Annotated in this window: 42 protein-coding genes, 4 tRNA genes and 1 pseudogene (1 of these 47 running past the window's edge); 33 read left to right on the top strand and 14 right to left on the bottom strand. The window is 56.8% G+C overall.

All coding sequences use genetic code 11. The annotated features are described in order from the left end of the window. Together H3T92_RS07610 and H3T92_RS07605 are read left to right on the top strand one after the other, a co-directional pair. Positions 1-947: pseudogene (locus tag H3T92_RS07610) on the top strand (InlB B-repeat-containing protein); the annotation flags it as partial. Positions 948-1700: 753 nt separating this feature from the next. Beyond that, complete coding sequence (locus tag H3T92_RS07605) at positions 1701-2354, top strand: helix-turn-helix transcriptional regulator (protein ID WP_198189737.1); 654 nt, start codon at positions 1701-1703, stop codon at positions 2352-2354. A gap of 575 nt (positions 2355-2929) precedes the next feature. Here H3T92_RS07605 and H3T92_RS07600 read toward each other — a convergent pair. The 4 genes from H3T92_RS07600 to H3T92_RS07585 form a co-directional block, all read right to left on the bottom strand. Continuing rightward, positions 2930-3002: transfer RNA gene (locus tag H3T92_RS07600), tRNA-Val, on the bottom strand. Positions 3003-3033: 31 nt separating this feature from the next. Beyond that, positions 3034-3105 (bottom strand) — tRNA-Val (locus H3T92_RS07595). Between the two features lie 23 nt (positions 3106-3128). Next, positions 3129-3199: transfer RNA gene (locus H3T92_RS07590), tRNA-Cys, on the bottom strand. Between the two features lie 27 nt (positions 3200-3226). Further along, a tRNA-Gly gene (locus H3T92_RS07585) sits at positions 3227-3299 on the bottom strand. Positions 3300-3461: 162 nt separating this feature from the next. Between H3T92_RS07585 and H3T92_RS07580 the strand changes: the two genes are divergently transcribed. From H3T92_RS07580 to H3T92_RS07500, 17 genes are all read left to right on the top strand, one after another. Further along, positions 3462-4292, top strand: coding sequence for a PAC2 family protein (locus tag H3T92_RS07580; protein ID WP_045924425.1), 831 nt, complete (start codon positions 3462-3464; stop codon positions 4290-4292). 76 nt (positions 4293-4368) lie between these two features. After that, positions 4369-6414 carry a threonine--tRNA ligase gene (thrS, locus tag H3T92_RS07575; RefSeq protein WP_198189736.1) on the top strand — a complete coding sequence of 682 codons (2046 nt, stop codon included), beginning with the start codon at positions 4369-4371 and terminating at the stop codon, positions 6412-6414. 3 nt (positions 6415-6417) lie between these two features. Next, positions 6418-7092, top strand: a complete 675-nt coding sequence (pgsA, locus tag H3T92_RS07570; RefSeq protein WP_198189735.1) for a phosphatidylinositol phosphate synthase — start codon at positions 6418-6420, stop codon at positions 7090-7092. A gap of 4 nt (positions 7093-7096) precedes the next feature. After that, positions 7097-8107, top strand: coding sequence for a phosphatidylinositol mannoside acyltransferase (locus H3T92_RS07565; RefSeq protein WP_198189734.1), 1011 nt, complete (start codon positions 7097-7099; stop codon positions 8105-8107). After that, positions 8082-9368, top strand: coding sequence for a glycosyltransferase family 4 protein (locus H3T92_RS07560; RefSeq protein WP_198189733.1), 1287 nt, complete (start codon positions 8082-8084; stop codon positions 9366-9368). The genes H3T92_RS07565 and H3T92_RS07560 overlap by 26 nt, the downstream gene beginning before the upstream one ends. A gap of 61 nt (positions 9369-9429) precedes the next feature. Further along, entirely contained in the window at positions 9430-10185 is a 756-nt protein-coding gene (locus tag H3T92_RS07555) for a YebC/PmpR family DNA-binding transcriptional regulator (RefSeq protein WP_144085973.1), read from the top strand. 4 nt (positions 10186-10189) lie between these two features. Then, complete coding sequence (gene ruvC, locus H3T92_RS07550) at positions 10190-10771, top strand: crossover junction endodeoxyribonuclease RuvC (protein ID WP_045924420.1); 582 nt, start codon at positions 10190-10192, stop codon at positions 10769-10771. 42 nt (positions 10772-10813) lie between these two features. Further along, positions 10814-11425 carry a Holliday junction branch migration protein RuvA gene (ruvA, locus tag H3T92_RS07545; RefSeq protein ID WP_198184166.1) on the top strand — a complete coding sequence of 204 codons (612 nt, stop codon included), beginning with the start codon at positions 10814-10816 and terminating at the stop codon, positions 11423-11425. Positions 11426-11428: 3 nt separating this feature from the next. Continuing rightward, complete coding sequence (ruvB, locus tag H3T92_RS07540; protein WP_232342017.1) at positions 11429-12505, top strand: Holliday junction branch migration DNA helicase RuvB; 1077 nt, start codon at positions 11429-11431, stop codon at positions 12503-12505. A 66-nt stretch (positions 12506-12571) separates the two neighbouring features. Beyond that, positions 12572-13168 (top strand): preprotein translocase subunit YajC, encoded by a 597-nt coding sequence (locus tag H3T92_RS07535; RefSeq protein WP_198189732.1) that lies wholly within the window; start codon positions 12572-12574, stop codon positions 13166-13168. Positions 13169-13275: 107 nt separating this feature from the next. Next, on the top strand, positions 13276-13860 hold the full coding sequence (locus H3T92_RS07530; RefSeq protein WP_198189731.1) for an adenine phosphoribosyltransferase: 585 nt from the start codon (positions 13276-13278) through the stop codon (positions 13858-13860). A gap of 22 nt (positions 13861-13882) precedes the next feature. After that, complete coding sequence (gene sucC, locus H3T92_RS07525) at positions 13883-15097, top strand: ADP-forming succinate--CoA ligase subunit beta (protein ID WP_198189730.1); 1215 nt, start codon at positions 13883-13885, stop codon at positions 15095-15097. Further along, on the top strand, positions 15094-16017 hold the full coding sequence (sucD, locus tag H3T92_RS07520; protein ID WP_024627740.1) for a succinate--CoA ligase subunit alpha: 924 nt from the start codon (positions 15094-15096) through the stop codon (positions 16015-16017). Before sucC ends, sucD begins: the two co-directional genes overlap by 4 nt. Further along, the gene (locus H3T92_RS07515; protein WP_198189729.1) at positions 16014-17390 is read left to right on the top strand and encodes a cell division protein PerM; all 1377 of its coding nucleotides are present in this window, start codon (positions 16014-16016) and stop codon (positions 17388-17390) included. Before sucD ends, H3T92_RS07515 begins: the two co-directional genes overlap by 4 nt. A 52-nt stretch (positions 17391-17442) precedes the next feature. Beyond that, positions 17443-19044, top strand: a complete 1602-nt coding sequence (gene purH, locus H3T92_RS07510) for a bifunctional phosphoribosylaminoimidazolecarboxamide formyltransferase/IMP cyclohydrolase (RefSeq protein WP_198189728.1) — start codon at positions 17443-17445, stop codon at positions 19042-19044. Positions 19045-19175: 131 nt separating this feature from the next. After that, complete coding sequence (locus H3T92_RS07505) at positions 19176-20549, top strand: NAD-dependent succinate-semialdehyde dehydrogenase (RefSeq protein ID WP_198189727.1); 1374 nt, start codon at positions 19176-19178, stop codon at positions 20547-20549. Between the two features lie 133 nt (positions 20550-20682). Beyond that, positions 20683-21030, top strand: coding sequence for a DUF3017 domain-containing protein (locus H3T92_RS07500; RefSeq protein WP_232342016.1), 348 nt, complete (start codon positions 20683-20685; stop codon positions 21028-21030). Positions 21031-21045: 15 nt separating this feature from the next. Here H3T92_RS07500 and H3T92_RS07495 read toward each other — a convergent pair whose 3' ends face one another. Further along, entirely contained in the window at positions 21046-22320 is a 1275-nt protein-coding gene (locus H3T92_RS07495; RefSeq protein WP_198189726.1) for an MIP/aquaporin family protein, read from the bottom strand. Between the two features lie 170 nt (positions 22321-22490). Between H3T92_RS07495 and H3T92_RS07490 the strand changes: the two genes are divergently transcribed. After that, a complete protein-coding gene (locus H3T92_RS07490) occupies positions 22491-23264 on the top strand; it encodes a pseudouridine synthase (RefSeq protein WP_198189725.1) in 774 nt (257 codons plus the stop codon). Beyond that, on the top strand, positions 23261-25369 hold the full coding sequence (gene der / locus H3T92_RS07485; RefSeq protein ID WP_198189724.1) for a bifunctional cytidylate kinase/GTPase Der: 2109 nt from the start codon (positions 23261-23263) through the stop codon (positions 25367-25369). The genes H3T92_RS07490 and der overlap by 4 nt, the downstream gene beginning before the upstream one ends. 217 nt (positions 25370-25586) lie before the next feature. Here the strand turns inward: der and H3T92_RS07480 are convergent, their stop codons facing one another. Together H3T92_RS07480 and H3T92_RS07475 are read right to left on the bottom strand one after the other, a co-directional pair. Next, on the bottom strand, positions 25587-26315 hold the full coding sequence (locus H3T92_RS07480) for an SdpI family protein (protein ID WP_198189723.1): 729 nt from the start codon (positions 26313-26315) through the stop codon (positions 25587-25589). A gap of 10 nt (positions 26316-26325) precedes the next feature. Continuing rightward, complete coding sequence (locus H3T92_RS07475; protein ID WP_024627731.1) at positions 26326-26664, bottom strand: metalloregulator ArsR/SmtB family transcription factor; 339 nt, start codon at positions 26662-26664, stop codon at positions 26326-26328. A gap of 311 nt (positions 26665-26975) precedes the next feature. On the opposite strand from H3T92_RS07475, the gene H3T92_RS07470 reads away from it, so the two are divergent. The 7 genes from H3T92_RS07470 to H3T92_RS07440 all read left to right on the top strand — a co-directional run bounded on the left by H3T92_RS07470 (position 26976) and on the right by H3T92_RS07440 (position 36514). Continuing rightward, positions 26976-27623 (top strand): HAD family hydrolase, encoded by a 648-nt coding sequence (locus H3T92_RS07470; RefSeq protein WP_198189741.1) that lies wholly within the window; start codon positions 26976-26978, stop codon positions 27621-27623. Between the two features lie 174 nt (positions 27624-27797). Further along, positions 27798-28367: a DNA repair protein gene (locus H3T92_RS07465; RefSeq protein WP_198189722.1), complete on the top strand. Its 570-nt coding sequence runs from the start codon at positions 27798-27800 to the stop codon at positions 28365-28367. Positions 28368-28623: 256 nt separating this feature from the next. Next, the gene (locus H3T92_RS07460; RefSeq protein WP_198189721.1) at positions 28624-29664 is read left to right on the top strand and encodes a zinc-dependent alcohol dehydrogenase family protein; all 1041 of its coding nucleotides are present in this window, start codon (positions 28624-28626) and stop codon (positions 29662-29664) included. A gap of 314 nt (positions 29665-29978) precedes the next feature. Beyond that, positions 29979-30710: an ABC transporter ATP-binding protein gene (locus tag H3T92_RS07455; protein WP_232342015.1), complete on the top strand. Its 732-nt coding sequence runs from the start codon at positions 29979-29981 to the stop codon at positions 30708-30710. A 32-nt stretch (positions 30711-30742) separates the two neighbouring features. Then, on the top strand, positions 30743-32131 hold the full coding sequence (locus H3T92_RS07450) for a hypothetical protein (RefSeq protein ID WP_198189719.1): 1389 nt from the start codon (positions 30743-30745) through the stop codon (positions 32129-32131). A 311-nt stretch (positions 32132-32442) separates the two neighbouring features. Then, positions 32443-32976, top strand: a complete 534-nt coding sequence (locus tag H3T92_RS07445) for a ClbS/DfsB family four-helix bundle protein (RefSeq protein ID WP_198189718.1) — start codon at positions 32443-32445, stop codon at positions 32974-32976. A gap of 715 nt (positions 32977-33691) precedes the next feature. Then, entirely contained in the window at positions 33692-36514 is a 2823-nt protein-coding gene (locus H3T92_RS07440) for a TrlF family AAA-like ATPase (protein WP_198189717.1), read from the top strand. A 382-nt stretch (positions 36515-36896) separates the two neighbouring features. Here H3T92_RS07440 and H3T92_RS07435 read toward each other — a convergent pair whose 3' ends face one another. Both H3T92_RS07435 and H3T92_RS07430 read right to left on the bottom strand, forming a co-directional pair. Further along, entirely contained in the window at positions 36897-39119 is a 2223-nt protein-coding gene (locus tag H3T92_RS07435; RefSeq protein ID WP_232342014.1) for a glycosyltransferase family 39 protein, read from the bottom strand. A gap of 201 nt (positions 39120-39320) precedes the next feature. Beyond that, complete coding sequence (locus H3T92_RS07430) at positions 39321-40322, bottom strand: dolichyl-phosphate beta-glucosyltransferase (protein WP_198189715.1); 1002 nt, start codon at positions 40320-40322, stop codon at positions 39321-39323. Between the two features lie 880 nt (positions 40323-41202). On the opposite strand from H3T92_RS07430, the gene H3T92_RS07425 reads away from it, so the two are divergent. The 4 genes from H3T92_RS07425 to H3T92_RS07410 all read left to right on the top strand — a co-directional run bounded on the left by H3T92_RS07425 (position 41203) and on the right by H3T92_RS07410 (position 45985). Further along, positions 41203-41691 (top strand): hypothetical protein, encoded by a 489-nt coding sequence (locus tag H3T92_RS07425; RefSeq protein ID WP_198189714.1) that lies wholly within the window; start codon positions 41203-41205, stop codon positions 41689-41691. Then, positions 41684-41872 (top strand): helix-turn-helix transcriptional regulator, encoded by a 189-nt coding sequence (locus H3T92_RS07420; protein ID WP_198189739.1) that lies wholly within the window; start codon positions 41684-41686, stop codon positions 41870-41872. The genes H3T92_RS07425 and H3T92_RS07420 overlap by 8 nt, the downstream gene beginning before the upstream one ends. Before the next feature lie 817 nt (positions 41873-42689). Next, positions 42690-44519 (top strand): McrB family protein, encoded by a 1830-nt coding sequence (locus H3T92_RS07415; RefSeq protein ID WP_198189713.1) that lies wholly within the window; start codon positions 42690-42692, stop codon positions 44517-44519. Beyond that, positions 44516-45985: a 5-methylcytosine restriction system specificity protein McrC gene (locus tag H3T92_RS07410; RefSeq protein ID WP_198189712.1), complete on the top strand. Its 1470-nt coding sequence runs from the start codon at positions 44516-44518 to the stop codon at positions 45983-45985. The genes H3T92_RS07415 and H3T92_RS07410 overlap by 4 nt, the downstream gene beginning before the upstream one ends. 1190 nt (positions 45986-47175) lie before the next feature. Here H3T92_RS07410 and H3T92_RS07405 read toward each other — a convergent pair. From H3T92_RS07405 to H3T92_RS07385, 5 genes are all read right to left on the bottom strand, one after another. Further along, complete coding sequence (locus H3T92_RS07405; protein WP_198189711.1) at positions 47176-48159, bottom strand: Abi family protein; 984 nt, start codon at positions 48157-48159, stop codon at positions 47176-47178. Between the two features lie 943 nt (positions 48160-49102). Continuing rightward, entirely contained in the window at positions 49103-49765 is a 663-nt protein-coding gene (locus H3T92_RS07400; protein ID WP_110412869.1) for an alpha/beta hydrolase, read from the bottom strand. A gap of 385 nt (positions 49766-50150) precedes the next feature. Then, positions 50151-50369 carry an alpha/beta fold hydrolase gene (locus tag H3T92_RS07395; RefSeq protein ID WP_045924388.1) on the bottom strand — a complete coding sequence of 73 codons (219 nt, stop codon included), beginning with the start codon at positions 50367-50369 and terminating at the stop codon, positions 50151-50153. A 475-nt stretch (positions 50370-50844) separates the two neighbouring features. Further along, positions 50845-51828: an Abi family protein gene (locus H3T92_RS07390; protein ID WP_045924387.1), complete on the bottom strand. Its 984-nt coding sequence runs from the start codon at positions 51826-51828 to the stop codon at positions 50845-50847. Between the two features lie 136 nt (positions 51829-51964). Further along, positions 51965-52429, bottom strand: a complete 465-nt coding sequence (locus H3T92_RS07385) for a helix-turn-helix domain-containing protein (RefSeq protein ID WP_045924386.1) — start codon at positions 52427-52429, stop codon at positions 51965-51967. A gap of 385 nt (positions 52430-52814) precedes the next feature. On the opposite strand from H3T92_RS07385, the gene H3T92_RS07380 reads away from it, so the two are divergent. After that, a protein-coding gene (locus H3T92_RS07380; protein ID WP_110412868.1) for a hypothetical protein crosses the window boundary here: on the top strand, positions 52815-53549 show its 5' portion. The gene runs 324 nt beyond the window's last position; 735 of the gene's 1059 nt are visible here — the first part of the coding sequence; the start codon lies at positions 52815-52817; the stop codon falls past the right edge of the window.

The raw sequence follows: 53549 nt of genomic DNA, 5'->3' as shown, positions 1-53549 counted from the left end.
GGGGATTAAACGGCAATGGCCGGCTCGGCGACGGGACAACCACCACACGGTATGCGCCGGTCAGGGTGAAGACGCCCGACCGCAAAACCTACCCGGACCTGCCAGCGGACTTCACCTACCTGCAGGTCAGCGCCGGAGGCGATCATTCCCTGGCCCTGGGCAGCGACGGCAACGCCTACGCCTGGGGATGGAACTACTATGGCCAGCTCGGCGACGGGACAGGCAGCAGCCGGTACACGCCGGTCAGGGTGAAAACGCCCGACCGGAAGACCTACCCGGACCTGCCAGCGGACTTCACCTACCTGCAGGTCAGCGCCGGAGGCGCTCATTCCCTGGCCCTGGGCAGCGACGGCAACGCCTACGCCTGGGGATACAACGGCTATGGCCAGCTCGGCAACAACAGCTACAGCTCTTCGTCTGTTCCTGCGCGCGTGCGCGACCCCGCCAGCCCCGGGGACGCGAGCAAAGGATTGCAAGCCGTACAAGTCAGCGGCGGATACCATGATTCGCTGGCCGTGGGCAGCGACGGGAACGCCTGGGCATGGGGATACAACACCTATGGCCAGCTCGGCGACAACAGCACAGACAGCAAGTCGGTTCCTGTGCCGGTGTCGTTCAACCTGGCTCTGGTGATCACCGGCGTCAGGTTCGACCAGACCCCCGTATCAGGCCTGACGCGCGGCGACAGCAATAGTGTCACCGTGACCACGCCCGCACACCAGCCGGGCACGGTCACCGTCAGCGTCGACTACACGCTGGGCGGCGCACCCCAAACGCCCGACACTTCCCTCCGATACACGTACCTGCCCGCAGGCATGCTCCCCAAGGCAGGCGGGGAAGGCATCCTGCTCGCCCTGGCCACCGGCATGACCGGCATGGGCGGGGTCCTGGCCTCACGCCGCCACCGGCAGGAAACACGCCGACTGGTTCACGCTTCGCACGAGTAAGAGCGGCCGGGCGGCGTATCAATCCCCCAGCCCCCGGCCCATCAAGGGGGAGCAGGCAGGACAAGTGCCACTTAAAGGCTCAACCCCAAGAGAGCCCGACACTTCCCTCCCGCGCCCCCACCACACTTCCGCAGGCAGCAGCCGAGGACAGGCATGCACGCCCAGATTCTGAAAAATGGAGAGGAACAGAGAAACACAGACAGGCCGATATATGAAGCTTGCAGCACTCAGCCCGGCCGCTGTTTATCCATTCAGACATGTGTCGTATCAACTTGTTCAATTTCTTTGGCAAGTGGCCTTTAAATCCAACCGATCTCAAAATACGTGACCAGACTCACATTGTTCATGCACTTTGTCCTAGGCGCGCTACAGGCACTTATCCTCAGCTTCTGAATCACTCGGTTCCCCTTGATTACCAGGTGTCCGCTCTCATCCCGTCCTGCAGGATAGGTGGGAAGCGGCTTCGCTACAACGCTGCGTCCGTTACGACTGGCCGGGTTTGCGAAAAGCAAGATTCAGCCGCCTTCGTGCGTTACCATGAAATTCCCTTCGGCACTTCGGCTCTCCTGCGGCCTCGATAGGCCGTATGCAACGGACAGAAGTGCGCAAAAGAAGGTCTAATATACGGGAGTAGAGGAGGCCGATTGGCTGGTATGGAGGTGATGGACCATATCACGCCATCCAATACCTTTCGCTTCCCGCAGCACCAACCGGTGGCTACAAGCCGCCCTGTTAGGATGTTGAGGATCAGCCATGCATTTCACAGTAGACAACCTTGAAGAGGTATTTCCCCTGGCAGAATTCATAGCCGATTCCTTCGGTCCCATGGCCGAGATTGTGGTGCATGACATCACCCGCCCGGAGAATTCCATCGTCTTCATCCGCAACGGCCAGCTCTCCGGACGCTCCCTGGGCGACGGGATTACGGACCAGACGCTCCAACTGGCCATACGGGCCGACCAGGACGGGGCCGACTTCGTCTCCGACTACCGTGGGCGCCGCCTGAACAAGCACGAGTTCCGCGTCTCCTCCTACCTGATCCGCAACCAGGAGCAGACCGTCATTGGGCTGCTCTGCATCAGCATCAACATCACGGAGCTGCAACAGGCCGCCCATGTGCTGCAGACCCTGTCCTCGATCGACTCCGACGATGTGCAGATCTCCACGGAGACCTCGCGCAGCCACATGAGTGAGGAGCCTGCGGAGAACATCCGTAGGATCACCAGGGATGAGGTCCGCCAGTTCAACATCCCCATGGACAAGCTGACCAAGCAGGACAGGCTGGACATCATCCGCAACATCAAGGACCGGGGCATCTTCCTCATCAAGGGCGCGGTGGGCATCGTCGCTCCCGAGCTCAAGATTTCGATCCCCACCCTCTACCGGTACCTGCAGGCCCTCAAATAGGGCCTAAAAAGTAAAACCTCCGGCGGCAGGAGAGGGGGGTATATTTCTGTGCCGCCGGAGGAGCTTTACAGCACGGCCGCCGCCACTGGCGACAACCGGAACGTGGTCACACAGACAGACCACGCAAGTATTTCATAGGTAAAAACAAGGAGACCACAGTTTCCTCAAGCTGTGATGCATTGCAGAATCAGCCAGGCTAGTTACGTGCCCTCATTGGCCTAGGCCTTTCTTCATGCTATCACCTCTTCAAGGATGCATCAGGTACTCCCGTTTCTGGCAGGTCCCCCGACCTGTTGCTAAGAGCAAATTATCACAAGGTCCCGGACATGCTCAACACTCCGTTCGCTATCCGCCATGACAACCGGCATTGCAGGCGCCAGACAGTGCGCAATTGAGCGGATACGACCACAGTAAGTGAGCCTGAACAGCAAACCTCAGTTGGATTGGTAACAATAATTTATTACCTAAATTCCTGCTAGGGGAATCAGGGATAATTCAGCAGGTGGGTTGGCTGCCAATCGCAGACTGAGAACTGTCCCTGAATGAAAGATAGGGGAGAAGGGAAAAAATCCAGGTGGGCGATGCAGGAATCGAACCTGCGACCCCTTCGGTGTGAACGAAGTGCGCTAGCCGCTGCGCCAATCGCCCGGATTGGGAAAGACCACCGAAGTGATCCTCGTGGGCGATACTGGATTCGAACCAGTGACCCCTTCCGTGTCAGGGAAGTGCGCTACCTCTGCGCCAACCGCCCGGGTCATTCTCGTTTCGAGAGAGAGGTGGGTACGAGAGTCGAACTCGTCTATACGGCTTTGCAGGCCGCTGCCTAACCGCTTGGCTAACCCACCGTATTGGTTAAACTGCTCGAAACCTCGAGCGGGCAACGGGACTCGGACCCGCGGTCTCGACCTTGGCAAGGTCGCGCTTTACCAACTAAGCTATGCCCGCACATTCAACTTTCACCGTGGTGGTGACTGCCGAAGCACGTTGCACTACTGTAGCGTAGACCTCCGCACTTGGCAAAAAGCGCGTGTCGCCGCGTCATAGAGCCACCCTCCGCTGATGGCAAAGCCGCGCAATACAAGGCTTCCTACCGGTAGGGTGAGAGGTATGAGTGAAGAAGCCAGGCAGCACTGCACCATGGTGGCCGCCTTCGATGGCTGGAACGATGCGTGCTCAGCCTCGACCAACGTCATCCGCCACCTGTTGAACGTCTACGAGTCCCACGAGATCGGCAGCATTCCGGGCGACGGGTTCTACGACTACCAGATGTCACGGCCCATGCTCTGCCATGTGCAGGGTCGGCGGCGGATCATCTGGCCCTCTGCCAAGATCTACCGGGTGCGGATTGATGACACCCACACCCTCCTGCTGGAGATGGGCCCGGAGCCCAACTACCACTGGAGCGACTTCTGCCGGCGCAGCATCCACTGGGCCGAAGACGACGAGGCGGAGGCCATCATCACCCTGGGTGCCATGTTCGCCGACTGCCCCCACACCAGGCCCCTGCCCATCGACGACCTGGCCGGCGACCAGCCCAAGACCGACACCGACGGCCATTCCGGCCCCATAGGCATCCCCACCGTCCTGGATGCCCTGGCCACCCAGGACGGCTACAGCACCGAGTCCATCTGGGTCTCCGTGCCCCAGTATCTGGGCAGCGACGAGTGCGCCCAGGGCACCCTGCAGCTGCTGCAAAGGCTCTCGGCCATGCTTGGCGTCCACCTTGACGAGGGGGAGCTGCCCCGCAAGGCCGCCGAGTGGAAGGCCCAGGCCGGCATGCTGCTGCGCTGCAACGACGACCTGGCCAACTACGTCCACCGTCTGGAGATGGATGTGGACCAGGCCCAGGTGGACGAGCCGGCCGCCGAAGAGCTGGTCCGGGAAGCCGAGGATTACCTGCGCTCCATGGGCAACAAAGGCCCCTCCTTGTCTGAGTGACGACCTAGGCTGTGGCTCGATAACCATGTCCAGCCTGCACCCTGTAACGCGGGCTCCGATAGCAAGGACGGCATTCATGACACAGTCGAGCATCTCCATCATCGTCAAGGGCGAACGGAAGGAGGTGGCGGCCGATCAGACTGGCGTCCAGCTTTTTGCTGACGACAAGGACATCATCGCCGTCGACCTCAACGGGCAGCCGCGCGACCTCTACACACCCCTGCACGAGGGCGACAAGGTCGAGCCCATCACCCTGGAGAGCGACCAGGGGCTGGCCATCATGCGACACTCGGCCACCCACGTCATGGCTCAGGCCGTCCAGGAGATCCGCCCGGACGCCAAGCTGGGCATCGGCCCGGTCATCAAGGACGGCTTCTACTACGACTTCGACGTGGACAAGCCCTTCACCCCCGACGACCTCAAGCAGATCGAACAGCGGATGAAGCGGATCATCAAGTCCTCCCAGAGCTTCCGTCGGCGCGTGGTCACCGAGGAGGAGGCCCGCAAGGAGGAGGCCGACCAGCCCTACAAGCTGGAGCTGATCGGGGCCAAGGAGGCCGAGATCAACAGCGAGGAGGCCACCGAGGTGGCCACCGGCGGCGAGCTGACCATGTACGACAACCTGGATCGCGAGGGCAACACGGTCTGGAAGGACCTCTGCCGGGGCCCCCACCTGCCCAACACCCGCTACATCCGCTCCTTCAAGCTCATGCGCACGGCCGCCGCCTACTGGCGCGGGGACGAGAAGAACCCCATGCTCCAGCGCATCTACGGCACCGCCTGGGCCAACAAGGACGACATGAAGGCCTACACCGCCCGTCTGGAGGAGGCCGCCCGCCGCGACCACCGCAAGCTGGGCGCCGAGATGGACCTCTTCTCCTTCCCGGACGAGATCGGGCCCGGCCTGCCCGTCTTCCACCCCAAGGGCGCGGCCGTCATCAACGCCATGGAGGACTACTCCCGGCAGATGCACCGGCGCAACGGCTACTCCTTCGTGCAGACCCCCCACATCACCAAGGGTCACCTCTACGAGATCTCGGGCCACCTGCAGTGGTACAAGGACGGCATGTACCCGCCCATGCACCTGGATGAGGAGAAGGACGCCAACGGCAAGGTCACCCGCCAGGGCTTCGACTACTACCTGAAGCCCATGAACTGCCCCATGCACAACCTGATCTTCAAGTCTCGCCAGCGCTCCTACAAGGAGCTGCCCCTGCGGCTGTTCGAGTTCGGCACCGTCTACCGCTACGAGAAGTCCGGCGAGGTCCACGGCCTGACCCGCGTGCGCGGCCTGACCCAGGACGACTCCCACATCTACTGCACCCGGGACCAGATGAAGGGGGAGCTGACCAACCTGCTCCAGTTCGTGCTCAAGGTCTTGAAGGACTTCGGCCTCAACGACTTCTACCTGGAGCTGTCCACCAAGGATCCCAACAAGTTCGTCGGTTCCGACGAGGTCTGGGAGGAGGCCACCGACACCCTGGCCGAGGTGGCCAAGGACTCCGGGCTGGAACTGGTCGACGACCCCGAGGGCGCCGCTTTCTACGGGCCCAAGATCTCCGTGCAGGCCCGGGACGCCATCGGGCGCACCTGGCAGGTCTCCACCATTCAGCTGGACTTCAACCTGCCCGAGCGCTTCCAGCTGGAGTACATCGCCGCCGACGGCTCCCACCAGCGGCCGGTCATGATCCACCGGGCCCTCTTCGGCTCCATCGAGCGCTTCTTCGCCATCCTGCTGGAGCACTACGCCGGCGCCTTCCCGGCCTGGCTGGCCCCCGTCCAGGTGCAGGCCGTGCCCGTGGCCGACGAGTTCGCCCCCCACCTGGAGCACCTGCTGGACCAGCTGCGCGACGACATGGTCCGCTGCGAGATCGACCGCTCCGACGACCGCTTCGGCAAGAAGATCCGCAACGCGGCCAAGTCCAAGGCCCCCTTCATCCTGATCGCCGGCGAGGAGGATGCCTCCAAGAACGCGGTCTCCTTCCGCTTCCGCGACGGCAGCCAGCTCAACGGGGTGCCCGTGGAGCAGGCCCGCGGCTGGATCAACGAGGCCATCAAGGTCCGTGCCCAGATCAACTCGGCGGACGACTTCCGAGCGAACACCTCCTGCAGTCAGGACTGACCGATGTTCGAGCATCTACGACGCCCCTGGAAGCGCATCATCGCCCCCATCGCCCGCGGCCTGGTTCGTCTGGGCGTGAGCGCCAACGGTGTCACCATCAGCGGAGCCGTAGGCACCACCCTGGTCGCCATCGCGACCGGGTTCACCGGCTGGCTCCTGCCCGGGGCCATCGTCCTGGCCATCCTGGTGGCCTTCGACTCCCTGGATGGGTCCGTGGCCGCGCTGACCGGCGGTGGCACCCAGTTCGGGGGCTTCCTGGACTCCACCCTTGACCGGATAGCCGACTGGGCCGTCCTGGCCGGGGTCATCATCTTCTTGCGCCGCCACGAGCTGGCCTGGGTGGCCGATGGCAGCCATCAGGGTCCCGACATCTGGGCCCAGGTGGGCATGGCTGCAGCCCTTTTCGCCATCATGACCTCCTTCGTCACCTCCTACGCCCGGGCCCGCGCCGAGGCCGAGGGCTTCGAGGCCAAGAACGGCATCGCCACCAGGTCGGACCGGCTGGTCATCATCCTGGTGGGCATGGCCCTGACCGGTGCCGGGCTGCCCTTGGCCGTGCTCAGCTGCTTCCTGGTCCTGCTGGCTCTGCTGGGCATCGTCACCGTCTGGCAGCGGATCAGCCACGTCGCCAAGGACATGGGCCGCAACCCGCAGCCCGCCAATCCCAACCACGAGTGAGCCTATGCCGGACCGACTGCTCATCTTTCTGGCGCAGCACGCGCGTCTGGTGCCCGAGGGGCTGCTGCGCGGCCTCTTCCTGGCAGCGGCCGACCTCTGCTGGCTGTTCCGGATAGGCGGCGTCAGACAGCTGGAGCGCAACCTGGCCCATGTCATGCCGGAGGCCGACCGTCGCAGCCTGCGGCGCACCTCACGCCAGGGCATGCGCTCCTACTTCGTCTACTTCGTCGAGGCCCTGACCGTGGGAGCCCGCACCAAGGAGCAGCTGCTGGCGCGCATACACGGCGGCGGCAGCGCCTACCCGGATCCAGCCAAGAGCGACATCGGCCTGCGATCCCTGCCCATCGGCATGGGCCACCAGGGCAACTGGGACTACGCGGGCTTCTGGGCCTGCTCCACGGTCGGCCAGGTCACCACGGTGGCCGAGCGGCTGCGAAACCAGGGCATGCTCAACACCTTTGCGGACATCCGTCGCCGCCTGGGCATGAACATCCTGCTGACCGGTGAGCCGGACATCACCGGCCGTCTGACGACCCTGCTGCGGAAGCCTGACCAGGTGGTGCCCCTGCTGGCCGACCGTGATCTGAGCCGCCGAGGCGTCTTCGTCAAGGCCTTCGACTCCTGGATTCGCGTGGCTGCCGGACCTGCCGTCATCGCCTTGGATGCCCATCTGCCCCTGTATACCGTGAACATGCACAGGGAAAGGCTGACGGGGGAGCGCCGTCGGCAGGCCAAGGCCCCCTACGGCTATGTCTGCCAGGTGGACGGGCCCATCCCCATCGAGCCCTACCTGGACATGCCCCGGGAGCAGGCCATCAACGACCTGACCCAGGCCTGGGTGGACCAGTGGGCCCAGGGCATTCGCGAGCATCCCGAGGACTGGCACATGCTCCAGCCGATTTTCCTCGAGGATCTGGATCTTTCCCGGATGCACGACCTGCCGGACTTCATCCTGGCCCAGGCATCCGAGAACAAGGGAGGTGACGGGCATGAAGGCACCCGAACAAAGGCCTGAGCGGGAGCCGGAGCGGGCCGCCATCAAGGCGCCTCTGCGGGTGGGGATCATCTCGCCCTACTCCTTCGAGACCCCGGGGGGCGTCCAACTGCACATCCGCGACTTCGCCAGGCATCTTATGGAGCGCGGCCACCAGGTGCAGGTTCTGGCCCCGGGCCGGCGCACCCAGGACATGCCCCTCTGGGTGCATACCACCGGCTCCTCCTTCTCCATTCCCTACAACGGATCCGTGGCCAACCTGAGCTACTTCGGCGTGGCCGGCCACAAGACCCGGCAGTGGGTCAGGCAGGGCCACTTCGACATCCTGCACCTGCACGAGCCCGAGGTGCCCTCCCTGAGCCACAAGCCCCTGCGGCCCGGATTCATTCCCTGCCCCTATGTGGCCACCTTCCATGCGGCCTTCGATACGACCCCGCTGGCCCTGAGGCTGACCCGGCGCTACCTGCGCCGATACCTGGCCAACATCAGCCAGGCCATCTTCGTCAGCCCCTCGGCCATGCAGAACGCCCGGAACCTGCTGGAGCCGGGCATACCCAGCCAGATCATCCCCAACGGCATCGAGACCAGAGCCCTGCGCAATGCCCGGCCGCGCCCGGAATGGCAGGGGAGCGAGCGGGAGCCCACCATCGGATTCCTGGGACGGATGAAGGAGGAGCGCAAGGGGTTCAGGATTCTGGCCCAGGCCGCACCTGCCATCCTGCAGCGCGTGCCCGGAGCCCGCTTCCTGTGTGCAGGTGACGGCCAAACGGAGGCCCGGGAAATACTCGAAGCCGTCGATCCCGGACTGGCCCGGCACTTCACCTTCCTGGGCCGGATAAGCGACGAGGACAAGGCCTCCTTCTACCACAGCCTTGGCCTGTATGTGGCTCCGCAGACCGGGGGAGAGAGCTTTGGCATCGTGCTGGTCGAGGCCATGGCGGCAGGCTGCCCGGTGGTGGCCTCGGACCTGCCCGCCTTCGAGGATGTCTCCCAGAACGGGCGCAGCGCACGCCTGTTCTCCAACGGAGACCCCGAGGACTGCGCCCGGGCGGTCCTGGGCCTGCTGGACGACCGACCTGCCCGCCTGGACCTGGCCTCGTGCGGAATGCGTCGGGCCAGCGACTACGACTGGGAGCGGGTCACCGACCAGGTTCTGGATGTCTATGCCCGGGCCCTGGCAGCCAGGCCCGATCATCGCCGTGGCCTGCTGGGCAGGCTGGTGGGCCGGAAGGCTGGTTCTCCTTGCGATGAAGCCCCCACGAAAGGGCCTGAAAACCCGTAAAATTGTCGAAGAGCGGAACTAGAATTCCATTCGTTTACGCATTCGTACCGTCAGGAGACATATGTCAGGGCATTCGAAGTGGGCGACCACCAAGCACAAGAAAGCAGCCATCGACGCCAAGCGTGGCAAGCTCTTCGCCAAGCTGATCAAGAACATCGAGATCGCCGCCCGCACCGGCGGCGGTGACCCCGACGGCAACCCCACCCTCTACGACGCCATCGTCAAGGCCAAGAAGTCCTCCGTGCCCGCAGACAACATCACCAGGGCCGTCAAGCGCGGCTCGGGCGAGGAGGCCGGAGCGGCCAACTACGAGACCATCGTCTACGAGGGCTACGCTCCCGCCGGCGTGGGCATCATCATCGAATGCCTGACCGACAACCGCAACCGCGCGGCCGCCGAGGTCCGTTCCACCCTGACCAAGGGCGGCGGCTCCCTGGCCCAGAACGGGTCGGTCAGCTTCAACTTCGAGCGCAAGGGCCAGATCATCGTCCCCTCGGAGGGCCTGGACTACGACACGGTCTTCGAGAAGGCCGCCGAGGCCGGTGCTGAGGACGTGCAGGACAACGGCGAGAGCTACACCGTGCTGACTGCCCCCGGCGACATGGTCACCGTCCGCAAGGCCCTGCAGGACGCGGGCATGGACTACGACTCCGCCGATCTGGTCCTCAACCCCAAGAGCGAGGTCACCCTGGACCTGGACTCCGCCCGCAAGGTCTCCAAGCTGATCGACAACCTGGACGACCTGGACGACGTGCAGGAGATCTACAGCAACTGGACCGCCCCCGACGAGGTCATGGCCCAGTTGGACGACGAGTGACCCTATGATCGTTCTCGGCGTCGACCCGGGGCTCACCCGATGCGGCGTCGGCGTCATTGAAGCCGGTGCATCGCGCCGGCTTTCCTTTGTTCATGTGGACGTCGTGCGCTCAGACCCCGAACAGAGCCAGGACCTGCGGCTGCTGGCCATCTACCAGGGGCTGACGGCCGCCCTGGACCGTTTCAGCCCTGACGTGGTGTCCATCGAGCGGGTCTTTGCCCAGTCCAATCACAACACCGTGCTGGGAACCGCCCAGGCGGCGGGGCTGGCCATGCTGGGGGCGGCGCAGCGGGGGATCCCCGTGGCCCTGCACACCCCTACAGAGGCCAAGATGGCCGTGACCGGCAACGGGCAGGCCGACAAGATCCAGGTGCAGCGGATGGTGGCCCGCATCTTGGGGCTCAACCAGCTGCCCAAGCCCGCCGATGCTGCCGACGCTCTGGCCCAGGCCATCTGCCACGCCCTAAGGCCCGCCGGCGCCATCCAGGGCGGGGAGCGCGAGGAGCATCTGACCCAGGCCCAACGGCAGTGGGCACAGGCCTCCGCCAAGTACGGCAAGCATCGGGGAGTCCAGCGAGACATGTAAGCTGATTCGAACAGACGTTCGATTTCATCGAGGGGTGATCAAGTGCTGGCAATGCTGACCGGGCGGGTGGCCGCCATCGAAACGGGCTCCGCCGTCATCGATGTTTCGGGGGTGGGGTTCGAGGTGCGCATGCCCCAGTCGGACCTGGCCTCCATGCGGGCCGAATCCACGGTCACTGTCTACACGGCCCTCTCCCTGACCCAGGACGCGCTGACCCTCTACGGATTCCTCAGCCGCACCTCCAAATCCCTCTTCGCCCAGCTGCAGAAGGTCAGCGGCATCGGGCCCCGCGTGGCCCTGTCCATCCTCGCCACCCTGAACTCGGACCAGCTGGCCCAGGCCGTGGCCGACGGCGATGCTGCGGCCCTGTCCCGGGCGCCTGGCCTAGGCAAGAAGGGCGCTCAGAAGATCATCCTCGAACTCTCCGGCAAGCTGGATCTGGATGCCGGCACAGGCAGGCAGGGACCCGCCCAGACCGACGATGGCGCCCATCAGGTGGTGGAGGGGCTGATCTCCCTGGGTTGGCTACAGCGTGATGCCGAGCAGGCCGTGGAGCAGACCTGCAGCGAGGGCGGCTACTCCCTGCCCCTGCAGTCGGCCGACATTCCCAAGGTCCTCAAGCAGGCCCTGACCCGGCTGGACAGGGGGCGCTGACCCATGGCTGACAAGCAGATGTCTACGGGGTACATCGACTCCCAGAATGGCGACGCCCAGGAGGAATCCCTGCGGATGGTCTCGGCCCGACCCATCGAAGGCGAGCCGGTCAGCGACGAGGAGCTGCGTCCGGAAACCCTGGAAGGGTTCATCGGTCAGCCCCGGCTCAAGGCCCAGCTGGGACTCTTCCTGAAAGCCGCCAAAAAGCGTGACGTGGCCCCGGATCACATCCTGCTGGCAGGCCCCCCAGGCCTGGGCAAGACCACCCTGGCCATGATCGTCGCCCACGAGCTGGAGGTGCCCATCCGGGTCACTTCGGGCCCGGCCGTCCAGCATGCCGGCGATCTGGCCTCCATCCTGAGCTCACTGGAGGCCGGCGAGGTGCTCTTCATCGACGAGATCCACCGTCTGCCCAGGGCCGCCGAGGAGCTCCTCTACATCGCCATGGAGGATTTCCGGGTGGATGTCATGGTGGGCAAGGGCCCAGGCGCATCCTCCATTCCGCTGACCCTGCCCAGGTTCACGGTCATAGGCGCCACCACCCGCGAAGGCATGCTGCCCTCGCCCCTGCGGGCCCGGTTCGGCTTCACCGCCCACCTGGACTTCTACCCGGAGGAGGAGCTGGAGAAGCTGGTCGAGCGGTCGGCCAAGGTCCTGGGCATCGTCCTGCAGGATGACGCCGCCCATCAGCTGGCCCTGCGCTCCCGCGGCACGCCCAGGATCGCCAACCGCCTCCTGCGCCGGGTGCGCGACTGGGCCATAGTCCACGATCTTGACCAGGTCGGCCCTGACGATGTCAAGCAGGCCCTGTCCCTCTACCAGATCGACTCCGAAGGGCTGGACCGTCTGGATCTGGCCGTCCTCAAGGCCATCGTCAACAGTTTCGACGGCGGTCCCGTGGGCCTGAACAACCTGGCCGCCATGGTGGGCGAGGAGGCCGAGACGGTCGAGACGGTCTGTGAGCCCTATCTGGTGCGCGAGGGCTTCCTGGTACGCACCCCGAAGGGGCGTGTGGCCACCACCAAGGCCTGGGAGCACCTGGGCCGCAAACCGCCCGAGGATGTCATGAAGCTGTTCTAGACTGGGGTCTTCGCAGCAATGCATATCGCCGTTTGATACCCGCCGAAACAAGGAGTGGAAACAGCCATGGGATCCATGATTTTCATGATCGTCATCATCGCCCTGATGATCGCCATGATGTGGGGAAGCTCCCGCAAGAGCAAACAGCAGCAGGCCGCGGTCCAGGACTTCCGCCAGTCCCTGCAGCCCGGTGACGAGGTAGCCACCACCACAGGCCTTCTGGGCAAGGTCGTCTCCGTGGATCTGGAGAAGGAACAGGTGGTCATCGACTCCGAGGGTTCGCAGTCCCGCTGGCGCATCCAGGCCATCACCAAGCCGCCCATCGTCCCGGCCTACATCCACGATGACGAGGTTGACGAAAACGGCAACCCCCTGCCCGAGGACGCGGATGCGCCCGCTGAGGTCACCGCCGCTGAAGAAGACGACAAAGCCAGCGACAATGCCGACGGTGAGGAAACCGCCGCCGATGATGCTGCCGCCCAAAACTCTGCCGCCTCAGAAGGCAAGGATGATGCCGAGGCTAAGTCGGATACCCAGCCGGAGCCTGAAGACGAATCGGACAAGGAAAAGACTGCGGAGAAGTCCGATGACACTGACGAATCGGATGCGTCCAAGGCTGCCAAGGCTTCCAAGACTTCGGATTCGACTTCTGCCAAGTCCTAAACCTCATACGCGCGCCACACCTCCCGTCAGGCTGACTCCGAACGGAAACGCGGCGCGCGTATGATGGCCCCGCAACCACTTCCAAGGAGCAAAACAGAAAGAAGATCATGGCTCAATCGGACGATATCAAGGTTGGAGAACTTAAGCAGGTGGGCGATGAAGACGCCGCTTATCTGATCTCATTGATCCGTACCATTCCGGACTTTCCCAAGAAGGGGATCCTTTTCAGGGACTTCATCCCCGCCATGTCGGATCCCAGAGGGTTGGCCATCATCCTCGACGCCATGAAGCGCACCCTGCCCGTTAAGCCGGAGGACTTCGACCTGGTGGCCGGGCTTGAGGCACGCGGCTTTCTGATCGGCCCCCAGCTGGCCACCGATCTGGGCAAGGGCTTCCTGCCCATGCGCAAGGCCGGCAAGCTTCCCGAGCCCACCTACAGCCAGGAGTATGCCCTCGAATACGGCAACGCCCGCATCGAAATCGAGCAGGGCTCCCTGCGCCCTGGCCAGCGGGTCCTGATTGTCGACGACCTGATCGCCACCGGCGGTTCCGCCCAGGCAGCAGCACGTCTGGTGGAGCAGGCCGGGGGCCAGGTGGCTGGTTTCAGCTTCGTCATGGAGCTCAACGGTCTGGACGGTCGCAAAGCCCTCGGTGCCTACCCGGTCACCTGCCTGATGAACATGCCTGCCTGAGCACGATTGGGGGACCTTCACCATGGATTTGTACGAATACCAGGCCAGGCAGCTGCTCGCTGAACATGGCATCTCCCAACCCAGGGCCGTCTATGCCTCAACCGCAGAAGAGGCCGGCCAGGCAGCCGACGTCATCGGCTACCCCTGCATGATCAAGGGCCAGGCCACCATTGGCCATAGGGGACAGGCCGGAGCCGTCAAGCGAGCCGAGAATCACGATCAGGCCGTAGCCTTGGCCGAGGCCATCCTGCCCATGAACATCGACGGCCATGCAGTCAGCGGGATCCTGGTCACCGAGGCCCGCAACATCCTACACGAGTACTACCTGTCCATCTCAGTGGACCGCACCTCCCGGGACTACGATGTCCTGGCAACGGCCAGCGGCGGCACCGAGGTGGAGACCATCGCCCGCGAACATCCCGAATCAGTCCGGCGCCTGCACATCGGCCCCCTGGAGGATTTCGACAGGCAGGCCGCCCGCACCATGGCCGAGCGCATCGGCTTCTACCATGCCGATCTGGAGCAGGCCGCGCAGATACTTCTGGGCATGTGGCACACCTTCCAGGACAGTGACGCAACCCTGGTCGAGATCAACCCCCTGGCCAAGGTGGGCGACCCGGACGACGAGGCCACCAAGCACCTGGATGCCCTCGATGCCAAGATCTCCCTGGACGGGAACGCAGCCTTCCGGCACGACGGCTGGAAGCGGTTCACGGACCCAGCCCAGGTCGACCCTCTGGAGGCCAAGGCCAAGGCTGCAGGCTTGCACTATGTCCATCTGAACGGTCAGGTGGGCGTCATCGGCAACGGCGCAGGATTGGTCATGAGTTCCTTGGATGCGGTGGCCGGGTCAGGACACCGCCAGGGCCTTCCCATCGGACCCGCGAACTTCCTCGACATCGGCGGCGGAGCCTCTCCTGAAGTCATGCGTACCAGCCTGGACGTGGTCCTCTCCGACCCCAAGGTCCGTTCGGTCATGGTCAATGTCTATGGAGGCATCACCTCCTGCCAGCAGGTGGCCCAGGGCATCCTGGCCGCCGTGGATGCTGAGGGTGAGCAGGACCAGAACGACGACCGGCCCATCGTGGTCCGCTTCGACGGCAATGAGGCTGCCGAGGGGCTGGACCTATTAGCCAAGGCCCAACAGCCCCGGCTCAAGGTGGCCCGCACTATGGAGGAGGCGGCAGACCAGGCCGTGGCCCTGGCCGCCCAGGCAGGAAAGGAGACGGGACGATGACCCTCTTCATTGAAGACGGCGCCCCCGTCATGGTCCAGGGCATGACCGGTCACCAGGGCATGGTCCACACGGCCCACATGATGGCGGCCGGCACCAACATCCTGGCAGGAGTCAACGCCCGCAAGGCCGGAATGACGGTCGACTTCGACGGCCCGGACGGCCAGACCCGTCATGTGCCGGTATACGCCGACTGCGCAGCCGCCCGTCAGGCGACGGGAGCCCGTACCTCTGTGGTCTTCGTCCCGCCCAGGTTCGCCAAGGATGCCATGGTCGAAGCCATCGAGGCCGGTATCACCCTGATTGTGGTCATCACCGAGGGCATTCCCGTGGCCGATACCGCATACTGCGTGGCCCTGGCCAGGGAACGCGGTTGCCGCATCGTCGGCCCCAACTGCCCAGGACTGATGACCATGTCCGACCGACCCAACGGCGTCGGCGTAGACCTGGGCATCATCCCTCAAGGTATCGCCGGTCGCGGCCCGCTGGGACTGGTCTCCAAGTCCGGCACCTTGACCTATCAGCTCATGGGGGAGTTGTCCTCCATCGGCTTCACCGCCTGCCTGGGCATCGGCGGCGACCCCATCGTGGGCACCACCATGCTGGAGGCCCTGCAAGCCTTCAACCGCGATCCTGAGACCAAGGCCTGCGTCATGATCGGCGAAATCGGCGGCTCGGCTGAACAGGAGGCCGCCCACTGGGCCTCCACCCACATGACCAAGCCCATCGTGGCCTATATCGCCGGCTTCACCGCCCCAGAAGGCAAGCAGATGGGCCACGCCGGAGCCATCATCTCGGGCGGCAAGGGCACGGCCGCCGACAAGAAGGAAGTGCTTGAGTCCGTCGGCATCAAGGTGGGCACCACACCCGGCGAGACGGCCCGCCTGACCCGCGACCTGCTACGGGAGCATGCCATCATATGACCGACAGGGTGAAAGTGTGGCTCCGGGGGGCCCTAGAGGCCTTCCTAGCCATACTTATCTACACTGTCGCCCTCGGCGCCTGCATGGCCCTGCTCCTGCTCATCATTTCCATTGAGGAGGGCGGGCCATCACTGTCCATGGCCACTGTGGCCCTGACAGAAACCATCACCCTGCTCACCCAGGGCTGTGGATTCACGGCCGGGGCCTTGACCCTGACCATCATCCCCCTGCTGCTGACCGGTCTGCTGATTTGGATGATTCGCTCCCTGGTCAGCCGGCTGGGCATGTCCGTCGGTGGGTGCATTGCCGGCCTGGTCGTTTGGGTGCTGTGCAGCCTCATCCTCATGCAGGGCAGCCAGACCGTCCAGGTGGACACCACCCCGGTCATTCTTTTGCGGACCAGCCTGGTCTTCCTATTGGGTTACGGCTGGGCCTGGGTCCGCTCTGAACCCTTCCGCCAGGCTTTCACCAAACGAATCAAAGAGGCCGTGCCTGTTCAGGTTCGCAGGACCATTCGGCTTGGACTCACGGCCGGATCGATACTCTTGGCCGCCATGCTGACCGCCGGCCTGATCGCCCTGATTGTATGGATCGCCCTCTATCACGGAGACGTGGGCCGTCTGTTCAAACTGACGCGTATGGGCACCGCCTCGGCTGTAACGACCAGTCTGGCCTCCCTTGCCTGGCTGCCCAATCTGATCATCTGGGCTGCCTCCTGGCTCTTCGGAAGCGGTTTCAACATCGGTGGGTTGGCGACCTTCACCCTCTGGTCCGGACACGCCTCAAGTCTGCCCTCGCTGCCCCTCTTCGGGCTGTTCCCAGAACCGGTCTCCCGGCAGGAGGTTCGTCTGCTGCTGCTCAACCTGCCTCTGCTGGCCGGAGTGGTTGCGGGCATTCTGCTGCTCACCGGACCATGGGGTGTCAGAATTCACGCCGCTGTGCGCCAAGCGGGACTGAAATCCCGAGATACCGCAGTCTGCTTCCTGATGGTAACCTTGGCCATGGCCCTGACCTGGCTGGTCACCCTGCTCGGTCTTGCCCTGCTTTTCCAACTCTCCAACGGGGCCCTGGGCCGCCAGCGACTTGCCGGAGTGGGCGTACCCATAGCCTCCTCCCTGCGCATGATCGGGACCTCCCTGGGGGTCGGCCTGCTGGGAGTATGGCTGTTGGTACTCGTCATTGCCGCCCTGGTCATCATCAAGGACATCCTGATTGACTATCTGCGTCAGGCAGACACCAAGAAAACTTCCGCCAAGGCGGAAAACAAGGAAAAACACAACCAATCACGCGGTCAGGGGAGAAAGGAGTCCAAGGCAACCGACCGAGCAGACACACCACGACAGGTCTCGTCCACCCGCAGACCAGGCAAGTAGGTCCGAAGGTGGCGGGGCGCCTCGGCATTCAAGCATAGGAGTAGGAGTTTCCATGGTCACCACGAATCGAACCATCAACCGAGCACTGGTCTCGGTCTACCACAAGCAGGGTCTTGAGGCCCTGGCATCGGCCTTCCGCCAGGCAGGCACCGAGGTCGTCTCCACCGGCAGCACCGCAAAGAAGCTGCAGGATCTGGGCGTCCAGGTCACCCCGGTGGAAAAGGTCACCGGTTTTCCCGAGAGTCTTGACGGCCGGGTCAAAACCCTGGATCCGCATATCCACGCCGGGCTGCTGGCCGACATGACCAATCCCGACCATGTCCAGCAACTCAAGGACTTGGGCATAGCCCCCTTCGACCTGGTGGTGGTCAACCTCTACCCCTTCGAACAGACCGTCCTCGAGGGCGCCGATGCTAACCAGTGCCTGGAGCGCATCGACATCGGCGGCCCTGCCATGATCCGGGCCGCCGCCAAGAACCATGCCAGCGTGGCTGTGATCACCGACCCTGACGACTATGCCCTGGCCGCTGATCGCATCGCCTCCGGCACCGGTTTCAGCCTGGCCGAACGCGGACGTCTGGCTGCCAAAGCCTTCGCCCTGACCGCCTCCTATGACGCGGCCATCGCCGAGTGGACAGCACGTACATGGGTTGACGACAAGCAGGACAAGGCCGAGGATCAGAAGCCAGCCCAGGTGCTGACTCGCACCTGGCGTCTGGCCAGCCAACTGCGCTACGGGGAGAACCCCCACCAGAAGGCCGCCCTCTACCTGGACCCGTTGGATCGTGATGGCTTCGCCGCTGCAGAGCACCTGGGTGGGGCCAAGGAAATGAGCTACAACAACTACGTGGATGCGGATTCCGCCTGGCGCTCGGTCTGGGACTTCCCCGACCTGCCCGCAGTGGCCGTGGTCAAGCACTCCAACCCCTGCGGTCTGGCCGTGGGGGAGGACATCGCCCAGGCCCACCGCCGCGCCCACGCCTGCGATCCCATGAGCGCCTATGGCGGGGTCATCGCCGCCAACCGCACGGTCACCCTGACCATGGCCCAGCAGATCAAGCCGGTCTTCACCGAGGTGATTGTGGCTCCAAGCTATGAGCCCGAGGCACTGGACCTACTGCGGACCAAGAAGAACCTGCGCATCCTGTCTGTGCAACGCCGTCCGCGTCAGCGCCCGATCATCCGTCAAATCGACGGGGGAGCCTTGGTACAGACGCCCGACCTGATCGACGCCCCGGGGGACAATCCCTCCACCTGGCGTCTGGTCTCCGGCAACCCAGCCGACCAGGCAACCATGGATGATCTGACCTTCGCCTGGCGGGCCATCCGCTCGGTCAAGTCCAACGCGGTGCTCCTGGCCAACCAGGGAGCCACCGTGGGTATCGGCATGGGCCAGGTCAACAGGGTGGACTCCAGCCACCTGGCAGTCGAGCGGGCCAACACCCTGGACGAGGGCCGTAACCGCGCCAAGGGCTCAGTGGCCGCATCCGATGCCTTCTTCCCCTTCGCAGATGGTCTGGAATATCTGATCCAGGCCGGCATCAGGGCCGTGGTGCAGCCGGGAGGCTCCATCCGTGATCCAGAGGTGATCAAGGCCGCCCAGGATGCCGATCTGACCATGTATCTGACCGGGACACGCCACTTCTTCCACTGATAAAACCGGACCCTGCGGTCAAATGTCGCCCTGCGGCAAATTCTCTGACCGCAGGGTCCAATGCGGTGATATGCTGAATGAACTGACCAGCGATGATGCTGACTAGGTACCCATAATTCGAAGGAGATATTGTGACCTATCAGACAGTCAATCCTTTTAACAACCAACTGATCAAGACCTATCCAGATGCCACCGATGAAGACCTGGAGAACGCCCTGGCCCGTGGCCATGACCTCTACAAGACCTGGCGCAAGCAGGAGGGCCCCGGTGACCGTCCCGCACAACTGCGTCAGGTCGCCAAGCTCTTCCGTCAGAACGAGGACACCCTGGCAGCCAACCTGACCCTAGACATGGGCAAGCTGGTGGGCGAGGCCCGCGCCGAGGTGGAGCTGTGCGCAGACATCGCCGACTACTTCGCCGACCACGCCGAGGAGCTGCTGGCTCCCGTCCCCCTGGACAACCCCGCTGGCAAGGCCTACTACGTCAAGCAGGCCACCGGCATCGTGTTCATGGTTGAACCTTGGAACTTCCCCTACTACCAGATCATGCGCGTGTTCGCCCCCAACTTCATTCTGGGCAACCCCATGATCCTCAAGCACGCCTCCAACGTGCCGGGCTCGGCTGTGGCCTTCGAACAGACCGTAAAAGAAGCAGGAGCCCCCGAGGGCAGCCTGACCAACCTCTTTGTCAACTATGACCAGGTGGACCGTGCCATCGCCGATCCCCGCGTCTCTGGCGTGGCCCTGACCGGGTCGGAGCGCGGCGGCGCTTCTGTAGCCAAGTCGGCGGGAGCCAACCTGAAGAAGTCCTCCATGGAGCTGGGCGGCAACGACGTCTTCATCGTCCTGGATGATGCTGACTGGGATCTGCTCAAGAAGGTGGCCCCGGGCGCCAGGCTGACGAACGCCGGCCAGGTCTGCACCTCCTCCAAGCGTTTCATCGTCACGGAGAATCGCTACGATGACTTCGTTTCGCTCATCGTCGATGCTTTCTCGCACGCGGTTCTGGGCGATCCCAGCAACCCAGAAACCACGCTGGCCCCCATGTGCATGGTCTCCGCCCGCGACAACCTGGCCAAGCAGGTCGAAAGCGCTGTGGCCGGTGGAGCCAAGGTCGCCTACGGCAACAAGCCATACGATTCGCCGGGGGCCTTCTTCACCCCGACGGTTCTGACGGACATCGACCGTAACAACCCCGTCTACAACCAGGAGATGTTCGGCCCTGTGGCCTCCATATACAAGGTGGCCAACGAGGATGAGGCCATTGAACTGGCCAACGACTCCAGCTACGGCCTGGGCGGTGTGGTCTTCTCCTCGGATACCGACCATGCGGATGCCCTAGCCCGTCGCATCGAGACCGGCATGACCTTCATCAACGGCGGATGGGTGACCATGCCTGAACTGCCCTTCGGCGGCATCAAGAACTCCGGCTACGGCCGCGAGCTCTACAGCCTGGGCTTCGACACCTTCGCCAACGAGCATCTGATCTTCCAGCACAAGAACTGATCGGACTGCTCCGGCTCCTTGTTGAAACAGCGACCGTGCCATCATCGTCCAAGGGCGATGGCGGCACGGTCGCTTTGCGTCAACAGCACTGGTAGGCTCGAACCGACAGAGCATGTGCGGAAGGCAGGAGAACATGGCAGACGTGGCTAAGACCGAAAACCCGAACCCCAAGCCCCCGCAACCGCCTAAGACTTCAGGTCGAGGCCACCCCTTCGTCTCGGAGGCTCAGGAGGGTCGTCCTATCTGCGAGGCCATCATCTTTCTCGTGGTGCTTGTCGCCGCGCTCGTGGCCTTCTGCGGATACACATGGGCCGCGACCGGACTGGTGTCCGTCGCGGCCCTGGTTTGCGGCGCCCTGCGTCTGATCCTCAAGGAACGCAGCCCCTGGAAGGTGCGGTCAGTGCCCTTCGATGCCTTCATCAGCATCGCCCTGGGCATTGGCCTGCTGGTCACCTACACCAGCATTCAGCTGATGCTGTGACCTCTTTTTGACTTTTCAGCCTTCAGTAGGCTTGTCTTCGGGTTGATTGTCACCGTCTTCGTTTTCAGAAGCAGTGTGAAGAGGCTCGACCTGCAGGTCAGGAATGGTTCCTGCCTCAGCAGGGGCAACAGTGTCCTCTCCAGCATCGGTATTCTGACCTGCATCGGAATCGGATAGAGACGATACATCGACGGTCTGAGCATTGGTGTCTGCAGGGGCGACCTTGTCAGTTGTATCAGCAACAGGGGTTTGAACCGGAGCGGGTGATGCCTGGGCCGATTGATCCTGAGCCTGGGCACCGGCAGGAGCAAAGGCTTCAGCCTGAGCATCAGGGCCCACCTGAGCCTGGGCACCGGGGGCAAAAGCATCAGCTTGTGCTTGTGCCTGAGCATCTGCATCCACCTGTGCAACACGCTGCGCATCAGTGGCAGCGCCCATGGCACGCATGGCCATGTTGTCGGTGATGATGCTGGTCATGATGATGACCAGGGCCACCAGAGAGGCAGCCAGCAGCGGGCAGATCCAGAAGAGCCAGAGCTGGGAGATCGGGCTGACGGCCATGTGCTTGGACTGGGCGAAGATGGCGATACCGGTGGAGCGAGCCGGGTTCAGTCCCGAGCAGGTGATGGGGTAGGTGACCAGCACGCCGACGCCATAGGCTAGCCCGGTGTAGAGAGCATGGTTGCGGCGGGCACGTCCGTCAGAGCGCAGGGTGGTGATGGCCGCAGCCACTACGATCATGCAGCCGATCAGCTCAACCACGATGGCCATGGGCGCCCCGAAGGCGATGTGCTGCTGACCCAGGGTGGCCGCAGCGGGCGAGCCGCCGGAAAAACCGTTCACCGAGAACATGAGCCAGGTCCTGTCCGGCACGGACTTACTGACCGGCACAAGGGCAACGGCGAGTGCACCGGCGCCAATAGCGCCGATCACCTGGGCGACGATGTAGATCAGACCATCCACCATGCTGATCTGCGAGGTGAACATGGCCGCCACGGTCACGGCGGGGTTGAAGTGTCCGCCGGAGACGCCGCCCAACATGGCCGTCACGACCAGGTAGGTCAGGGCGGTTCCCAGGACCGGCAGCACCACACTGGGCTGGCCCATGACCAGCTGGCCGAAGCTGTAGGACAGGTAGATGACCGCGCAGATCAGGAAGGTGCCCGCCAGCTCGGCGGCGGCACGAATCCAACGAACATCACGGGGCCTGATCCGCCTGCGGACGGGCTTTGCGGCAACCTGCCCGTCGGCCTGTTCGAGGACCGGCTCAGCACTTGCTTCCATAGTCATGTTCCCCACCTTGCAATCCCTTCGACGACAATGAACAACAACAGCTTCCAGCTTAGGGCAAGCCAACAACACTTCCCTAGGCTCCGATATAGTATGATATGACCTTTTGGCGGCTGCGGTCGCCCGGAACGTTAACCGTTACATATCTATCAGGCCACGTTGGGAGAACGATGCCACATCCATACACACAGGCGATCAGAGCGCACGAACAGGGGGAGGAAGGCATCCGCCTCCAAAAGGTGCTGGCCCAGGCCGGATTCGGCTCTCGTCGCAAATGCGAGCAGATCATCACCCAGGGCAGGGTCGAGGTCGACGGCGAGCTGGTCACCACCTTGGGCAGCCGGGTGGACCCATCCCACCAGCAGATCCGCGTTGATGGATCGCGCATCCATCTGAACGACAAGCATGTCACCCTTGCCCTGAACAAGCCGCGCAAGGTCCTTTCGACCATGGACGACCCCAAGGGTCGGTTCACTCTGCGTGACATCATCGGGGACCGCTACGAGCGGGTCTTCCACATGGGCAGGCTGGACTATGACTCCGAGGGCCTGATCCTCATGACCGACGACGGGGAGCTGGCCCAGCACGTCATGCACCCGCGCTACGAGGTGGAGAAGACCTATATCGCCACGCTCAGCGGCCACATCGGCGGCAATGTCTGCCGGAGGTTGGTCACCCAGGGTGTGGAGCTGGACGACGGCCTGATCCGCCTGGACCATTGCGCCATCATCGACCACAACCGCGAGCACACCATCGTCAAGGTGGTTCTGCATTCGGGCAAGAACCGGATAGTCCGGCGCATCTTCGGTGCCATCGGCTACCCGGTGACCCGGCTGGTGCGCACCCAGATCGGCCCCATCCGGCTGGGCGAGATTCGTCCTGGCTCCTATCGGGTGCTCTCCGCCGCCGAGATCAAGGCCTTGGATAAGGAGGTCGGACTGTGATCACCGTCGCCATCGATGGCCCTGCGGGAGTGGGCAAGTCATCCACTTCACAGGCCCTGGCCAAGCATTTCGGCCTGGCCTACCTGGACACGGGCGCCATGTACCGGGCGGTCGCCCTATGGTGCATGGACCGCGGGCTGGACCTGGACGCGGACCAGCCTGACCAGGAGGCAATCACCGAGGCCGTGGCCGACTCCATCACCGGAGGACATCTAGTTATGGGGCTCGACCCCGAGCATCCCACAGTCAGCCTGGACGGTCGTGACGTGGATGAAGAGATACGCTCTACCAGGGTCTCCGAGCATGTTTCCGTGGTCTCTTCGATTCCGGCCGTGCGCCGGGTTCTGATAGCTGCCCAGCGGGCCATCATGGCCGACCAGGAGCGAGGCGTGGTGGCCGAAGGACGGGACATCACCACCGTGGTGGCCCCGGATGCCCAGGTCCGTGTGTTGTTGACAGCCCGTGAGGAGGTCCGCCAGGCCCGCCGAAGCGGCCAGGCCCAGGCTGGATCAGCCGGCGCCGAGGATCTGGCTGCCCGGGATGCCCGGGATTCCAAGGTCACCTCTTTCATGAGCGCCGCGGACGGGGTGACCACCGTGGACAACTCCGATCTGACCTTCGAGCAAACCTTGCAGATCCTGATCGATCTGGTCTCCTCGGCCATGGAGGAGGACTCCTACGACGAGTACGCCCGCAACCTGGACGACTATGAGCTGGATGAAGAGGACCGTGCTCTGCTGGAGGGCGGCTCAGAGAGCCAGGATGACCAAAACCAAGGACCCAAGGCCGTGGGCGTGCTGGCCGTGGTGGGAAGGCCCAACGTGGGCAAGTCTACCCTGGTCAACAGGATTCTCGGCCGCCGTGCTGCCGTAGTCGAAGACACCCCTGGCGTGACTCGGGATCGTGTCAGCTACGAGGCTGAATGGGCCGGCACCCAATTCAAGCTGGTGGACACCGGCGGCTGGGAAAGCGATGTGGAGGGCATCGAATCCGCCATCGCCTCCCAGGCGCAGGTCGCCGTATCCCTGGCTGATGCCGTCATTCTGGTTGTGGATGGCCAGGTTGGGCTGACCGCCAGCGACGAGCGGATCGTCACCATGCTGCGAGCCGCCGGCAAGCCGGTCGTGCTGGCCGTCAACAAGCTGGATGACCGTATGGCCGACTACACCGCCTCCGAATTCTGGAAGCTGGGCCTGGGCGAACCCTATGCCATCTCCGCCATGCACGGCCGGGGGATAGGTGACCTGCTGGACGCAGCGCTGGAACAGCTCAGCAAGGCTGAGAAGACCTCGGGCTTCCTTACTCCGGAAGGCCTGCGCCGGGTGGCCCTGGTCGGGCGGCCCAACGTGGGCAAGTCCTCCCTGCTCAACCAGCTGGCCCACGAGGAGCGGGCCGTGGTTCACGATGTAGCGGGCACCACCCGTGATCCGGTCGACGAAGTGGTACAGGTAGACGGCGAGGACTGGCTCTTCATCGACACCGCCGGCATCAAGCGTCGCCTGCACAAGATCTCGGGGGCCGAGTACTACTCCAGTCTGCGCACCCAGGCGGCCATCGAACGCTCGGAACTGGCGCTGATTCTCTTCGATGCCTCCCAGCCCATCGCCGACCAGGACCTGAAGGTCATGAGCCAAGCCGTGGATGCCGGCCGGGCCATCGTCCTGGTCTTCAACAAGTGGGATCTGCTGGACGACTTCGGCCGTCAGCGTCTCGAGCGGCTCTGGCAGACCGAGTTCGACCGGGTCACCTGGGCCGAGCGGGTCAACCTGTCTGCCAAGACCGGCTGGCACACCAACCGGCTGGCCAGGGCCATGCGCACAGCTCTGGAATCGTGGGACAAGCGCATACCGACCGGCAAGCTCAACTCCTTCCTGGGCAAGGTTCAGGCTGCCCACCCGCATCCGCTGCGGGGCGGCAAGCAGCCAAGGATTCTCTTCGCCACCCAGGCCTCCACCAGGCCACCGCGTTTCGTGATCTTCGCCACCGGCTTCCTGGAGCACGGCTACCGCCGCTATCTGGAACGCTGCCTGCGTGAGGAATTCGGCTTCGAGGGCACCCCCATCCAGATCTCCGTGCATATCCGCGAAAAGAAGAAGCGCAAATGAAGATGGTCCCTGGCCCGGCGCTTAAGTCGGCCCAGGGACCTTGCCTTCTCGACTAGACGGCCTTGTCTACAAATCCTTGTAGAAGGAACTGTGTTTCTGGACATTTGTTGTATTTAGGGGACCTCCAAATCCTTCCAAAGGATTCAGATAGTCCCCATTACGTATATGCAGATCTGTTATTTGCAGTCTCCTTCAAACCACTCATTGCATATAAGTACTAGCGGTGGTACACCGGTCCGCCCTGCCCGGCATACTTTCTGCCAGCGTATGAACCATAGGCACATATGAGTACAAGGACGATTGCCAGAGCGGTTCCGCAGGTCCAGTAGAGTCTGACTCCGCTATAAGCCAGGGCAGACAGGATCATGACCACGCCCAGAATCATGAAGAGCACCCCGCCAAACTGCTGACAACGGCGCCAAGCCTCGCGGCTGGCGTAGGCACCTGGCACTCGAAAACCGCTGATGCCGTTGGGTCTGGTTTTAGGAGCAAGATTGCCGATGACTATGAGAGTCAGACCGGTCAAAAGCATGGCGACCTTATCAATGCCGAAATCCGTCGGCCACCATCCCCAATGAGGATCAGCAACAGCTAATTCGAACAGATCTAAAACCGCAAAAATAATCTGCATGCATAGACCACCCAGCAGAAAAACGGTCAAGGTATGTCCCGCTTCATCACCACGTTTAATCAAATATGCGCGCAGGACGAGCATGAGAATGGTCCAAATCAGCGCAATGACCAGACAGAAGCAGGGTATCCAAATCAGCTCCTGGGGAGAGCCCCAGCGATCCACCTGGTTCTGAGCGTTCCAATGAAGCGGGACGTTTTCATTCGGCAGACGATTGACCACTATGCGGCTTACGCCCAGCATGATTATCCCCGGCAACCACTGAGCCGCGACAAGGGTCGGGACGAACCGACCCGCTTTGCTGCCATCCGCCATGAGAGTCTCCTTAGGACTCGGAAACCGCCGTCGAACCAGTTTCCTTGCTCACAGTCTGAGGCTCAGACACACTTCGCTTGTCGCTGGCGCTGGTCCGCAGGCGGTAGAGCCACTGAATAGTGCTGTCCAACACGCTCAGATTGAGTTCGTAGATGACCCTGGTGCCCTGCTTGTGGCCGACAATCAGGTCTGCTTCTTTCAACTTCCGCAGATGATAGGACAGCTTGGATGGCGTCATTCCCAGCTTTTCGGCCAGGCGTCCAGCCTCCATGCCGCCCTGCTCCAAAAGATCCAGCACACGACGACGCAGGGGATCAGCCAGAGCCGCTGTTGTTTCTTGAATAGCCATAAGACTCCTTTTTCGATGATTTTCTCTAGTATTTGCATGCTAACATTGTTTCAACCAATATTGTATATATTCTTCAACTTTTATGTGCTTTTCGCTCGCTGAGCGCAAAATAATTGACAATCGCTGAGATTAATAGCTTGCATGGCAATATTAAACTGTTGAACATACCTACTTTTCTGAAGCCAAGGCTGATCGGGGAGAACATTGGCTCAAAACCGGTGAGCCAGACCTGATCCGAGATCATGCTACTATAAATAACTTCGACGAAAAGGAGAACTTGCGGCGTGGGCGAAAATAGAACAAAAGTCAACATTGGCAAGGCCGCCATCTTCGATCTCGATGGCACTCTTCTGGATTCCATGGGAGTCTGGAAGGACATCGACCAACGATTCTTTGCTCGCCGCAACATTTCCATGCCAGCCGATTACGCCTCTGCAGTGGCCTCCATGCAGACCGGCGCCATCGCCAGGTACACCATCGATCGCTTCCACCTTGACGAGCAGCCAGAGGACCTTGTGGAGGAGTGGAACCAGGACGCGCTCCTGCTCTACGCCACGGCTGTGCAGCCCAAGCCGCATGCACTCGATTACCTGCAGGCGCTAAAAGCAAGCGGAGCCGCCCTGGCTGTGGCAACCAGCCTCCCTCCGCGCCTGCGACAGGCTGCTCTGAAGCACGCTGGCATGACCGATTGTTTCGACCAGGTCTGCAGCGTGGATGATGCCAAAAGCATTGGCAAGGAGGAGCCGGAAATCTACCTGTTGGCTTCACGGATGCTGGGCGTCGCGCCTAACCGTTGCACAGTGTTCGAGGATCTTCTGGTCGCCGTCGATTCGGCCAAACGCGCTGGGATGAAGGTCTGGGCCATGTACGACCAGTCTTCGGCCAAGGATTGGGATGCCATCCGCTCTGAGGCTGATGGCGCTATCACTGACTTCGCCCAGGCGCCTGCCATTCTCTGACTCGCTCCGCACCGGCTTGAGCCAGCTGTTACCATGAAAAGCGTCAAATAGTTTGGTGGAGGCGTTATGGGCAATGCAGGCAGGATAAATGCCGGTTGCTCAAAGTGGCTGTATTCACGTTTGCTCGCTCGCCTGGGATTGCAGAATTGGTGGCCGGCAGAGACCGACTTCGAGATGATGATCGGAGCGGTGCTGGTCCAGCATACAGCCTGGGGAAACGCGGCCATGTCCATCGAGCAGCTGCGCAAAGCCGATCTGCTCAACCCCTGCAACATGGCCGATGTCGACCTGACAAGGCTGACAAACTTGATCAGATCAAGCGGCTTCATGAAGGCCAAGGCACGTACCTGCAAAGCCCTGGCTCAGTGGCTGCTGGCTCACGGCATCCGCACGGCCGATGTTGAGGACTGCGCGGATGAAGGCCTGCGTGACGACCTGCTCACCATTGCCGGGGTTGGACGCGAAACGGCGGATGTCATACGGCTTTATGCCTTCGGCCAGCGCTGCTTTATCTGGGATGCCTATGCACGCCGGATGCTGGACGGTCTGGGATGGGCCTCCCTGCGGTCATACCAAGAGGGCGAAGAGTACGAGGCGGATTTTATTCAGGTTGATCAATGGCCGCTCAACGACCTGCGCGAATACCACGGGCTGATCGTTCAAGCGGGCAAAAACCATCGCAACCCCCAGGCCTATGCCGCCTTCCTCAAGGAACTTGGTAGTCCTGAAAGCTCTTCCAAGTGAGTTGATCCCTTGTGGTTCGGCCGAGTCACAAGGCATATGACGGTACACCTATACGCCACCTCTATACGGCACCTATATATGGTTGCATCTTATGACCGTGTTCCCGCGTAACAATCTTGATCTTGTCCGCACCTCTGCAAATCGCGCACAATAAGGCATCGACTTGACTTCAAGCGGATTGAACTCCGTAGACTATGTTTCATCCGCATACTTGGCAGGCAAATACGCCAGGTAGTGAAGAATGGGGAGCAAGAGCATGAAGGCAGCAAAGTTTGTAAAGCCGGGCCGCATCGAGCTGGAGGAAGCGCCGATGCCGACCATCGAAAAGCCCGGAGACGCCGTGATTCGGGTCATTCGAGCCTGCGTGTGCGGATCCGACCTGTGGTGGTACCGGGGGATTTCCTCAATGCCCGCAGGCAGTCACGTAGGGCACGAGGCCATCGGCCTGGTCGAAAAGGTGGGCTCGGATGTCACTCATGTCAAACCTGGTGACTTCGTCATAGCACCCTTCACTCATGGTTGTGGACACTGCGCGGCCTGCAGAGCTGGCTTCGACGGTGACTGCCTTGATCCAGACAGGCGGGGGAGCGGCGGCTATCAGAGCGAGTATCTGCGATTCACCAACGCGGACTGGGCCTTGGTGAAGATTCCAGGCCAGCCTGAGGACTACAGCGACGACATGCTCGACTCCCTACTGACCCTCTCCGACGTGATGGCCACCGGTTATCATGCAGCCGCAACAGCCCAGGTCAAAGAAGGCGACACAGTCGTTGTCATGGGCGATGGGGCGGTGGGTCTGTGCGGAGTCATAGCAGCCAAGCTGCGTGGGGCCGAACGCATCATCGCCATGAGCCGGCATGAGGACCGCCAGAAGCTGGCGCGTGAATTCGGGGCCACTGACATCGTGGCTGAACGCGGCGACGCTGCTGTGGAGCGGGTCATGGCCCTCACCGACGGAGCCGGAGCCGATGCCGTCCTGGAATGCGTGGGCACCGAACTGTCCACCGACACTGCTGTCAGAGCAGCCCGGCCCGGCGCAGTAGTCGGCAGGGTCGGCGTACCGCAGCAGGCTACCATGGACACCTCTAAGCTCTTCTGGCGCAATGTTGGGCTGCGAGGAGGCACGGCCGCAGTCACCACATATGACAGGCATCTGCTGCTTGACCAGGTACTCAAGGGCAGCATCCAGCCAGGCAAGGTCTTCACCCAGCGCTTTGCCTTGGCTCACATCCAGGAAGCCTATGAGGCCATGGACCAGCGCACCGCCATCAAATCCCTAGTGCTTGTTGGCGAATGAGACTGCAGCAGTAATCAGCTGATTCTCGGCGCTGCTGACATTACCGGTGGCGCCGCGTAAGCATGCCTGCCTGAACATACCTCTTATTTCGAAAAAATCAGGGCCGAGTCAGGGATAATTCAGGGTAGATCAGGGTATTTCATCCCTTCTTTCGCTGATATCAATGGAAGTGACTGATGACGACAAGGATGACCGTCATACAGGGTCAAGCGACGAACGCGGGCGATGACATCTGCGAGGCGAATCAGCATTACTGGGCGTAGATGCCTCGGTCTGGAAGGTCGTCGATGATCATCCAAGGGAAAGATGCAACTATGAATAACCCCAACGTAAGCGAAAGCAGAGGCCCGACACCAACGATTGAAGCTACGGGGCTGTCCATGGTGGTCTCCCCGCGCCGTGGCGATTCACTGACCATTCTCAATGACATCGCATTCACTGCCTATCCGGGGGAGATGACCGGCATCATAGGGCCGTCAGGCAGCGGCAAATCGACGCTGCTGTACTGCCTGGCTGGACTGGAGAAGGCCACTAGCGGCACTGTGCTTCTGCTGGGCAAGGACATAACCCGTCTGGGGCTGTCGGCCATGACCAAGTTCAGACGCCAGCATCTAGGCTTCGTATTCCAGTCCTACAACCTGATCACCAGCATGACAGTCGAACAGAATCTGGCTCTGCCATTCACCCTTCGTGGATCCCGCTTTCCCAGAAAGACGGCGGATTCCCTCTTGAAGTACTTTGGCCTGATCGATCAGAAAAAGAAAAGCGTCACCCTGCTGTCAGGCGGCGAGCAGCAACGTGTTGCCCTGGCCCGGGTCCTGTTATCCGACGTAGACGTGGTATTCGCAGACGAGCCGACTGGCGCCCTGGATCAGGAATCCGGAGAAAAGGTCATATCGGTGCTGAAGGACCTTGCCAACCACGAGAAGAAAACCATCGTACTGGTGACGCATAACAATGAGGTGGCAGGTCAGTGCGATCGGCTGTTTGCCGTGCGCGATGGCCGTATCAGCCAGTCATTCTCTGCGAAAGCACCCATGGCATGAGAGGCGCTCTGTCCGAACTCAAAGCAGCGCCCATGGTCTGGAGCGCCGTCTTGCTGGCCATGGTCGTATCCCAGACTGTCATCTGCTCCCTCATCGCGGTCGCCGCAATCATTGATCAGGACTATCAAGGTCCGGAGCAGGAACTTGGATCCTCATACACTGGTCCCGCCTTAGCCTTCAGCGTGATCATCACCGTAGCTGTGCTGCTATGGGTCATGAACTCAGCACTGAATCAACGACGGCATCAACTGGCGCTCATGGTTTTGCAAGGCGCTCTGCCTTGGCAACTGCTGGCCTGGAATCTGCTGATTGTCATGGGATTATGCATCCTGTCTATTGCAGCCACCTGCCTTTTGCTGCCAGTGATTACACCCTTGATCTTCGCCATGGTGACAAATCCGCTCAATTTGCATTTGACATATGCCAGCAGCCACCTGTTCAATTCGCTGGGCAAGGGCCTCGCTTTCAGCGCTGCGCCCATCTTCATAAGCACCCTGTTGACTATCCGTTCGCTCTCGAAAATACGACCAATTGAAGCCCTCAGGCAATCCCAGAACCCGCCAAAGCGGATAGGCGTCTTCCGCTTCCTCCTGGGAATCGTATGCTTGATTGGCGCGGGCTGTATGTTGCTGATTCCAGCTTTTGCACTTGCAACTAACCCTCCTGCAAGTCAGATGAGCAGCAATGCCGCTGCGGATCGGATGACGGTATTTCTCGCCTTCGCCATGGGCGGCATGTTCCTCCTGATATTCTCGCTGGCAGCTTTCGCACCATACTTCCTACCCGGCTTCACGGCGATATGGACGCGTATTGTGGCGTTGCCATCCAGAACCTGGAGGCTGGCAGGCCAGCAGGCTGTCGGCAGCATACAGCGCCAGGGAGCGGCGATCATCCCGATGACTGCAGGTCTGTCATTGCTGATGACCGTCGGCGGAGGGTTGAGCACGATGATCACCACCATGCAAGTCGCTTTGCCCCCCACACCAGACAGCACTGTTCCGGCGACCGCAGACATGTTTGCGAGTCTCCTGGCGCTCACTGGACCGCCACTGATCATCGCGATAACAGGTGCAATTGCAGGCACCTTGATCACTTCCAAAGGCAGAGGACTTGATCTGGCGCTGACCTACGTATCAGGTGCCGGAATCGGCCAGCTCAGAGTATTGGGCGCACTTGACGGCATCATCACTATGATTACCAGCACACTGTTCTCCCTGGTCATCACCTTGCTCTGCACCTCATCCCTGACCTTCATGCTCTCGCGCTTCATGGGCAAATCACAGATGAGCGTGCAATGGGGCGCTTGGATCGTAGTGGTGCTCATCGCATCCCTGCTTGGTGCCGCAGCCACAGGAATCCAAGCTCTGACCACCAGATTCGAGAACTCTGTCAGCGTCATATCGCATGCCATAGGCGAGTAATAAAGTCCTGCTGTATGCACCCGAATACATATTTGCGCCAATGCAGCCTGCCGACCTCTGCCATTCCTTCATGCCCCTTGTTAAATAAATTAAGTCGGCATATGCAGAGCTCGGCTTGATGAATTTGATTGGTAGGTGCAGCTGTGAGCATTTGATGGCTTTCCGCCAATACAGGTAAACACTGGAGTATGCGATGATTTCCTACACGCGAGCATTTGTAAGGCTCATATAGGGTACAGTCGATGACAAACCGAGACAGGTGACGATGGACCAGTCAAATCTTGTCAACAACAGACAAATGGAGGACCGTCATGGCGCGACCTACCACAAAGGAAGAACTCATCAAGGCGGCTGATGATGGCTTCGACAAGCTGATGGCGTTGCTTGAGCCGCTGATACCCGAAGAACGCAATGGCCGCTTTTCCTTCGACCTGAGCAAGGAGAAGGGGGCCCATTGGGCACGCGACAGGAACATCAAGGACGTGCTCGTCCATCTCTACGAGTGGCATCAGCTGCTGTTGAACTGGGTGGAAGACAACCAGGAGGGCAGGACCCACGACTTTCTTCCGGACGGCTACAACTGGCGCAATTACGGCGAGATGAATGTGAAGCTGCGAGACAAGCATGATGACACCACCTACGATCAGGCCTTGAACCTGTTTATCGAATCCCATAAGAAGGTCATGACCCTGGCGCAATCGTTCACCGACGAGCAGCTATTCACCAAGGGCGCCCTCCCATGGACAGGCAACTCTACCTTGGGCTCTGCCTTCATCTCTTCGACCTCCAGCCATTACGACTGGGCCCTGAAGAAGATACGGAAGTACTTGAAGGGGCGTAAATAACGGCAAAAACTGGAGTATTGTTAATATACCCTAAAAATGAACAAAGCCAACCCTTATTATATTATGGAGCGAGACAACACAAATATGAAGGGAAAAGCATATTCTCTGCAGTTTTTAGGACAGATGCTATTTGAGAATGTGTATTTCCGCAGAATCTGCCTTTGTTCTCTTTGATGGCCAAACATACCAACCTGATAGTAAATAGATTTAAATTTAGCTATTCAACTTGCGCAGAATTTCGAAAGTGTCAACGGTGTTTCCATACACCTGTTGCAGGCTTTTTCAGTTGTTATTTATAGACCTTATGGGTGACAACCGACAACTTTATTTTCCTTACCAGCATTAGCAGCAAATTTCAGCATGTCTGATGGTCAACGTGTATAAGTCAATGACATAAATAGGTCCTTTTGCCGAATTTAAAATATGAATTAGTGAAACCCGTTCTACATCGAAACGGTTTACGACTCTCTCAAATTGGTTTACAGAGGCTCATAAATAAAATGTTGGGATACGCTTATACCAAGCTACGAAAGTTCTGTATTCTTTTGTGACTAGTGGAGCAGGAACAAGATCAAACCGCGATCAGCCAATAAGACGAACTCATAATTCTCTTAGTTATTTGCGTAACTCCAAAATACAAAGAAGCATGTCGCAGTACAACTTGTTATATACAATTGTATTGATTGAAGAGTTAGCCGATTAGGGGAGGTTGGTAATGACTATACATTTCGAAAGAGGCTCTGAGTGGCGCAAATGGGATCTCCATGTTCACCTTCCTGGAACAAAATTGAATAATGGATACGGTAGCATAAAACAGAACAGCAATGTTTTAGATCGGTTTTGCACAATTCTCCATAATTCTGATGTACAGGCTTTTGGACTGACCGATTACTTCTCCTTAGACACTTTCTTCTTAGCAACGAAGCGCTATAGGTCTTTATTCCCTCAGGACGATAAACTATTTATTCCAAATCTTGAATTACGTTTGACAACGGCAGTTAATCGTTCTGGTGAAGTTATTAATATTCACTTATTGTTCAACCCCAACTTGAAACAAGTAAAAATTAATAATTTCATGCATGCATTACGTACTAGTGAAACTATCGGCCCGGACAGCAGATCTGTTTCTTGCGATGAATTAGATACACCAGAGCAGTTCAAGAAAGCCACCGTCGACAAAAAAGCCATTGAAGCGGCAATAAAAGATACTTTTGGGCCAAATGCACTCGTTCCAGAGCATCGTCAGCAATATTTGTTAGTTGTAGTCTCAGCCAAAGGCGATGGGATCCGGCCAGGAGGTGCCGGAATAGAAAGAAAGAAACTACTCACTGATGAGATAGATAAGTTTTCAGATGCGGTATTTGCAAACGAAAGTTCACGCGACTATTTTCTAGATGTAACTCGCCTCGAAACAGATGAAAAGGTCAAGGCTAAGCCAGTATTCGACGGATCTGACGCACATAATTTTGATGACTTGAATAAACGCCTAGGGAAGAGCATTAACACTGGTGGAGATCATCGAAACGTGCTATGGATCAAGGCAGATCTAACATATAGCGGGTTATTGCAAACACTGGTTGAACCTGAAGATCGAGTAGCACTACAACCAAACGAACCTGATGAAAAACACACTTATCATATTATAGATACAATTACCTTTCCTAGTAATTCTAATTTTCCTGAAAAGATTGTTCTAAACAAAAATCTAAACTCAATTATCGGCAGTCGATCATCAGGCAAGTCAGCATTACTCGCTCATATAGCTTATGCAGTCGATCCAGACTCTACAGTTGCAACTCAACTTAAAGTGTCAAATATACCTGATAAAAATCAAGTGGGACCGGCAGCAGGATATACATGGGATGATGTAAAAAATGATTCATGCCATGTAGAATGGCTGTCTGGTAGTGTAGGTGGTCGCGTGATCTACATTCCGCAGAACGGTCTATACTCGTTAAGTGAGAAACCTAAAGAAATTACTAGTAAGATACGTCCTGTTCTGTTCAACAAATATCCTGAAGTTAAAGCTGCATATGAATACTACGAAACACGAAATAAACAGACGGAAAATATAATCGAAACATCTATAAAATCCTGGTTTTCCAACTCTGAACTAATTAAGCAAGAGGAAAATAATTTACGCAACTGTGGTGATTCGAAAGCAATTTCAAAGGAAATAAGTGAGTTACATAACAAAATAAACTCTATACAAAGTAATGGTTTATCCAGTGATGACCTAAAAATGTTACAAAATATATTAAAGGAGATAGCAGATCTAAAGAGTACTTCAGAGGAGCTGGACAAAAACCGTAAAATACTGATGTCGGTTTTTTCTAAAGGCATCAACAACAATCAGAATGTAGTTCATATACAACCTGGCACTATAGCTGTTCATATCGAAATAGAGCCTGAGCTAACAGACCTTCCCGTTGACTTGGTGAACATAATTACTGACCTTCAAACAAGTACGGCAAAGAAACTTACATCTCAAATTGAGCAGATAATCAATCAGTATGCTTCCAAATTGGAAATTGCCATTCAGGATACAAAATCACAAATTAAATCAATCCAGAAAACAAATTCTAAGCTCATAAACAAAGATAAAGAGAACAAAGAAATATCGAGTATTTCGGAAAAAATAACGACTCTCGAAAAGAATATCAAAAATATTGAAGTCATAGAAGAAAAGATAAAATCGTATTATAATAAAAATGCTGAAAGTATTAAATCGTTAACCCGAGCTTTGGTGACGCGTAGAGAATTAATTTCATCGTTTGAAAGCCAATTTAATTCAGCAGGTAGAGAGTTTGAAGAATTAACTTTTACAGTTGAGAAGGGAATTGATCCCAGTAGCATTGAGCAAGCAAACCGTGAATTTAATAGACGTTCTAATAACGATTATATTCAGCACAGAGGAGATGACATCAATTATATCAAAGCACAAGACGAACCAGAGGCTTTCCTGAAATCACTTTTCAATAACTCACTCGAGGTAAATAAGGGATATGAAAAGGTCAATGCTGCAATAGACGTTTTTAAATTATCAGACGAGATTCGATTCGGGGCTATATTGGACAACGATCATATTGGTGGCTTCGAAAAATCATCAATGACGCCTGGAAAACAAGCGCTGTTTGCATTGACCTTAATTTTGAGCGATTCTGACGAACCATGGCCGCTACTCATTGATCAGCCAGAGGATGATCTTGATAGTAGATCTATCTACAACACAATCGTTCCTTATTTAGTTAAAAGCAAGAAGAAGCGCCAAATAATCATGGTAACGCATAACGCAAATTTGGTGATTGGTGCTGATTCTGAAGAGGTCATCGTGGCAAATCGTGATGGCGAAGACCGCAAAAATGCGAATCACAAACTGTTTTCATATTTGTCTGGTTCACTGGAATACTCAAAACCAAATGACGTAAACTGCCAAACAGTTCTGGAGAAATGTGGCATTAGAGAACACGCGTGTGAAATCCTTGATGGAGGCGCAGAAGCTTTTCAGAAAAGGGAAGAAAAATACAAGCTTATTTGATGCTCTTTTTGATTACATCATTACAAATACCGGCAAAAGAAGGCTTTTACATGTTGTCTTTAGTCGATGTTGGTCTAACTTTTATTATGTTGTCGTTTAGTCATGACACTAACTTGGCTGCATAAGGATTATGCAAGAAATAGCATAAACCATATTCATTTTAAGTCAGATCTTAATAAAGAAAAGCGCTGTAACACCATCTTGGTGTTACAGCGCTGGATAATTCTATGCTTTATTTGATTAGTTAAAGCAATAAAGATATATAGCAGACTAACATTTTATATAGTATTCACCGTCATCATACATTTCCTAGTAAAGTGGTAATCAATGCTTTTAACCGACAGATGACAAGTCTGCTTCCAGGGAGTTGAGCTCCCGCCGCTTACCCAGCCTTCTGCTGGGTCAGATCATACACAGTGACTCCATCAACCGTGGTTGCGGTGTAGTGCTTGGCCAACCACTGCGAGATTTGCGTGGCAGTGTCTGAACCTCCCATTCGATGGCCACCCATCTCACCGGCTATGTAGTAATGAATCTGCTTACCCTTCACGTACTGCTTGAACTGTTCCAAGCTGGGGTAGGGGTCGGAACCATTGAACCCACCAATGGCCATGACCGGCTTTTGAGAAGCCAGCTGATAGCCCGCCGCCTGCTGGGATCCCGTAGTGGCAGCAGCCCAGCGATAGGAATCGGATGACATTTCCAGCTTGGCGACGATCTTGGAACTTGACCGGCCTTCACCAAGCAGACTTCCTACTTTCATCCTTCCTCCTTCTGATACCACATGGAATCCAGATTTGCCCCTGCGCTGTGAACGCATGGAGGGCGCACCCGAAGAGCTGGATTCCCCTAGTGACCCTGAAAAACCCTGGCCCATGGAACCTGGTCCTTGAGAACCCATGCTAGGAGGCTGTTGACTATTTGAATTGCCACCGGGCATCTGGCCCTGCTTGCTCGGCTGTCCCAGCTGATTCATCGGGTCTTGCCCCATTTGGTATGAGCCCATGGGACCGCCGTCACCACCAGGTATGCCTTGCTGCATATTGCCAGGTGCCATGCCGCCTGCCTGACGACCACCATGCTGGCCACCGCCAGGCCGACCGCCACCAGGAGCACCCCCGGGCATGGCACCTGGGCCGCCACCCATGCTCCCTGAGGTGAGGCTGGGTCCAGCTAGAACGATTGATCCCATATGTCCTTGGGATACGGTGTACAGCGCCCATGCAGCAGGGCCGGCCATAAGCCCTATGACTGAGAGAATGAGGGCAGCAAGAGCGAGTCGTCGTATTCGCAACAGCCCAGCCAGGGCAAACCCGAGGGCGCCCATGAGACCGATTATGAGGATGGCCCACTTGAGCCAGGGGAGCCACTGGGATCGACCTGCCAGGCTGAAATCCCAGAAGGCCGTGAAGGCGATAAGAATCGGCGTGACGATCCTGGCCCAGAGCTTGTCCCGGGCGATCCACAAACTGAATGCGTCGATGGCAACCATCGCAGCCAGGGCAGGTGCCAGAGCCACGGTGTAATACTGGTGGAAAATGCCGGCCATAAAGCTGAAAACGAGCCAGGTGAAGGTCAGCCAACCTCCGAAAGCAATGACGCTGGCCCTGCGCACGTCAGTGCGGACGGCCCTGCCGATAACAAGCAAGCTGATAACAATGCCTGCGAAAGCCAAAGGAGCCAGCCAGGAAATCTGCGTGCCGAACTCGCCGCTGAACAGACGATTGAGGCCAGTCTGGCCCCACTTGCTGCCGCCACGACCGCCACCAGCCTGCATACCGCCTCCTTCATGGCCGTGGCCGGGTATGACGGATCCTTCTTCGCTGCCGGTCAAGCGTCCAAAACCGTTGTAGCCAAAGGTGAGCTCAAGGAAGGAGTTGCGCTGGGAACCGCCTATATAAGGCCTGTCGTTGGCTGGCACGATGACCGTCAGCAGCACCCACCAGCCGGCAGCGACGATCATGGAAGCAATGGCAGCCAGTGAATCTAGGACGCGACGAACCATGCCTGTAGGCGATGCCAGAAGAAAAGCCAGGGCAAAACCAGACAGTACGAGTAGCACCTGCAGTTGCTTGGTAAGGAAGCCGAATCCGATCAGAGCACCGGCCAGGATCATCCACCATGTGCGCTTTCGATTGCCAGAAGGATGGTTGGCATACTCCAGAGATCTGAGGAGCGCGTGATTGGCACCGGTCATCAACAAGACCAGCAAGGCATCGGGGTTGTTGAAGCGGAACATCAGCGCGGCTACTGGAGTGAACATGAAGATGAATCCGGTGACAATGCCCGCCCAGTTGCCCCAGTACCGGCGCACGGTGGCATAGAGCAGGTAGGTGGTCGCCACCCCCATCAGCGCTTCCGGCAGGAGGATGGCAAAGGAACTCAGACCAAAGATGCGCACGGAAAGCGCCATCAGCCAGAGGGCTGCCGGCGGCTTGTCCACGGTGATGGCGTTCCCTGAGTCCAGGGACCCCCAGAGAAACGCCTTCCAGCTGACCGAGCCTGCCTGGGCCGCAGCTGAATAAAACTCGTTGGCGTATCCGGAGGCCGTGAGGTTGATGAAGAATATTGCACAGGCTGCAAGCAGCATGACACCCAGCGCCATCCAATCCCCACGAGTCCGTCGCGGCAGAATATACGCGCGGGAAGCGTGCTCGTCAGCGACTGCATCTGCGCTTGTTGATCGTGGCGGATTGAAAGTCCGCGAATGCTGGGAGAAGCCATAGCTGCTGTGAGAAGCCAATGAAGCGTTCATGATAGGTAACGTTTGCTCTTTCTATATGAGATTTCGTTTGCTGTCAGCCGCTCAACAAGCGGCAGTCTCTTTGCCTGGATTCTGCATACTTGAGTGCGGATCCTCCTCTTCGGCAGGCAAGAGGGATCCACGCAGCTCATGCTGGCGGATCTGATCCCAGACGGCAGGTGAGTCCAGGTCGACGCGAAGCTCCTCGACCGTTCGGGCCTCCATACCCTCCCTGACCCGGTGCATGCCTTCCAAATCCTTCTTTACCGTGTCTGGAATGTCGACCGTCGAGCCGGCATCCTCCACCCAGCGGACAGGAAGCTCCAACATGGTCATCCCGGCCTGCTGGGCACGCACAAGCAGTTCCGTATCGAAGAACCACTCGTCATCCTTCACCTGCGGCAGCAGGACATGTGCAGCCTGGGCAGTAATGGCCTTGAAACCGCACTGGGCATCATGAAAGGAAACAGCCAGATATGAGCGGAGCATGAGGTTGTAGGTGCGCGAAATGAGTTCACGTTTGGGGGAGCGGGTGACCTGAGATTGCGGCAACAGACGCGAGCCAAAGGCGATGTCAGCCCCGCCCTGGAGCAGAGGAAGAATAAGGCTGCCTGTAGAGCCGATGTAGGTGGATAGGTCCACGTCCATATATGCGACAACTGCCGCCCTGGAGCTGAGCCAGGCCTGTTTCAGGGCGTACCCGCGACCCTTTCTCACGAGGTGCAAGGCACGAACCTGGTTGGGGCACCAGTCGCACAAAGACTTGGCTATCTGCCAACTGGCATCTGTGCTGGCATTGTCCGCAATCACGACGTTCCAGCTAAAGGGTGTCAGATCTCTGGCGTGACGATCCAGGAAGCTGCATAAGGTGGATACGGAGTCAGCCAGCTGAACCTCCTCGTTATATATGGGAATGACAATATCGGCGTCGACCGCGGCTGGGCTGCCGTAGTAGACAGGCGAATCAACCTCACTCAGTGGGATTTGCCCGCTGCCAGAAGAGCGCCTGTCAGGCACATAGTGCTGCTCGCTGGTGTTTCTTTCGAGAATATTCGTTGTGTTCATGAATCATAGTAAACAGCGACTTCTTGGCATATTCCTCAAACTTGTCTTGGCAAATAGATTGGACTGCTTAAAAAGAATCATGAGGATGTCTCAATGTTTGCTGACACGGCTGCGACAAATAGCAGCAGTCAATATCGTTTTTCGAGATCGATCAGCATAGTTTTGCTTGGCTGTTGCGAGGATTGGACCAAAACCAATCTCTGAATTGCATTTAGGCAGAGGCCATGTACATTTAAGCTGCATCTACAACATAAAGAATAATGAAGCAATGCTCATATGAGCAACGCATCCTATAGTTGAGCATTCTTGGATTTGCCTGCTGAGTATGCTTAGATCAAGTCCTGCAGAAACCACAAACATTGCTATACGTTGGCGCTTGTTCCCAAAGCTCGCTTCAATAGCAACTCGATGCCAAACGCAATCAGGCTTTCCTCTCCTGATACAAAAATGACTGATTTCCTCAACAGATATTCAAGTTCGGAGAAACCCAACAAGGTGAATTACAAGCAACAGAGGCATCGAACAACACGATGAGCAGGCTGGAATCCCAATAATCATCTGCGTCATTAACACGACAAAATCGTGAGTTTGGCCAATACCCGTTCTAATAATTACAGTCAAGCTTTCCGCGCAGCAAGTTGATAAAGCAATCTTTTATGCAGATACCTGTGAATGGCTTTCTCCCGACAGCCTGGTTTCATAGCGGCTGTAGACCGAAAATAACCTCGAGGTCCACTTCCAATGTCGCGATAAAAGACGTTAGGTAAACAACATCCAGATAAAGAATGTCAAATTAGCTTGACGTAAAGTTCACTTTACTTTATTCTGATGCTCATACAGGTCGTCCGATCCTGAATTGAGTTCTACAAAGGAGAAATCCATGAAGGACAAGAAGCGCAACGAAGCGACTGTCGATGTGCAACCCAGATCGTTTGGCACTGTTCGTTTCGGTTCCCGTCCGATGTCAGCGCTCATAGCCGCTTTGATTCCAGGCCTGGTGAGCGGCATAGTTCTGGGAATCATTCTGGCTGGCTTCATGCCACAGTCCTTGCCGTGGATGATCAAGACTCTAATAGTGGCTGTGATACTTTGTCCCGTATCTGTAAGTCTTTGGTGGGTCATTTTGGTGGATCCCAATACCTTGTCTGGTGCTGATCCGCATGCAGAAGAGAACATAGAGAGCCACTGGTACGGAAAGGCCGAGCAACTTTCATACCGTATTTTCATCGTATTGGTGTCGGCCGGTTGCCTGCTGACCAGTTTAATGGGGGCTGATCAATGGGCCCTCATGCTCGTGTGCGTTCTGATAGCAATGCTCCTGATCCTTGCCCTGTCGTATGCATTTGTGAGGTTTGTTCATCATGAATAACTGCCTGGCAAAAATGCGAAAGGAGCGCGGCTGGTCTCAGGAGCAGCTATCAAAAAAGCTGGGAGTAAGTCGGCAAACGATAATTTCGATCGAAAAAGGCCATTTCGATCCCTCGCTCCCCTTGGCCTTCCGCCTGGCGGACGTATTCGATTCAACCATAGAAGACATATTCTGGCATTGAACCCGCCTTTTCTCGCAAACTCGACCTGCTGTCAAAGCTCTGATTGGAACAGAAACCTATGAATCAAACATTCAACCCGCTGACAGTATTTCTTCTGTTGCGAGGCAAAGACCATATCTATAACACGCTATGGATGTAAGGATTGTTCACTAATAGTGTCTCAACGAAACTTCATTTATTATTTTGATGGAACAAATTGTTGGATTTGAATATAATGGTAAAACGATTCGAGTCAGTAAATTGAGTAAAAGCAAGTCCGGTCTGTCACTGAACAAATGCAAATTAAAAAAGACTCATATTTATTCTGTAAAAATGAATGTCAACTAATTATAGAAATAAACAAACTGGGAGACAAAATTATTATCAGAGATGATTCTTTTCAACCAATTTTCTAATAACACTTAATGTTGGCATGCCTGACTCCATGCCCTAGAAGAAGAAAAACAAAAAAGATAGACATTGAAGTATGGAGTAGCAAGCTTATCTATAGGCGGATCTTTTTATTCATTTATTGAGAAAAGCTATGAGTAAACGATGTGATTTTTAATATTTAATCACAGTTGGCTTAAATCACATTAAAAATTTATAGGTTGAACGAGTTTGTTTTCATTACAGATTGAAAATATTCTTTTGATCCCTATGGTTACCGCTTATATTTTAGTTTATTAATACTGGGTCCATAGATTTATCGTACCTTACAAAATCGTGTCATACAGCGCGTACAATTCAGCGTTAGAACACAAAATTAATCATAAATTGTAACAGCTACTTGTCGCAGTTCTAAGTAGACACCGCCGAAGAAGGAGGAAATGCAGCAATGTCTAGCAGGCCGAACAGATTAAGCAATCCCAAAGAGACACCTATTGCCGTTCAAGAGCAAAGGTTTAGAATTTGGAATCGGAGGCAAATAACAACAAAAGGCGATGTGACATCGGAAAGTTATGCTCGCACAATAGAGAGCAGTTTGAGGAATCTGCGCAGTCAGCTTTCTCAAAAAATAGAAAGCCCGATCTCGTCATACGTTAAAAAATCAGCGTTTGCCTACCTTAATTATGAAGAATTCAATCCCATTTGTTCTGCTATATTAAAAGATTCTACATTCCAACGAAATTCTGGACCCATTAATCACAATAATTTAAGGGAAGCCATAATTCGGTATCAGCGATTTCTTTACACTTACCATGAAAGCGAGGAAGATTACGAAAAGTTTGCTCACATACTTTATGTCTTCATAAAACAAAATAAAGAAATTTCAGACTTGGCGCATGCAAACAAGGAAGAGCGTGATTTTGCCGACAAGCAGAATATAAGCAATAATCAATTTACTCTCTCTTCAGGCCTAAAATTTACGTTTCGCATCTCCAACAATAGTGCTTCTTCGAAACCTAATTCCACGTACGTGAATGTAACGGGGACCGATATCAAAATCAGGCCTTCATTTTCTGAGCCCGGACATATTACAACATTGAGTGCCGGCTGGTATCCCGAACAGCCGATCCAATCACAGACAGAAATGTCTACTCTCACCTGCTCTGTAACTGAACTCGACTTGTCAGCAAGAAAGCCAAGCCGACTTGTCCGCCAAATGCTTGATCTATTAGTTGAATTGAACGAAAGGAACAAGTCTCAGAATAGCCCGGAAGAGATTGATATTAATTACAACATGACAAAAGAACAATATGTCAGTCTTAGTGAACGTGCGAAACAACTATTAGAAGATAAGAATATTATTTTTCACGGCGCACCAGGAACTGGAAAGACAACGGTTGCCAGGGAAATAGCTTCTGAACTGCTCTGTATCAACAACGAAGACGGCCAAATACATAAACAATTGAGTGAAAGTCCGCAATTTGAATTCGTTCAATTTCATCCCAGCTATGACTACACTGATTTCGTGGAAGGGCTCAGACCCGAAACAACAAAATCAGGCAATGTGGGTTTTCAACTATATCCAGGTATTTTTACCAAGTTCATTAATAAGGCAAAACGTGATCTAAGGCATAATTACGTCATTATCATTGACGAAATCAACAGAGGCGACTTGTCAAAAATTCTAGGAGAGCTATTCTTCAGTATCGATCCAGACTACCGTGGAGAAAGAGGTAGTGTAGACACTCAGTACGCTAATTTGCACTCTCTGGCTTATAAGAAACGTGGCGGATTAGACGAAGGTGAAAAATTTTACATTCCTGAGAACGTGTACATCATCGGAACCATGAACGATATAGACCGTAGCGTAGATTCCTTCGATTTTGCCATGAGAAGACGTTTCACATTTATTGAGATAAGTGCGGAAGAATCAGCGGAGGCTCTCAACGGTATGCCGAATGAGGATAGAACGAAAAGTATGATGAAAGCAGTGAACAGCGAAATAAGCGAATTCTTAGGCACAGATTATGTGTTAGGAGTTGGCTACTTCCTTAAAACGGCTCAGTCCTCCGACGACAATGCGTCCTGGGAACTTTGGAAGAACCATCTCGAACCGCTACTGGCTGATTATCTAGGGGGCATGGATGACGCAGATGAGAAACTAAGTGAGATTTTTGACGCGTTTAAAGAAGCCGCTTTTGTCAGTGGAATAAATGACCACACACAAGGAGACAATACTCCAACGGTTGGCGATGATGCGCACTTGAATGAGGCATGAGGAAAGTGGTTACGAGTGTTTCAACTGCCTGCCGTCATTTCTGGTATTTAGCGGATAACAGCCGAATAGAAGACCAATCTTTTATTAAAACTAACCTCTGTAAATCACTGCTTAATCAGACAGTAGAGACACTGCTAGATAAAGAGGGCGTTATTTATGTAGGACGGGAAGACGAAGGAGATGTTGACGTTAGTCTCGAGCAGCGTGTTCTTGGCACATATAAAGGCAAAACAAGAACGCAAAACCTCATAGGAGTGCTCGGAGACAACCATGACGTAGTAAGCATATCTACCCGTTTTTTCAGACGGAATAAAGAACCTGTCCACATAGAAAATGACTATTTCTTCGCATATCTATTGGAAAAAGTTCTGCATGTAGATGTGGCCAAGGCCTTTGATTTTCCGCCTCTTAAGAACAAGCGCTGGGAAACAATGATGATACTCTTATTCCCTTATTTCCTGGGCAAGGCTCTGCAAGTGGGGCCCTACAAAACGTATGTAAGGCGAAGGTATAACGATGCTCGGCTGAAAGGCACGATCGACGTAGCGCGTTATCTAAGCATTGATGTTCCCTTCGTTGGGCAAGTGGCATACACGACACGAGATCTAGATCTTGATAACCCAGTCAGTGAATTAGTTAGACATACAATTGAATATATTGTTTCTGGATTTAAAATTGGTAAGCAACTTCTTAATAGCAATAAGAATGTTAGAGACAATGTTCGGATAGTGAGGTCTCGGACTAGGCGATATAGCAGGTCAGAAAGACGTGCAGTTTTAGACTGGAATACTCGACATCCCGTTGTCAATAAGTATTTCCGCAAATACAGGCTTTTGCAAAGGATTTGCATAGCTATCTTAAGCCACAAATCTGTATCAGCAGATGCTCTAGGCAATGGCCACATCAATGGAATTCTGTTCGACTGTTCTTGGCTATGGGAAGAGTACCTTAATGTACTGTTGCTTGATAAGCGCGACAACATATCTTTTGTTCATCCACGCAACAAGTCAAAAACTGGAAAGCAGTACTTGTTCGGCAGCAATGAAAATTCTGGCCCACATTCGACTGCTAAAGGCCTATTTGGCGTAATATATCCTGATTTCCTAATAAGGAACACCTGCACTGTGGTCGCTGATGCTAAATATAAACCATCGAGCAATATTTCGGGCTCTGACTATCTTCAATTACTAGCGTATATGTATCGGTTTGATTCTAGATTTGGTCAGTACTGGTATCCGAAACCGCAGGAGAAGAATCACCTTTCACCTTCCATTACAAGATTTGAATTACTTAAAGGGATAAATGACGGTTTACAAGATGAGCAGTTCAGGAATGGAGAGCAAAAAATCATACTAGAAAAAGTTGGCTTTCCAATTCCAACTGGAGCTTCTACTTATGAGGAGTATTCTTTGTCGATGAAAGCTAACGAAGATCAATTTGCAGACACAATTGCAAATATACGATAATTGCTGCAATAAACTAGTTGGTGTGTTAATGCAGTCTAGACGGGCAACACTTTGGCACAAGCGGTAGTATTTGAACACGCTGAAGCGCTTACAAATAAATTGACTCGTTCAGTTACCTCAACGTTCCACATGAATTGACACATCAGTCAACCTTGGTGATTTTATCCTGCGGCAGTGAACACGCCTGGAGGTTCTTTATGTATAAGAACTGTTAAGCCGTGCTCCTAGAGGATGACCGGCTTTTACAATCGTGCGAAGACGCCAGCTCGAACATCGGCTAGTACCGCATCTGGTGGTAAAGAATATCACTCATCATATACACGTATCTGTCAGGTCATACACTATGCGGAAAGAGACTCGATAAGACAATCAGATGCAAAAGTCGAGAATCTGTCATATTTCCTAGATACTTCATATGGTCAACGTTTCTTACCAAACGGCTGCGCCGATCAAGCTTATTCACCGATGGCAATTCAATTGCGAAGGAAGGCTTATTGGGGGGGGGGGGGGGGGATAAGCAAATCAAGTATTCCACAAACGAAAATACCAACGCCCTTTAATATAAGCACCATGGCCACAAATACATACGTTGGAATTCATAAGACGTTCATGAACTATATTCGAATATTTGAAATAAGGGTGGTTTCAATCCCTACAGTCATTGGTTTTTTGCAATTTAGTCGTACCTATGGGACTTAGACTCGAAAATAATTGAGGTGTCTTGCCCTCATGACATACGCAAGCACTGATACACGATAAACTGTATTTTCTTCATATTCCAGTTATACAAACGGTATACCAAGACTGTTCAACAAACCGTAGCACAGTCATACTCAACTATCCAGAGTCGGAATAATATCGAGGAATGGAAGATTAAACGTCTGCGTCCAGAATTGTTCCCGTGCTATCTGTGGACGATCAAAAAATGACGTTCAATAAACATTTTTCACGTTACTTGCATACCCATTCAGTCCCACAGCTTAAGTGAGTAACTTTAGGGCTATGACAGTTATAGAGGATCATAAAGTGCCGGCTACCCAAACTCTGACGAATACAATCAGCTCGATTATCCCGATACCGCACCGTTTTAGCGCTTAACGACAGAAACCGCACGAAGAACCTAACAAGAAAATGACGCATCTTTTGAGACTCTAAAACTAGCGACACCTTGTATGCGGAGATTCGTGACTTTATTGCCATATGGGCAGCTTCTGCCAGTCGTCCGGGAAGCCCATTGGTTTGAGTGGAATGCCAGGATAGCGGTTCATCAGGTCTATGAAGTTTGTACGCCAATGAGTGACGCCCAGTTGCTTCAGGAGGAAGTGTTCCATGGTCAGGAATCCTGCAGGACCTTTCGACTCCGGTCGGCGGAAGGACTCCCATTCGTTACCCCACCAGTCGGCATTTGCGGGATACATCTTGGGTTTGATGGGTGTCATCTTCGGGTCTATGCAGTTCCAGAAGCGGTCATGGTGGGCGGTCTTGTTGCGGGCGACACGGATATTCTCGAGCCAACCGCGCAACAATTTCTCATTGCCGACACCGGGCTTGTTAGACATGATTCCCATTTGCAAGGCCAACCTGCGTTTGATGGTAGGGTCAGCACCCTTGTAGAAGATCTTCTTGAAATCGCCGTAGGACAGGCAATCCACTAGCATCCAAATGGGCGGCAGCGGGTCGCGGTAGGTGCTCTTGAAATGCTTAAGCTGTGGCAGCGAAGATCTCTTATAGTCCTTGGCTATGCCGGCAATCGCACTCTTATGCTCTTCGGTGCTGAGTCCAGGCAGACCGGCAGGCTCAAGGTAACCGAACGGACCCGTTGCTTTGGCAAGTTCAGCAGCCATATAGCTTTTGAGAAAGACCTCGATGCTGACGATGCCATCGAAGACGATGTTACGTAGTTCCTGGTCGAATACGTACCGTTCCCAAATGGGATCCCAAGCAGTCTTCAGAAGAAAGGGCAACTTTCGTTTACTGCTACCCGCCATAGGAGTAAGGAAAGGATACCAGTAGCCCTTGAGGCGATAATAGCCTACCAACTCCAAACGATCCGCAAGGTCCTGCACGCTGATGCCTGTCAACCCGTTATCCAGAAGCAGTTGGGCCAGGTCTGCAGAGTCGCGGTAAGGATGGCTGGGGTATGGGGGCAACTTGGTTGCAGTTGTGAATCCCATGTGCCCTCCGGGTAAAAAAATACCGCCATAGTATGCGTTCCACCCCGAAAGGCAGTAGAGGCAGTGGCGGCTTCTAACGGCACTAATTTTACATCGTGCTGGCGCCGAACGCAAAACTTCAAGACTCGATTGCCGCTCAGAGCTAAGGCTGAGCGTACACGGCACTCAACGAGATGACATCTCGGGCCAGACCCAGGGCGGTGGATTTGATTATGACCCTCTACCAGACTCCCGCAGTTGTCCTGGGTACGCTCCTTTGTGGTTCTGCACAGAACGGGAGGATACCAGTGACCTCAACCTTGGCCGTCCGCCAGGCCGAAGCCAGCCGCAAACGTCAACTGGTCCAGGTTGACTACCACGACCTACGTAATTTGACGGAAGAGGATGGCGCAGAGGACTTCCGCCAGTATCAGCGCAGGAATGCATCCGCAGAGACCATCAACATCAAGGGAAGGCGCGGCCGAGTTGCCGGGGACTCTGAGAAAGAAGCTGATGACGGCTTACGCTCAGCTCAACGCCGACCCAGAAGATTTTCTGACCGATCATGAACTCACAGTTGGCGAATGAAGGGAAACGTGAAGAACGAGCGAGGCGCCGAAGATATGCAAATAGATATCAAAGGCCTGGAAATACAAATAATTCCAAGGCCTAAGACCTTGGAATCGTTGCTCTTTGGTCGGGCCGGCGGGATTTGAACCCGCGACCCCTTGTAAGATAAGCCGCTGTTCTGGTACATGCGAGCTGCCTTTAACTGCTGCTAACTATCCAAGGAATACTGCCAATTCTAGCAGATTCCAAGTATGAACTGATGCAAGCTGATACGGGTACTTATGGGTAGCGATGTGCCCGAAATGTGCCCGATTGGATTAGCCAGAAGGAAGTGTCTGATGACATTGGCACAGAAATCGTCTGACTGCATAAAATGAGATTGCTTGGAACTGATTCAGGGATGAGATGTAAGTGTGTGCCGGATAACCTTGCTGGATCGGTCAGGTTTTCCGCTTATAAAATCCCTGATGGCCTCGGACATTTTTTCAGGCACATAGTCGTGGAGATAATGAGGGGCATCGAAATACCGTATCTGTGAGTTACCTTGCTGCGCTTTGAAGGATTCTTGGATGGATCGCCACTCATCCTTGCTGAAGCCAGTGCCTTTCCCGTTGGAAACCAGTTGCAGCATCTTGATCTGTGGCAATCCAGCTTCCGCAACCTTGCGGGCGTTGGCGTTGACCGTGTTGATCTCTCGCTGGATGTCTGGATCCATGAAGTTCTTGAAGAAGAGGGTCCGGTAGACCGCCTTATCTTCAGCAGACAAATTTCCTGCTTTGATGGCGGGTGACTGGTCCGCGGTCAGTCTGGGCAGGAGACGAGGAAGTCCTGTCCGGCAAAGGGCGCCCAACAGTGCTGTGGCTGCGGCGGGAGGCACCAGGTTGCGCGTCTCATAAGCCTGTGGCGTGGCCATATCCAATCCGATGATGGCCTCCACCTCGGCAGGGTACTTCTTGGTCCAGTAAAGTGCTTCAAGCCCAGACATTGAGTGGGGGAGGAGCACATAGGGCCCAGTCACTCCGGCCCCGTGCAGCGCCGCCCTGGTCTCATCCAACATCGTGTCGATATCTCTGGGGTCCCGAGACCAGTCACTAAACCCGTACCCGGACTTCTCCACCACAATCAGACAGTATGAGTTTTGCAGTCTAGTAATGAGAGCCTTGAAATCATACAGAGGGGAAGGGGTTCCACACCCTGAAAGCAGCACCAGTTTCGGGACGCTACCATGTGTGTCCCCGAACACCGCGACACTCAGTAGTTTATGTCCCACTCTCACCAGCTGACGATATTGTGCTTCGCCCTTATCTTCCAGGGGATTCCTCGTAATTACTTGGAGCATATAGACGAGTCTACAGTAGCTGACAGCTTGTGGCAGAGCAGCAGTAAAAGCATATTGAGGAAGTGCTTTCTCGGCAAAAAAAGGATTCCGGTTCTGCGATCAGTTATTGACTTAAGTCTTGCAGCACACATCCCAGGAAGCGGTCGGGTTCCTCCCATTGGGGGAAGTGGCCGGAGCGATCGAACCAGTGCCAGCTTTTGGGGCTGTCGATTGTCTCGTACCAGTCGCGGGCGACGGCGGAGGAGACGTGGTGGTCCTGTCTGCCCTCACAGAAGGTGACCGGCACCTCGAAGTGGTGGGTGTCGGTGAAGTCCGTGTCCATCAGCTCCTGGTGAAGTGGTCGCACATCGCAGGGTTGGTGGGTTGCTTGGCAGGGGAGAGCTTTGACAAGCCGGACATGAGAACGAGCAGAGGAGCTGGATGACTGGTTGAGGTTCTGATGGAATCCTCTTTGAGATTACTATCGGTGAATCTTGCATTATTGAGACATGGCCAGCGATAACACTATGGAACCGTGCGCTGCCCAAATGGTGGTGGCCTGCGATCTAGTGGTTCGGGTATGTCCTACTTTCTGTGAAAAGCCATCTGACTTAGGTGGGCAGCAAAGCTTGTATCGGGGCCGCCGCCCCGAAACCCCGCCGAGCTGGATCAGCTCGACCATACTGCTGCCGCACTGGTTCCGGTCGCCACGCGACCGGAACCAGCTTGCCCCTCAATACGAGCCTGGAATAAGGCTATACGCCAAAACTGCCTGCCTATTCTAGTCGCAGTATTATTGGGTGAAAAGGGTGCAGGCTTCACTGCCAGATGGGCAGTGACTGCCAGTTGTCCGGGAAGCCCATGTGTTTCAGGGGGATGCCGGGGTAACGGTTCATCAGTCCCACGAAGTTGTTGCGCCAGTAGGTGATGCCTAGCTGGTTCAGCAGGTAGTGCTCCATGGTCAGGAATCCAGCCGGGCCTTTTGACTCCGGCCGGCGGAAGGGCTCCCATTGGTTGCCCCACCAAGTAGCGTCGTTGGGGTACAGCTTGGGCTTGATGGGTGTCATCTTGGGGTCGATGCAGTTCCAGAAGCGGTCGTGATGGGCGGTCTTGTTGCGGGCGATTCGAATGTTTTCCAGCCAGTCGCGCAGCAGTTTCTCGTTGCTGACGCCGGGCTTGTTGGACATGATGCCAAGCTGCAGTGCCAACTGCCGTTTGATTGAAGGATCGGCGCCCTTGTAGAAGATCTTCTTGAAATCACCGTAGGAAAGGCAGTCCACCAGCATCCAGATGGGCGGCAGCGGATCGGAATACGTGGCTCTGAAATGTCGTAGCTGAGGCAGCGACGACCGCTGGTAGTCGCTGGTGATATTGGCGATCGCGTTCCTGTGTTCCTCGGGGCTGAGCCCGGGCAGGCCATCCGGCGCGGTATAGCCGAACGGCCCAGTTGCCTTGGCCAGCTCTGATGCCATGTAGCTTTTGAGATGGACCTCGATGCCGACGATGCCGTCGAAGACGATGGTGCGCAATTCCTGGTCGAACACGTAGCGTTCCCAGATGGAATCCCAGGACGTGCGGGACAGGAAGGGCAGTTTGCGTTTTCTGGCACCTGCCACAGGGGTGAGGAACGGATACCAGTAACCCTTGAGGCGGTAGTAGCCGACCAGGTCTATTCGCCCGGCAAGGTCCTGGACGCTGATACCCGTCAGCCCGTTGTCCACAAGGAGCTGGGCCAGGTCCATGGAACTGCGGTACGGGTGGCTGGGGTATGGGGGCAGCTTGGCTACGGTTGTGGATGCCATGCGCCCTCCAGGTAAAAAAGTACCGCCATAGTATGCATTCCACCCCGAAAGGCAGTAGAGGCAGTGGCGGCTTCTAACATGATTGAGTCTACATCATGCCGGCGCCGAGCGCAAACCCTAATGCTTTGCTTATGGCTTAGGGCCGTGGCTGAGCGTAGACGACGCTGAACGGGGTGGCGTCCTTTGCCAGGCGCAGGGCCGTGGTCCTGGTGATGGCGTTCTCGACCTTCCAGTAGTTGCCGATCACCGGGATCTCGTTGGACTGGCCGATCGGTGAGTTGTCCCAGTCCTCGCGCGTGCGCCAGTAGACCAGCAGGACCGGCTCGGGCTCCTTGCCGGCGTCACGGGCTCGTTGGGCGGCTTTATATGCATGGCCGGCCAGGTCGGCGCTCTTGTGTTCGATGAAGTCCAAGACGTCCTCCAGGAAGTGCCAGGCGGCTTGCTTGGGCATTGCGAAGGCCTTGGGGTCCTCCCATTTTCTGACGGTGATCGGGCTGACGCCAAGGGCGTCAGCCACATCGACCTGATTCAGGCCGACCAGGTCACGAAGGGCCTGGAAGTCGGCCTTGGACCGCGTGCTCGCGGCGAAGATTCGAGTCATCGGTCAGCACCTTACGTATCGCTAAGAGATATCAAAATATCTCATAAGGATATCACGGAAGAGGATCATGGATCTGCGGCGGCGCAAGGGAGACGGAGCTCACGATCCTTCGGATCGCTCGCGCTGATTCCTGTCGTTCACCGCCCCAGGGCGGTTCACTGGACCAGACTCGTTCTACCTGGCCTGGGTGCGGATTGGCCGGACCCATCATGCCATGCGCCACGCCTCCCGGTGCTCTCGGTCGTCCTTCGGCCGCCCGGCGTCACGACCGGGCCATGTGCGCGGCAAGCGTCGCAGATGCCCCGATCGCGCCGTCGCACCGCTCGCCGTGTCGCCTGGCCTGACGTGCCCGTCCAATCCGAGAGCTCACGAAAGGCGAGACACCATGACGGACACCACGACGACCCCGGCCACCTGCCACCTGTGCGGCAGCAAGCAGGCTCCGACCCAATGCCATGAATGCGGCAAGGGCTGCTGCCCGGACTGCACGAGGCGCTGGGGGGCCCTGCGGTACTGCGCGGACTGCGCCCCCCACTGCTGGGAATGCGGCAGAGACGACGACCCCGGCGAGAGGTACACGACCTGGACGCCGGGCTGGTGCGAGACCTGCGGCCGGCCGGTGTGCACCGACTGCCGGCGGACCTGCCAGGCCTGTGGCGACCCCTGCTGCTACGAGGACGTGTACTACCCCTACGGCGACGACAGCGACGAGCCGTTCTGCCCCGGCTGCTCGGAGGAGCGCCACTCGGAGCCGCAATACCTCAGCCCCTACGCCGGCAACGCCAAAGCCCGCGACCCCTTCACCTTCGGGCTGGAAATCGAGGTCGAAGGCGGCCACGACCAGGACGCGCTCAAGAACAGCCTGCTCATCGCCGGCTGGTGCCTGGACGGCAGCATGCACGAGGAGGGGTCGTTGGAATACCAGACCAACCCCCTGACCGCCGACCCCGGCACCCTGCGCGACCTGCACGCCCTGGTGGACGGCATACGCCCCGACATGGAGCAGGAGCACTCGGGCGGCCACATGCACCTGTCCCGCACCGCCCGGCAGCGAGCCTCCCGCTGGTACTGGGCCCTGTCCGGCCTGGACGACCACCAGGCCGACGACCTGAACATGCGC

Origin of the sequence: Bifidobacterium sp. W8112, from assembly GCF_016101425.1 — a bacterium.
GTDB lineage: Bacteria > Actinomycetota > Actinomycetes > Actinomycetales > Bifidobacteriaceae > Bombiscardovia > Bombiscardovia apousia.
This window is presented reverse-complemented; position numbering and strand designations above follow the sequence as displayed.

What these genes read in the sequence shown, in the direction of transcription:
- H3T92_RS07460 (WP_198189721.1), top strand. Translation starts at nt 28,624, where the DNA reads ATGAAGGCAGCAAAGTTTGTAAAGCCGGGCCGCATCGAGCTGGAGGAA.
- H3T92_RS07465 (WP_198189722.1), top strand. Translation starts at nt 27,798, where the DNA reads ATGATGATCGGAGCGGTGCTGGTCCAGCATACAGCCTGGGGAAACGCG.
- thrS (WP_198189736.1), top strand. Translation starts at nt 4,369, where the DNA reads ATGACACAGTCGAGCATCTCCATCATCGTCAAGGGCGAACGGAAGGAG.
- H3T92_RS07560 (WP_198189733.1), top strand. Translation starts at nt 8,082, where the DNA reads ATGAAGGCACCCGAACAAAGGCCTGAGCGGGAGCCGGAGCGGGCCGCC.
- H3T92_RS07490 (WP_198189725.1), top strand. Translation starts at nt 22,491, where the DNA reads ATGCCACATCCATACACACAGGCGATCAGAGCGCACGAACAGGGGGAG.
- H3T92_RS07480 (WP_198189723.1), bottom strand. Translation starts at nt 26,315, where the DNA reads ATGGCGGATGGCAGCAAAGCGGGTCGGTTCGTCCCGACCCTTGTCGCG.
- H3T92_RS07450 (WP_198189719.1), top strand. Translation starts at nt 30,743, where the DNA reads ATGGTCTGGAGCGCCGTCTTGCTGGCCATGGTCGTATCCCAGACTGTC.
- H3T92_RS07415 (WP_198189713.1), top strand. Translation starts at nt 42,690, where the DNA reads ATGTCTAGCAGGCCGAACAGATTAAGCAATCCCAAAGAGACACCTATT.
- pgsA (WP_198189735.1), top strand. Translation starts at nt 6,418, where the DNA reads ATGTTCGAGCATCTACGACGCCCCTGGAAGCGCATCATCGCCCCCATC.
- H3T92_RS07500 (WP_232342016.1), top strand. Translation starts at nt 20,683, where the DNA reads ATGGCAGACGTGGCTAAGACCGAAAACCCGAACCCCAAGCCCCCGCAA.
- ruvC (WP_045924420.1), top strand. Translation starts at nt 10,190, where the DNA reads ATGATCGTTCTCGGCGTCGACCCGGGGCTCACCCGATGCGGCGTCGGC.
- H3T92_RS07400 (WP_110412869.1), bottom strand. Translation starts at nt 49,765, where the DNA reads ATGTTGGATGAGACCAGGGCGGCGCTGCACGGGGCCGGAGTGACTGGG.
- sucC (WP_198189730.1), top strand. Translation starts at nt 13,883, where the DNA reads ATGGATTTGTACGAATACCAGGCCAGGCAGCTGCTCGCTGAACATGGC.
- H3T92_RS07420 (WP_198189739.1), top strand. Translation starts at nt 41,684, where the DNA reads ATGAATAACTGCCTGGCAAAAATGCGAAAGGAGCGCGGCTGGTCTCAG.
- ruvB (WP_232342017.1), top strand. Translation starts at nt 11,429, where the DNA reads ATGGCTGACAAGCAGATGTCTACGGGGTACATCGACTCCCAGAATGGC.
- H3T92_RS07530 (WP_198189731.1), top strand. Translation starts at nt 13,276, where the DNA reads ATGGCTCAATCGGACGATATCAAGGTTGGAGAACTTAAGCAGGTGGGC.
- H3T92_RS07430 (WP_198189715.1), bottom strand. Translation starts at nt 40,322, where the DNA reads ATGAACACAACGAATATTCTCGAAAGAAACACCAGCGAGCAGCACTAT.
- H3T92_RS07445 (WP_198189718.1), top strand. Translation starts at nt 32,443, where the DNA reads ATGGCGCGACCTACCACAAAGGAAGAACTCATCAAGGCGGCTGATGAT.
- H3T92_RS07390 (WP_045924387.1), bottom strand. Translation starts at nt 51,828, where the DNA reads ATGGCATCCACAACCGTAGCCAAGCTGCCCCCATACCCCAGCCACCCG.
- purH (WP_198189728.1), top strand. Translation starts at nt 17,443, where the DNA reads ATGGTCACCACGAATCGAACCATCAACCGAGCACTGGTCTCGGTCTAC.
- H3T92_RS07405 (WP_198189711.1), bottom strand. Translation starts at nt 48,159, where the DNA reads ATGGGATTCACAACTGCAACCAAGTTGCCCCCATACCCCAGCCATCCT.
- sucD (WP_024627740.1), top strand. Translation starts at nt 15,094, where the DNA reads ATGACCCTCTTCATTGAAGACGGCGCCCCCGTCATGGTCCAGGGCATG.
- H3T92_RS07605 (WP_198189737.1), top strand. Translation starts at nt 1,701, where the DNA reads ATGCATTTCACAGTAGACAACCTTGAAGAGGTATTTCCCCTGGCAGAA.
- H3T92_RS07395 (WP_045924388.1), bottom strand. Translation starts at nt 50,369, where the DNA reads ATGGACACGGACTTCACCGACACCCACCACTTCGAGGTGCCGGTCACC.
- H3T92_RS07555 (WP_144085973.1), top strand. Translation starts at nt 9,430, where the DNA reads ATGTCAGGGCATTCGAAGTGGGCGACCACCAAGCACAAGAAAGCAGCC.
- H3T92_RS07495 (WP_198189726.1), bottom strand. Translation starts at nt 22,320, where the DNA reads ATGACTATGGAAGCAAGTGCTGAGCCGGTCCTCGAACAGGCCGACGGG.
- H3T92_RS07565 (WP_198189734.1), top strand. Translation starts at nt 7,097, where the DNA reads ATGCCGGACCGACTGCTCATCTTTCTGGCGCAGCACGCGCGTCTGGTG.
- H3T92_RS07535 (WP_198189732.1), top strand. Translation starts at nt 12,572, where the DNA reads ATGGGATCCATGATTTTCATGATCGTCATCATCGCCCTGATGATCGCC.
- H3T92_RS07515 (WP_198189729.1), top strand. Translation starts at nt 16,014, where the DNA reads ATGACCGACAGGGTGAAAGTGTGGCTCCGGGGGGCCCTAGAGGCCTTC.
- H3T92_RS07455 (WP_232342015.1), top strand. Translation starts at nt 29,979, where the DNA reads ATGAATAACCCCAACGTAAGCGAAAGCAGAGGCCCGACACCAACGATT.
- H3T92_RS07440 (WP_198189717.1), top strand. Translation starts at nt 33,692, where the DNA reads ATGACTATACATTTCGAAAGAGGCTCTGAGTGGCGCAAATGGGATCTC.
- H3T92_RS07425 (WP_198189714.1), top strand. Translation starts at nt 41,203, where the DNA reads ATGAAGGACAAGAAGCGCAACGAAGCGACTGTCGATGTGCAACCCAGA.
- H3T92_RS07385 (WP_045924386.1), bottom strand. Translation starts at nt 52,429, where the DNA reads ATGACTCGAATCTTCGCCGCGAGCACGCGGTCCAAGGCCGACTTCCAG.
- H3T92_RS07475 (WP_024627731.1), bottom strand. Translation starts at nt 26,664, where the DNA reads ATGGCTATTCAAGAAACAACAGCGGCTCTGGCTGATCCCCTGCGTCGT.
- H3T92_RS07580 (WP_045924425.1), top strand. Translation starts at nt 3,462, where the DNA reads ATGAGTGAAGAAGCCAGGCAGCACTGCACCATGGTGGCCGCCTTCGAT.
- H3T92_RS07435 (WP_232342014.1), bottom strand. Translation starts at nt 39,119, where the DNA reads ATGGCGCTGGGTGTCATGCTGCTTGCAGCCTGTGCAATATTCTTCATC.
- H3T92_RS07410 (WP_198189712.1), top strand. Translation starts at nt 44,516, where the DNA reads ATGAGGAAAGTGGTTACGAGTGTTTCAACTGCCTGCCGTCATTTCTGG.